Origin of the sequence: Micromonospora sp. NPDC006431 (assembly GCF_042870725.1) — a bacterium.
GTDB lineage: Bacteria > Actinomycetota > Actinomycetes > Mycobacteriales > Micromonosporaceae > Micromonospora.
This window is the reverse complement of sequence record NZ_JBIAHQ010000018.1, coordinates 57,171-114,841: the sequence shown is the minus strand read 5'-3', so window position 1 is coordinate 114,841 and position 57,671 is coordinate 57,171. Positions and strand designations below refer to the sequence as shown.

49 protein-coding genes (2 of these 49 cut by a window edge) are annotated in these 57,671 nt (G+C 71.9%); 25 read left to right on the top strand and 24 right to left on the bottom strand.

Features of this window, described 5'->3' with window-relative positions; genetic code table 11:
• The 15 genes from ACFYM6_RS26480 to ACFYM6_RS26410 all read left to right on the top strand — a co-directional run.
• Positions 1-734, top strand: partial view of an aldehyde dehydrogenase family protein gene (locus ACFYM6_RS26480; protein ID WP_387279727.1) — the 3' portion only. It extends 718 nt beyond the left edge of the window; the window shows 734 of its 1,452 coding nt (coding positions 719-1,452); the start codon falls outside the window, past its left edge; the stop codon is at positions 732-734.
• Positions 735-736: 2 nt separating this feature from the next.
• Complete coding sequence (locus ACFYM6_RS26475) at positions 737-1,840, top strand: 6-phosphofructokinase (RefSeq protein WP_387279725.1); 1,104 nt, start codon at positions 737-739, stop codon at positions 1,838-1,840.
• An 11-nt stretch (positions 1,841-1,851) separates the two neighbouring features.
• Positions 1,852-3,147, top strand: a complete 1,296-nt coding sequence (locus ACFYM6_RS26470; RefSeq protein ID WP_387279723.1) for an ABC transporter substrate-binding protein — start codon at positions 1,852-1,854, stop codon at positions 3,145-3,147.
• Between the two features lie 5 nt (positions 3,148-3,152).
• Positions 3,153-4,106, top strand: coding sequence for a carbohydrate ABC transporter permease (locus ACFYM6_RS26465; protein WP_387279721.1), 954 nt, complete (start codon positions 3,153-3,155; stop codon positions 4,104-4,106).
• Entirely contained in the window at positions 4,103-4,918 is an 816-nt protein-coding gene (locus ACFYM6_RS26460) for a carbohydrate ABC transporter permease (protein WP_387279719.1), read from the top strand. Before ACFYM6_RS26465 ends, ACFYM6_RS26460 begins: the two co-directional genes overlap by 4 nt.
• 5 nt (positions 4,919-4,923) lie before the next feature.
• On the top strand, positions 4,924-5,913 hold the full coding sequence (locus ACFYM6_RS26455) for an alcohol dehydrogenase catalytic domain-containing protein (protein ID WP_387279792.1): 990 nt from the start codon (positions 4,924-4,926) through the stop codon (positions 5,911-5,913).
• Positions 5,910-6,770 carry a 2-deoxy-5-keto-D-gluconate 6-phosphate aldolase domain-containing protein gene (locus ACFYM6_RS26450; RefSeq protein WP_387279717.1) on the top strand — a complete coding sequence of 287 codons (861 nt, stop codon included), beginning with the start codon at positions 5,910-5,912 and terminating at the stop codon, positions 6,768-6,770. The genes ACFYM6_RS26455 and ACFYM6_RS26450 overlap by 4 nt, the downstream gene beginning before the upstream one ends.
• Complete coding sequence (locus ACFYM6_RS26445; protein WP_357436386.1) at positions 6,767-7,417, top strand: GntR family transcriptional regulator; 651 nt, start codon at positions 6,767-6,769, stop codon at positions 7,415-7,417. The genes ACFYM6_RS26450 and ACFYM6_RS26445 overlap by 4 nt, the downstream gene beginning before the upstream one ends.
• Positions 7,404-8,432 carry an alcohol dehydrogenase catalytic domain-containing protein gene (locus ACFYM6_RS26440; protein ID WP_387279716.1) on the top strand — a complete coding sequence of 343 codons (1,029 nt, stop codon included), beginning with the start codon at positions 7,404-7,406 and terminating at the stop codon, positions 8,430-8,432. Before ACFYM6_RS26445 ends, ACFYM6_RS26440 begins: the two co-directional genes overlap by 14 nt.
• A gap of 213 nt (positions 8,433-8,645) precedes the next feature.
• Positions 8,646-9,263 (top strand): IS607 family transposase, encoded by a 618-nt coding sequence (locus ACFYM6_RS26435; protein WP_387279714.1) that lies wholly within the window; start codon positions 8,646-8,648, stop codon positions 9,261-9,263.
• Positions 9,260-11,227: a zinc ribbon domain-containing protein gene (locus tag ACFYM6_RS26430; protein WP_387279712.1), complete on the top strand. Its 1,968-nt coding sequence runs from the start codon at positions 9,260-9,262 to the stop codon at positions 11,225-11,227. The genes ACFYM6_RS26435 and ACFYM6_RS26430 overlap by 4 nt, the downstream gene beginning before the upstream one ends.
• Before the next feature lie 69 nt (positions 11,228-11,296).
• Positions 11,297-11,956 (top strand): DNA alkylation repair protein, encoded by a 660-nt coding sequence (locus ACFYM6_RS26425; protein WP_387279791.1) that lies wholly within the window; start codon positions 11,297-11,299, stop codon positions 11,954-11,956.
• A gap of 23 nt (positions 11,957-11,979) precedes the next feature.
• The gene (locus ACFYM6_RS26420) at positions 11,980-12,189 is read left to right on the top strand and encodes a hypothetical protein (RefSeq protein ID WP_387279710.1); all 210 of its coding nucleotides are present in this window, start codon (positions 11,980-11,982) and stop codon (positions 12,187-12,189) included.
• Between the two features lie 113 nt (positions 12,190-12,302).
• Positions 12,303-13,208, top strand: coding sequence for a GNAT family N-acetyltransferase (locus tag ACFYM6_RS26415; protein WP_387279708.1), 906 nt, complete (start codon positions 12,303-12,305; stop codon positions 13,206-13,208).
• A 56-nt stretch (positions 13,209-13,264) separates the two neighbouring features.
• Positions 13,265-14,041: a Stf0 family sulfotransferase gene (locus ACFYM6_RS26410; protein ID WP_387279706.1), complete on the top strand. Its 777-nt coding sequence runs from the start codon at positions 13,265-13,267 to the stop codon at positions 14,039-14,041.
• Between the two features lie 160 nt (positions 14,042-14,201).
• Here ACFYM6_RS26410 and ACFYM6_RS26405 read toward each other — a convergent pair whose 3' ends face one another.
• Complete coding sequence (locus tag ACFYM6_RS26405; protein ID WP_387279704.1) at positions 14,202-15,035, bottom strand: alpha/beta fold hydrolase; 834 nt, start codon at positions 15,033-15,035, stop codon at positions 14,202-14,204.
• A 253-nt stretch (positions 15,036-15,288) separates the two neighbouring features.
• On the opposite strand from ACFYM6_RS26405, the gene ACFYM6_RS26400 reads away from it, so the two are divergent.
• The 3 genes from ACFYM6_RS26400 (at position 15,289) to ACFYM6_RS26390 (ending at position 18,782) form a co-directional block, all read left to right on the top strand.
• The gene (locus ACFYM6_RS26400; RefSeq protein WP_387279702.1) at positions 15,289-17,244 is read left to right on the top strand and encodes a zinc ribbon domain-containing protein; all 1,956 of its coding nucleotides are present in this window, start codon (positions 15,289-15,291) and stop codon (positions 17,242-17,244) included.
• Between the two features lie 202 nt (positions 17,245-17,446).
• Positions 17,447-17,962, top strand: coding sequence for a DinB family protein (locus ACFYM6_RS26395; RefSeq protein ID WP_387279700.1), 516 nt, complete (start codon positions 17,447-17,449; stop codon positions 17,960-17,962).
• 163 nt (positions 17,963-18,125) lie between these two features.
• Positions 18,126-18,782, top strand: coding sequence for a TMEM175 family protein (locus ACFYM6_RS26390; RefSeq protein WP_387279698.1), 657 nt, complete (start codon positions 18,126-18,128; stop codon positions 18,780-18,782).
• 265 nt (positions 18,783-19,047) lie between these two features.
• Here ACFYM6_RS26390 and ACFYM6_RS26385 read toward each other — a convergent pair whose 3' ends face one another.
• The 4 genes from ACFYM6_RS26385 to ACFYM6_RS26370 all read right to left on the bottom strand — a co-directional run bounded on the left by ACFYM6_RS26385 (position 19,048) and on the right by ACFYM6_RS26370 (position 23,948).
• Positions 19,048-20,634: a DHA2 family efflux MFS transporter permease subunit gene (locus tag ACFYM6_RS26385; RefSeq protein WP_387279696.1), complete on the bottom strand. Its 1,587-nt coding sequence runs from the start codon at positions 20,632-20,634 to the stop codon at positions 19,048-19,050.
• Between the two features lie 730 nt (positions 20,635-21,364).
• Complete coding sequence (locus ACFYM6_RS26380) at positions 21,365-21,928, bottom strand: GerMN domain-containing protein (RefSeq protein WP_357436373.1); 564 nt, start codon at positions 21,926-21,928, stop codon at positions 21,365-21,367.
• Positions 21,925-23,277, bottom strand: a complete 1,353-nt coding sequence (locus ACFYM6_RS26375; RefSeq protein ID WP_387279694.1) for a sensor histidine kinase — start codon at positions 23,275-23,277, stop codon at positions 21,925-21,927. Before ACFYM6_RS26375 ends, ACFYM6_RS26380 begins: the two co-directional genes overlap by 4 nt.
• Positions 23,274-23,948, bottom strand: a complete 675-nt coding sequence (locus ACFYM6_RS26370; protein WP_387279692.1) for a response regulator transcription factor — start codon at positions 23,946-23,948, stop codon at positions 23,274-23,276. Before ACFYM6_RS26370 ends, ACFYM6_RS26375 begins: the two co-directional genes overlap by 4 nt.
• Positions 23,949-24,136: 188 nt before the next feature.
• Here ACFYM6_RS26370 and ACFYM6_RS26365 point away from each other — a divergent pair, with 188 nt between their 5' ends.
• Genes ACFYM6_RS26365 through ACFYM6_RS26350 form a run of 4 tightly spaced genes read left to right on the top strand, consistent with a single transcriptional unit; the run spans position 24,137 to position 25,835 of the window.
• A complete protein-coding gene (locus tag ACFYM6_RS26365) occupies positions 24,137-24,523 on the top strand; it encodes an STAS domain-containing protein (protein ID WP_387279690.1) in 387 nt (128 codons plus the stop codon).
• 30 nt (positions 24,524-24,553) lie between these two features.
• Entirely contained in the window at positions 24,554-24,913 is a 360-nt protein-coding gene (locus tag ACFYM6_RS26360; RefSeq protein ID WP_387279688.1) for a GlsB/YeaQ/YmgE family stress response membrane protein, read from the top strand.
• Complete coding sequence (locus ACFYM6_RS26355) at positions 24,910-25,533, top strand: STAS domain-containing protein (protein ID WP_387279686.1); 624 nt, start codon at positions 24,910-24,912, stop codon at positions 25,531-25,533. The genes ACFYM6_RS26360 and ACFYM6_RS26355 overlap by 4 nt, the downstream gene beginning before the upstream one ends.
• A complete protein-coding gene (locus ACFYM6_RS26350) occupies positions 25,527-25,835 on the top strand; it encodes a BON domain-containing protein (RefSeq protein ID WP_387279684.1) in 309 nt (102 codons plus the stop codon). Before ACFYM6_RS26355 ends, ACFYM6_RS26350 begins: the two co-directional genes overlap by 7 nt.
• Positions 25,836-25,847: 12 nt before the next feature.
• Here ACFYM6_RS26350 and ACFYM6_RS26345 read toward each other — a convergent pair whose 3' ends face one another.
• From ACFYM6_RS26345 to ACFYM6_RS26335, 3 genes are all read right to left on the bottom strand, one after another.
• Positions 25,848-26,786 (bottom strand): hypothetical protein, encoded by a 939-nt coding sequence (locus ACFYM6_RS26345; protein WP_387279682.1) that lies wholly within the window; start codon positions 26,784-26,786, stop codon positions 25,848-25,850.
• A gap of 112 nt (positions 26,787-26,898) precedes the next feature.
• Positions 26,899-27,447, bottom strand: a complete 549-nt coding sequence (locus ACFYM6_RS26340; protein WP_387279681.1) for a hypothetical protein — start codon at positions 27,445-27,447, stop codon at positions 26,899-26,901.
• 214 nt (positions 27,448-27,661) lie between these two features.
• Entirely contained in the window at positions 27,662-28,975 is a 1,314-nt protein-coding gene (locus ACFYM6_RS26335; RefSeq protein WP_387279679.1) for a hypothetical protein, read from the bottom strand.
• A 274-nt stretch (positions 28,976-29,249) separates the two neighbouring features.
• Between ACFYM6_RS26335 and ACFYM6_RS26330 the strand changes: the two genes are divergently transcribed.
• Together ACFYM6_RS26330 and ACFYM6_RS26325 are read left to right on the top strand one after the other, a co-directional pair.
• Positions 29,250-30,224 carry an ABC transporter permease gene (locus ACFYM6_RS26330; RefSeq protein WP_387279677.1) on the top strand — a complete coding sequence of 325 codons (975 nt, stop codon included), beginning with the start codon at positions 29,250-29,252 and terminating at the stop codon, positions 30,222-30,224.
• Between the two features lie 218 nt (positions 30,225-30,442).
• Positions 30,443-31,375, top strand: coding sequence for an ion transporter (locus ACFYM6_RS26325; protein WP_387279675.1), 933 nt, complete (start codon positions 30,443-30,445; stop codon positions 31,373-31,375).
• Positions 31,376-31,388: 13 nt separating this feature from the next.
• Here the strand turns inward: ACFYM6_RS26325 and ACFYM6_RS26320 are convergent, their stop codons facing one another.
• From ACFYM6_RS26320 to ACFYM6_RS26265, 12 genes are all read right to left on the bottom strand, one after another.
• The gene (locus ACFYM6_RS26320; RefSeq protein ID WP_387279673.1) at positions 31,389-32,012 is read right to left on the bottom strand and encodes a lactate utilization protein C; all 624 of its coding nucleotides are present in this window, start codon (positions 32,010-32,012) and stop codon (positions 31,389-31,391) included.
• Complete coding sequence (locus ACFYM6_RS26315; protein WP_387279789.1) at positions 32,009-33,409, bottom strand: lactate utilization protein B; 1,401 nt, start codon at positions 33,407-33,409, stop codon at positions 32,009-32,011. Before ACFYM6_RS26315 ends, ACFYM6_RS26320 begins: the two co-directional genes overlap by 4 nt.
• A gap of 17 nt (positions 33,410-33,426) precedes the next feature.
• Complete coding sequence (locus ACFYM6_RS26310) at positions 33,427-34,200, bottom strand: (Fe-S)-binding protein (protein WP_357436497.1); 774 nt, start codon at positions 34,198-34,200, stop codon at positions 33,427-33,429.
• Between the two features lie 2 nt (positions 34,201-34,202).
• Positions 34,203-35,633, bottom strand: coding sequence for a rhamnulokinase family protein (locus ACFYM6_RS26305; protein ID WP_387279671.1), 1,431 nt, complete (start codon positions 35,631-35,633; stop codon positions 34,203-34,205).
• Positions 35,630-35,848, bottom strand: coding sequence for a helix-turn-helix domain-containing protein (locus tag ACFYM6_RS26300; RefSeq protein ID WP_083673034.1), 219 nt, complete (start codon positions 35,846-35,848; stop codon positions 35,630-35,632). Before ACFYM6_RS26300 ends, ACFYM6_RS26305 begins: the two co-directional genes overlap by 4 nt.
• A gap of 17 nt (positions 35,849-35,865) precedes the next feature.
• Positions 35,866-37,908: a bifunctional aldolase/short-chain dehydrogenase gene (locus ACFYM6_RS26295; RefSeq protein WP_387279669.1), complete on the bottom strand. Its 2,043-nt coding sequence runs from the start codon at positions 37,906-37,908 to the stop codon at positions 35,866-35,868.
• Positions 37,909-37,935: 27 nt separating this feature from the next.
• Positions 37,936-39,117, bottom strand: coding sequence for an L-rhamnose isomerase (rhaI, locus tag ACFYM6_RS26290; protein WP_387279667.1), 1,182 nt, complete (start codon positions 39,115-39,117; stop codon positions 37,936-37,938).
• On the bottom strand, positions 39,114-39,467 hold the full coding sequence (locus ACFYM6_RS26285; protein ID WP_387279665.1) for an L-rhamnose mutarotase: 354 nt from the start codon (positions 39,465-39,467) through the stop codon (positions 39,114-39,116). The genes rhaI and ACFYM6_RS26285 overlap by 4 nt, the downstream gene beginning before the upstream one ends.
• Positions 39,468-39,532: 65 nt before the next feature.
• Positions 39,533-40,615, bottom strand: a complete 1,083-nt coding sequence (gene rhaS / locus ACFYM6_RS26280) for a rhamnose ABC transporter substrate-binding protein (protein WP_073838427.1) — start codon at positions 40,613-40,615, stop codon at positions 39,533-39,535.
• A 35-nt stretch (positions 40,616-40,650) separates the two neighbouring features.
• Positions 40,651-41,712: an ABC transporter permease gene (locus tag ACFYM6_RS26275; protein WP_387279663.1), complete on the bottom strand. Its 1,062-nt coding sequence runs from the start codon at positions 41,710-41,712 to the stop codon at positions 40,651-40,653.
• Positions 41,702-42,763: an ABC transporter permease gene (locus ACFYM6_RS26270; RefSeq protein ID WP_387279661.1), complete on the bottom strand. Its 1,062-nt coding sequence runs from the start codon at positions 42,761-42,763 to the stop codon at positions 41,702-41,704. The genes ACFYM6_RS26275 and ACFYM6_RS26270 overlap by 11 nt, the downstream gene beginning before the upstream one ends.
• A gap of 76 nt (positions 42,764-42,839) precedes the next feature.
• Complete coding sequence (locus ACFYM6_RS26265; protein ID WP_387279659.1) at positions 42,840-44,363, bottom strand: sugar ABC transporter ATP-binding protein; 1,524 nt, start codon at positions 44,361-44,363, stop codon at positions 42,840-42,842.
• 324 nt (positions 44,364-44,687) lie between these two features.
• Here ACFYM6_RS26265 and ACFYM6_RS26260 point away from each other — a divergent pair, with 324 nt between their 5' ends.
• Positions 44,688-45,716, top strand: coding sequence for a LacI family DNA-binding transcriptional regulator (locus tag ACFYM6_RS26260; RefSeq protein WP_387279657.1), 1,029 nt, complete (start codon positions 44,688-44,690; stop codon positions 45,714-45,716).
• A 140-nt stretch (positions 45,717-45,856) separates the two neighbouring features.
• Here ACFYM6_RS26260 and ACFYM6_RS26255 read toward each other — a convergent pair whose 3' ends face one another.
• The 4 genes from ACFYM6_RS26255 to ACFYM6_RS26240 form a co-directional block, all read right to left on the bottom strand.
• On the bottom strand, positions 45,857-49,705 hold the full coding sequence (locus ACFYM6_RS26255) for a family 78 glycoside hydrolase catalytic domain (protein WP_387279655.1): 3,849 nt from the start codon (positions 49,703-49,705) through the stop codon (positions 45,857-45,859).
• 21 nt (positions 49,706-49,726) lie between these two features.
• Positions 49,727-54,385 carry a family 78 glycoside hydrolase catalytic domain gene (locus ACFYM6_RS26250; RefSeq protein ID WP_387279653.1) on the bottom strand — a complete coding sequence of 1,553 codons (4,659 nt, stop codon included), beginning with the start codon at positions 54,383-54,385 and terminating at the stop codon, positions 49,727-49,729.
• A gap of 77 nt (positions 54,386-54,462) precedes the next feature.
• Entirely contained in the window at positions 54,463-57,270 is a 2,808-nt protein-coding gene (locus ACFYM6_RS26245; RefSeq protein ID WP_387279651.1) for a family 78 glycoside hydrolase catalytic domain, read from the bottom strand.
• A 269-nt stretch (positions 57,271-57,539) separates the two neighbouring features.
• Positions 57,540-57,671 carry the final stretch of a flavin monoamine oxidase family protein gene (locus tag ACFYM6_RS26240; RefSeq protein WP_387279649.1) on the bottom strand. It continues 1,479 nt past the right edge of the window, so only the last 132 of its 1,611 coding nucleotides appear in the window; the start codon falls outside the window, past its right edge; its stop codon occupies positions 57,540-57,542.

Here is a 57,671-nt window from a genome sequence, read left to right as displayed (position 1 = left end):
TGGTCGCCGCTGCCACCGCGCCGCGCTTCGTGCGCACGGTGATGGAGCTCGGCGGTTGCGCACCGTTCCTCGTGCTGCCTGATGCGGATCCGCAGGCAGCCGCGCAGACGCTGCTGGTGGCGAAGTACCGCAACAACGGTCAGTCCTGTATCGCCGCGAACCAGATCCTCGTGGCCCGCGAGGTGGCGGCCGAGTTCACCGAGGCGTTCGTCGCGGCGACCGAGAAGATGGTCGTCGGCCTTCCCACGGATCCGGCCACCGACCTCGGTCCCCTCGCTCCGGCCTCGGACCCGGCCCGGATGGCCTCGCTCGTCGAGGAAGCGGTGAGCAAGGGCGCGCGGAAGGTCACGAGCGGCGCCGTCCCCGAGAAGGGCCACTTCGCCCCGGCGACCGTGCTGCTGGACGCGCCCGTCGACAGCCGGGTGGTGACCGACGAGATCTTCGGGCCGATCGCGCCGATCCACGTCTACGACGACCTCAACGACGCGCTGGCCCTGCACCATGCCACCGGGTACGGCCTGGCTGGCTACGTCTGCAGCGCGGACCTCGACCGCGCCCACGCCGTCGCCGACCGCCTCTCCGCCGGGATCGTCGGCATCAACACCGGGACCCCGAACACGCCGTGGATGCCGTTCGGCGGCGTGCAGGACTCGGGGCTCGGGTACGAGGGCGGCCGCCCCGGCCTGGAGGCCTTCCAGACCTTCCTTTCCGTCGCCTCGAAGGCTCAGGTGTGACGATGCGCCTGCTCATCGGACAGACCGGCGCACCGACCAGCGTCGTCAACGCCAGCCTCCGCGGCTTCCTCGAGGCAGCGGCGGATCACGACGTGCTGGCGCTGCGGGGCGGCCCGGACGGCCTGGTCGAGGGCCGGCTCACCCCGGTCACCGCCGCCGCCGTGCCGGCCGCCGCGGCCCGGCACGGCGGATCCTGGCTCGGCGCCGGGCGGCGGGCGGTCACCGAAGCGGACCTCGACACCGCACTCGATGTCCTGGCCGCCAACGGTGTCGAAGGCGTGGCGCTGATCGGCGGCAACGGGACGATGGCGCTGCTGCACGCCCTCGCGAACCGGGCCGCCGCGACCGGGCGCGAGCTGAACGTCGTCGGAATCCCGAAGACCGTGGACAACGACCTGGTCGGCATCGACCACTGCCCCGGATACGGCTCCGCGGCGCGCTACCTCACGAAGGTCGTCCCGGACCTGGCCCGTGACCACGAGGCGATGTCCGGCATCGAACCGGTCCGCATCGTGGAGACCCTCGGCCGCTCGGTGGGCTGGCTGGCCCTCGCCGCGACCTGGCACCGCGACGATCCGGCGTACGCGCCGCACCTGGTGCTGATCCCGGAGCTCGCCTTCGACCGGGCGGCGTTCCTCACCGCCGTGCAGGATGCCCTGCGCGCCCACGGGCGGGCGTTCGTGGTCGTCAGCGAAGGCGCGGCGAGCGAGTTGACCGACGATCCGTTCGAGGCGGCCAACCACACCCGGATCATCCTCGGCGGCGTCTCCAGGGCGCTCGCCGGGCTGGTGAGCACCGAGCTCGGTGTCGCCGCCCGCGGCGAGGTGCTCGGCATGGTCCAGCGCAGCAGCGGCGCGCTCGCCAGCGACGTCGACCGGGCGGAGGCGGCGGAGGCAGGGCGGCACGCGGCGAAGCTGCTGGCCGACCGTGCCACCGGCCTGATGATCGGCCTGCACCGCAGCGCCGGCGAGACCGTGTACGACCCGGTGCCGCTCGCGGAGGTGGCCGGCCGGATCCGGCCCGTACCCCCGCAGTGGCGCAGTACCACTCCCGCCGACCTCGGCGACTTCCACGACTGGCTCTCTCCACTCCTCGGTCAGAACTGAAAGGCATAAAGATGCGAACCAAGATCTTGAGTGCCGGGTTCGCCCTGGCCCTCGTCGGCGGGCTCGCCGCCGGCTGCGGCGGCGGCGACTCGGGCGGCAGCGCCAACGAGATCTCCCTCGTCATGTCCAACCACCCCTGGCAGAAGGCCATCGAGCCGCTGATCCCCGAATTCGAGAAGGCCTCGGGCGTCAAGGTGAAGGTGCAGACCTTCGCCGAGCAGCAGGCGCGCGACAAGATCTCGTTGAACCTGCAGTCGCGCAGCTCCTCCATGGATGTCTTCATGACGCTGCCGTCGCGCGAGGGCCTGCAGTTCAGCAAGGCCGGCTACTACGCTCCGCTCGACGACTACATGAGCAAGTCCGCCGCGTACGACGCCGCCGACTTCCCGGCCGCGGTCAAGACCGGCATGACGATCCAGGACAAGATGATCGCCGCGCCGGTGAACGTCGAGGGTGTTGTCCTCTACTACCGGACGGACCTGTTCAAGCAGTACGGCATCACGCCGCCGAAGACCCTCGACCAACTGCCCACCGTCGCCGCCGCGATCAAGCAGAAGTCCGGGGGTAAGGTCACCCCGATCGCGCTGCGCGGCCAGTCCGCCGCCCTGCCGTTCACCTTCGGCCCGTTCCTGCACTCCCAGGGCCTGGAGTGGACCAAGCCGGACGGCACCCCGAACTTCGACAACCCCGGCGCCGCGGACGCGATCAACCGGTACGCAACCCTCGCCAAGGACTACGGCCCGCCCGGCGTCGTCAACAACACCTTCACCCAGTCCTCGGCGCTCTTCGCGGCCGGCAACGCGGCGATGGAGCTGGAGTCCAGCAACGAGGTCAGCAGCATCAACGACCCGAAGACCTCGAAGGTGGTCGGCAAGATCGGCGTGCTGGACTTCCCGGCCGGCTCGGCGGGCTCGAAGTCGACCGTCCTGAACTGGGGCATCGCGATGTCCTCGTACTCGAAGCACAAGGACGCGGCCTGGAAGTTCATCGAGTGGGCGACCGGCAAGGCCACCCAGCTCAAGCTGACCGCGGACGGTATCGCTCCGCCGCGGACCTCGGTCGCGCAGGACAAGGCGTACACCGACACGCTGAACACCGTGACCCTGAAGGAATGGAGCACGGCGCTCGCCAACGTGCAGGCGAACGGCTCCACCGAGGTCGGCCCGGTCGGTGTCGCCGCCCCTGAGATGCGCAAGGTCGTCGGCGACGCCGTCGGCAAGGTGATCCTCGGCCAGGCGGACGCCACCGCCGCAGCCAAGGAGATCCAGGACGGCCTCACTCCGCTGCTGGCGAAGAACGCCGGATAAGTCTCATGAGCGACCTGATGACGAAGTCGCCCGCCGCCTCCGGCTCCGCCAACGCGGGGCCGGGGGCGGGGGCGCCGCCCCCGCGTCGCCGCCGGGTCGACCCGACGGCCCGGGGCGTGTGGCCGTTCGCGCTGCCGGCCGTGCTGGTCACGGCCGTGCTCGTGCTGGTGCCGATCGCGTACACGATCTGGCTCTCCGTCAGTGACCGGCAGTCCGACGGGACGAACTCGGGGTTCCTCGGGTTCGCCAACTACGCCGAGATGTTCGACAAGCCGCAGTTCTGGAACTCGCTGAAGATCACGCTGTTCCTCTTCGCGGTCTGCCTGCTGGTGGAGACCGTCCTCGGGCTGGCCCTGGGCTACGTGATGAGCCTGGACGTGCCGGGTCGGCGGATCTTCCAGGGCATGATGCTGGTCCCGGCGATCACGGCATCGGTCGCGGTCGGCCTGGTCTGGCTTCTGATCATGGACCCGTCGCTCGGCGCGGCCAACCAGATCCTCGCCAAGGTGGGCCTCGACCCGGTGGTGTGGCTCGGCGACCCGGACATCGCGCCCTGGTCCATCGCCCTGGTCGACATCTGGCAGTGGACGCCGTTCATGGCGCTGATCATCTCGGCCGGGATCCGGTCGCTGCCCGAGGAGCCGTTCGAGGCCGCCGCGCTGGATGGGGCGAGCGGCTGGCGGACGGCCTGGAACATCGGCCTCCCGCTCCTGCGCCCGGTCCTCACGGTGGCGATGCTGCTGCGCACGGTGGACCTCGTGCGCTTCTTCGACACGATCTACATCATGACCCAGGGGGGCCCGGTGAACTCCACGAACACCCTCAACGTGTACGGCTACAACGCCGGCTTCGTCGACCACGAGCCGAGCTACGCGGCGGCCCTGCAGGTCGCCCTGCTCGTCCTGGTGATCATGATCGCGGGCGGGTTCACCTGGTTCCGGCAGCGGGCCTCGCGATGACCAAGCGGCTCGGCGGCGTGTACGCCGCATACCTCGTCTTCGCGGTCATCTTCTTCGGCCCGGTGCTCTTCATGCTCTGGTCGTCGCTGCGCAACAACGTCGACATCACCGGCTCGCTGTTCAACATCGGCTCACCGCTGACGTTGGAGAACTTCACCAACCTCTTCGAACGCTTCGCGTTCGGCCGCTACATCGGCAACAGCTTCATCGTGGCCGGCGGGTCGACCCTCCTCGGGCTCGTCCTCGGTGCGCCGGCCGCGTACGTGATCGTGCGCCGCAAGTTGGCCGCGCTGGGCTTCGTCACCCTGCTGGCCCGCATGGCGCCCGGCGTGCTGTTCGTGCTGCCGCTGTTCGTGCTCTCCATCCGCATCGGTGGCCCGGACAGCGTGGCACTCAACTACGCGCTGCTGATCGTCGCGCACCTGATCATCACGCTGCCGCTGTGCATCTGGCTGCTGGTGCCGTTCTTCGAGGAGATCCCGATCAGCATCGAGGAGTCGACGCTGATCGACGGCGCGAACGCCTGGCAGCGGTTCCTTCGGATCGCGCTGCCGCTGGCCCTGCCCGGGCTGTCGGTCGCGCTGACGCTGAGCTTCATCTTCAGCTGGAACTACTTCCTCTTCGCGCTGGCCCTGGCAAACGAGCGGACGCTGCCGCTGACCGTCATCGCGTTCAACTTCATCGGCCAGGGATCCAACGACTTCGGCGGCCTGATGGCCGCGAGCACGCTCATCTCCGCACCCGCCCTGCTGCTGACGGTCTTCGCGCAGCGCTGGCTGGTCCGCGGCATCACCGGAGGAGCCGTCAAGTGACGTCCATGCGAGCCCGCTTCCAGGGCAACGGCGAGATCACTTTCGAGAAGGTCGCGCTCGGCGACGTCGCCGAGGGCGACGTGCGCCTGCGGGTCGACGTCTGTGCGCTCTGCGGGTCGGACAAGCGGCTGCTGCACAGCGGCTCGACCGTCGTTCCAGGCCACGAGATCGGGGGCACCGTGGTCGGCGGAGCGCTGCCCGAGGGTACGCGCGGCATCGTCTACATTCCGGTCTTCTGCGGGACGTGTGTACGCTGCGCCGCCGGCCGTACGAACCAGTGCATGAACCTGTCGCAGCTGATCGGCTGGCAGCGTGACGGCGGATTCGCCGAACACGTGGACGTCCCGGCGCGGTGCGTCGTGCCGGTGCCGGACGACATCCCGCTGTCGGTCGCGGTCCTCGGGCTGGACACGGTCGGCACTGCCGCACACGCCCTGCGGCTGGCGCTGCGGACGCAGGACACGGTGGACCGGGCGCTGGTCGTCGGCGCCGGGCCACTCGGCCTCGGTGTCGTCGCGATCGCCCAGGCCATGGGGATCGCCGTGGACGCCTTCGACCCCAATCCCACTCGCCTCGAGACCGCGGCGGCACTCGGCGCCACGCCCGCCGGTGACCTGACCGCCGAGAACCAGTACGACATGGTCGTCGAGGTCAGCGGCGCGAATGCGGCCCGGGAGACGGCACAGCGGGTGGTTCGGCCCGGCGGCACGGTCGTCGCGCTCGGCGAGTCGAACGAGCCGTACACGATGCTCGCTACGCCGCGCTGGCGGCGGACCGACTGCTACACCGTCCGGTCCTTCTACTTCCCTGTCAACGAGGTCGAGGCGAACTGGGACCTGCTGCGCGTCATGGGCGCGTCGCTGCGTGACCTCATCGTCAAGCCCCTCACCCTGCCCGAGCTGCCCGAGGCGTTCGCCCGCTTCGTGGCCGGCGACTACGTCAAGCCCTGCATCGTGTCGACGGATGCCCATCTCGTGTCGGAGGTAACCCGATGAGCCTGTTGATCCTCGCCGTCGACCAGCGTCCCTGGCTCACCCAGGCCCTGTATGGCCACACCGCGACCGCACTGCCCGCGGAGCGCGCGGCGATCACCGACGGCAAGCACATGGTTCTCGAGGGACTGCTCGCCGCTCTCGAAGCCGAGCCCCGCCTGGCCGCGCACGCCGGCATCCTGGTCGACGAGCAGCTCGGAGCGGGTGTACCCGAGCGGGCCCGGGCCCATCAGGTCACGCTGAGCATGCCGGTCGAGCGCGGTGGCTGCGACGTGTACGAGACCGAACCAGCCGATCTGCCGGCGTTCCTCGCCCACTTCCGACCCGAGTTCCCCAAGGTGCTGGTCCGCTACAACGTCGAGGGGTCGGCGTCGGACAACCGCGAGCAGCGGTCCCGGCTGGCCAAGGTGTCGCAGGCGGTCCGGGACTCCGGGGGCCGGTTCCTCTTCGAGTTGCTCGTGCCGCCGACACCCGAGCAGCGGACCATCCCGAGCGAGGTGTTCGACACCGAGGTGCGGCCTGAGCTCATCCAACGGGCGATGGCCGAGATCGTCGAGGAGGTACCCGTCGACGTCTGGAAGCTGGAGCACCTGGGCGCGCCGGAGCACTACCGGACCGCCGCCGACCTCGCCGCGCAGACCGGCGGCGAATGCATCCTGCTGGGCGCGAACGCGCCGAGGGCCACAGTCGATGGTTGGCTCAGCGACGCCGCCGCCAACGGGTTCACCGGCTTCGCGATCGGCCGTAGCATCTGGTGGGACTCGCTGCGCGGACTTTTGGCCGGCGACTTGACGCGGCCCGAGGCGATCGCGGCGGTCGCTGCCAACTACCGCCACTTCGCAGGGACATTCCTTCAGTGACCAGCTCTCTCCAGGCCGACCCGCAGCGCGTCGGTGAAGTGCTCTACAAGACCCTTCGCGACCGGATCATCTCCGGTGAACTGCGGCCGGGCACGCGGCTGAGCGTCCCGGCCCTCGCCGAGGAGTTCCGGGTCAGCCGCAGCCCGGTCCGGGACGCGGTGATCCGCCTCGTTCAGGAAAACCTGGCCGCCGAGACGATGAATCGCGGCGCGGAGGTAGCACGCATCTCCCGCGCCGAACTGGTCAGCCTCTACGAGGCCCGCGAGGTCCTGGAAGGAGCGGTGGCCAGGCTGGCGACGGAGAAGTACGACGCCGCGCTGCGGCGTAGCCTGCTCGCGCTGCTCACCGAGCACCGCACCGTCGCGGAGCAGGGCGACTTCGCCCGCCACCTCGAGCTGGACGCGGCTTTCCACCGGGAGATCCGGCAGGCGGCGAAGAGCCCGGTGCTGGCCCGGATGCTCGACGGCGTCCAGAGCCGGGTCCTGGTGGCGATGCGCTCCACCAGTCTGACCGGCGGCATGGTCCAGGCCGTTCACGACCACCAGGCCATCTTCGAGGCCATCGGCTCCGGCGACCCGGAAGCCGCCGAGGAAGCCGCCCGCGCACACATCCACCGACTGAAGGAGTTACTCAGTGCTGCTGACTGAGGCCCGTTTCTTCGGCACCGGCGACGTACGGCTGCTCAAGTCCGAGCCGGCGCGGCTCGGCCCGGCGGAGGTGGCGATCGCGCCCCTCGCGGTCGGCGTCTGCGGCACCGACAGCCACATCGTCGCCGGCAGCTTCGCCGCCGCGCCCCAGGTCGTGCTCGGCCACGAGGTGTGCGGCCGGATCACCGAGGTGGGTGCGGCGGTCGACGGGCTCACCGTCGGCGACCTGGTCACCGTCGAACCGCACGACTACTGCACCCGGTGTACCTACTGCCGCCTCGGCCAGGAACACCTCTGCGACAGCAAGCGGGGGTACGGCGTGAAGCTTGATGGCGGCATGACCGAGCGGATGAAGGTGCCGGCGCGGATCGCTTACCGGCTGCCGGACGCAACGCCGCCGTGGATCGGGGCGCTGACCGAGCCGCTCGCCTGTTGCCTGCACGGCATGGATCAGCTGAACCCGCGCTCCGGGCTGCCGATCCTCATCTTCGGCGCCGGACCGGCCGGGGCGATGATGGTCGCCCTCGCCAAGGCCCGCGGGCTCGCACCGGTCGTGGTGCTGGACCCGCGCGCCGACCGGCGGGAGGCCGCCCTGCGAATGGGCGCGGACGTCGCCCTCGACCCGGCGTCGCTGGACGAGGCCACCGCGCTGACCGACGGGCTCGGCTTTCCGCACGTGATCGACGCGGTCGGCTCCGGCCGGATCCTGGAATCGGCGATCACCGCGTCGTCGCGCGGTGGTCGGATTCTCGTCTTCGGGGTTGCCCGGCCCGACGACGAGGCCCGGGTACGCCCCAACGAGATCTTCGCGCGGGAGCTGACGCTCGTCGGTGCGGTGATCAACCCGTACACGCACCACCGCGCGGTGCAGATGCTGCCAACCCTGGGCCTGGACCGGCTGCGTCCGGCCTTTTACGGCCTGGACCAGCTACGGGAGGCCCTCGAAGCGCAGCGGAAGGGCACGGCTGACAAGGTGTTCATCGCCCCGCACGGCATCGCCGCAGCAAAGGGCTGACGAATTCACGTGCCGTTCGCAGTACAGCCGACGGTTCGCGCCAGCATAACGATAGCGGTGCACGGTCATCGTCATGACAGCGTTGGTGTGGCGGGCGGGCCAGCCGAGGAAGCAGTCGAACAATGTTAGCGGCGGCACCTGTCTCTCAGCGGCTGAGCCCGTCGTAGGCTGACCAATTTGATTAAGAATCCTCATTGATCATAGGATGATCGTGTGGAACTTCTTCGGCTTGCGAAGGCCGCGAAGCGTCTTGGTGTTCACCCGGTGACGCTTCGTCTGTGGGCTGATTCGGGGAAGATTCCGGTGACGTGGGTGGGCCGTGAGCGTCGGTTTTCCTCGATTGATGTCGAGGCGATGAAGGTTTCCACCGGCGGCGGTGCGCGCCTTCGGTTGGAGGGCTTGTACGTGCGGGTCTCTGGCTCCGGTGGGCAGGAGTCCTCGTTGGAGGCGCAGGAGCATGAGCTGCGGACTACGTCCGCCGGCGAGGTCGTGAAGGTGTTCCGTGACCGGGCGTCGGGCCTGCGAGAGGACCGGCCTGGCCTGAATCGGCTGCTGCGAGCCGTCGCCGATGGGAGTGTCACCGTGGTGCGGGTGACGCATGAGGATCGGCTTGCACGCTTCGGTGTCGGCTGGCTCAAACACTTGCTGGCCGTGCACGGCGCCACCCTGGAAGTGCTCCATCCGAAGAAGCTCGGCGGACGGGAGGAGTTGCTGGAGGACTTTGTTTCGTTGGTCACGACGTTCGCGGGGCGCCTGTACGGGATGCGGTCGGCGGAGAACCGGCGTCGTCTGCTGGCTGAGTCCGGGCAATGCCAGGCCAGCGACCGGTGAGCAGGCTGCCGCTGGTCGAGGGCGAGGCCTCCCGTACAGCGTGCGTCCGCAGCCTGGTGCGCGCGGGTGTGGACGAGGAGACCGGCGGGGTCCTGTCTCAGGGGGTGCTTGTGCAACGGGTCGGCTGGTGTGCCGACCTGGTGGCGGGCATGGTGGGTGCGTTGATCAGCGGGCACTGGAACACCGCGGATGTGGAGGTGCTCGCCCGCGGCGTGGACGCTGGTGGCCGGAAGCTTCCATCGAACGCGTGGATGGCGCTGCGGCGCCTGGGTTGGACCGCCCCCACGCCTGAGGGCGTGAAGGTCAATGACCGGATCGCGCGGATGGCGCAGGAACAGGCGGGGCGTGCTCTTCGCTCGGTGAAATGGCGGGCCGACGTGACCGCCGGTGTCCTGGCGACCTGGCCGGCCGCACCACGTCATCGCACCCACGCCGAGTGGGAACACGTTCGGGCGTCGATCCCTGGCGGCAGGCATCTGCCATCCAGCCTCATCAAAGGCCGAACCCGACAGGTCGTCAAGTTCCGTGCCGGGCATGGCCGGCTGCCGGTGGACGTGTTCGAGCTCGAAGGTGTCCCGAAGGTTCCGCGGATGCTGCTGCTGGCCGCGTGTGACAAGCAGCAGGCCACCATCGAACGCAGCGAGACCAACCCGGGCAGGGTTTTGCTCCGCTTGCAGTTGCCCACCCGCCCAGATCCCGAAGCGTATCGAGACTGGACCTGGGTCGAGTGCCCGATCATCCTGCCGCCCACGGTTCCCCCGGGCGCGGTGTTGCACTTGCCGACCCTGCGTGTCGCAGGCGCCACGGTGTACGCCGATTTGGCATACAGCCACCCGGTGCCGAAGGGCCGACGCGCCGGTCACTCGGTGGCGCTCGGTGTGGACTGGGGTGTGAACACCCTGTTGTCCGCCGGGGCCCTGCGCCTGCATGCGGATGGGCGGATCACCGCGCTGGGGGCTGGGGCTCAGTTCCGGGCCGCCGGCGTCCTCGCCAAGCAGCATCGCCTCCGGCGCCTGTCAGAGCGGCTGTACGCCAAGGTCGACCAGTACCAGCGGCTCGCTGGCGGTGACGAGCGGCATCAACTCGTCGGCAAGCATGCGGTCCTGCGCGACGAGATCCGCCACGTGTCCGAACGCCGCCAGAACCTGAACAACGCGCTCGCCTGGGCCGCCGCCAGGTGGGCCGTCGACCAAGGCATCGCCGCCCGGGCGACCGTCATCTACCTGGAAGACCTGCGGTCGATGGAAGCGCGGGGCATGGGCGCCACCCTGAACACCCGCCTGTCCCAGCAGGTCCGCGGAAAGATCGTCGACCGCATGCGGCACCTCGCCGCCGAGGCCGGTATCGCCGTGGTCGCCGTTCCCGCGCGGAACACCTCCAAGCACTGCCCGCAGTGCCTGACTCCGCTGCGGCACCGCAAAGCCCCCGATCGGCCGACCGTGGCGGGCTGGAAGTGGGCTCGCTGCCCCAACCAGTCCTGCCGTTGGCAGGGCGACCGCGACCATGGCGCCTGGCGGCGGATCGCCGCCCGTGGTCTGACCCACCAGGCCAAGACCGTCACCGACAAGACCAGCGGGCAGATGGTGATCCGCACCGTCGTGGACAAGCTCGAAGCCGCAGCCGTCGTCGCCCCACCCGCCAAGAACAGCCGCGAGGACCGGTCGAAGACCGGCCCCACCCGGCACAAGCCAACACGCCCCGCGCCCAGGCGACGCAGGGCACCCTCCCCCACCCGGCCCCACAACCGAGCGGGCAAGCGTCCGGAGGGACACGCACCAACGGACCGGAGGCTGCCCCGCGCAGCCCACCGACACCAGAGCGTGAACACGACCAGCACACCCACCACCGGCCACCAGCCGAGAGGAGCCGCACTGGGCGCAGGATTCCACCTGCACGCCCACGCCTCCCCACCACGGTGGGAAACGATCCCGGAAACCCCATCCGATTCAGGATCACTAAGCTGATCAGAGACGCTGCATCCCGCACGTGATGGACGGGAGGCTGAGGTGGCCGAGACGACGCTGACCGAAACGATGGTGGCCGAGGTGATGGCCGAGTTGGCCGAGCTCGAGGACCCGAAGACACGCGAGGTGAACGAGAAGCACGGTGACGATCACGGTGTGAACCTCAGCAAGCTGCGCGCGCTCGCGAAGCGGCTGAAGACGCAGCAGGAACTCGCGTGCCGGCTCTGGGAGACGGATGACACCGCGGCGAGACTGCTGGCGATCCTGATCTGCCGCCCGAAGGCGTTCGGGCGTGACGAGTTGGACGTCATGTTGCGCGAGGCGCGCACACCCAAGGCGCACGACTGGCTCGTGAACTACGTGGTGAAGAAGAACCCGCACTCCGAAGAACTGCGCCTGGCCTGGTCCGCCGATCCGGATCCCGTGGTCGCGAGTGCCGGCTGGGCGCTGACCAGCGAACGCGTGACGAAGACGCCCGAGGACCTCGACCTCGCAGGACTGCTGGACGTCATCGAGGCGGAGATGAAAGACGCCCCGGATCGCCTGCAGTGGGCGATGAACGAGTGCCTGGGTCATATCGGGATCGAGCACGCCGAGTACCGCGCCCGTGCAGTCGACATCGGTGAGCGCCTGGAGGTGCTCAAGGACTATCCGACATCCCCGGGCTGCACGTCTCCGTTCGCGCCCATCTGGATTAACGAGATGGTACGGCGACAGCACGACAAGTAGGAAGCCGGCTGGTGCTGGCCTCGGTGAGTTCCACCGCGGGGCGCCTGGACGGTGACCTGCCGCAGTGGTCCGCGTCGACGATCCGGGCCTTCTCGGCGCCAGCGATGATCGTGCTGCCGACTGCGACATCCTCGGACGGAGCTTGCAGTGGAATGTTCCGGCTGCTCGGCGGCGGTGTAGTCGGCGACCTGGCCGGGCTGCCGGCGTGCCGGCTGGCGATCTGCCCGGCATGACGCGTACGACCGTCCGCAGCGGGCGGAGTCGCTGGTCCCGATGGTCGACGAGTTCCCCGAGGTCTGGCGGTTCAGGCTGGCGATGCCGAAGATGCCTGACTAAGGTCAGGTATATGGATGCGGAGCTCATCGCCGCCGTACGGCGGTTCAATCGGACGGTGACCCAGCGGGTGGGGGCGCTCGACGACGAGTACATGGCCCGCGGACGTCCCCTCGCGCAGGCGCGCCTGCTGTGGGAAATCGGCCCCGGCGGCGCCGAGGTCGCCGCGCTGCGCGCGCGGCTCGGCCTGGACTCGGGTCACCTGAGCCGACTCCTGCGCACCCTCGAGGGCGACGGGCTCGTCACCGTGGGGCCGGCCGACCAGATCGGCGGCGACGGGCGGGTACGGGTCGCCGCGCTCACCGAGACCGGCCGGGCCGAGTGGACGGAGCTCGACAAACGCTCCGACGAGTTTGCCTGGACCATCCTCGAGCCGCTCGCCGCGCACCGCCGCCAGCGACTCGTCGCAGCGATGGCCGAGGTCGAGCGACTGCTCGTCGCGTCGATGGTGGCCATCGCACCATGCCCGCCGAGCGACCCGCGAGCCCGGGCGTGCGTGCGGGCCTACGCCCGGGAAGTCGCGCGACGGTTCGACGACGGCTTCGACCCGGCCCGGAGCAATCCCGTCAACGACGACGCGCTCGTCCCACCCGCCGGCGTGTTCCTGCTCGCCACGCTCAACGACGAGCCCGTCGGCTGCGGCGCGGTGAAACTCCACCGCGACGCACCCGCCGAGATCAAGCGCGTCTGGGTGTCCGACGCGGTGCGTGGGCTCGGGCTCGGCCGACGGATACTGGGCGACCTGGAACGCTATGCCGCCGACCGCGGCTGGACCGCCGTCCGGCTGGACACCAATCGCAACCTCACCGAGGCGATCGCGCTCTACCGCGCCGCCGGCTACCACGAGATCGAGCCCTACAACACGGAGCACTACGCCCACCACTGGTTCGAGAAGAAACTCGCACCTGACGGCACCTGACGCCGCTGGTACGCAATTCAGTTGCCGGTAAACGGGCGATGCGGTTGCCTGCCATCATGCTCACGGACCGCGTCGACGGTGTCGACTCGTACTTCGTCTGCGCGACCCCTCGCACCGGCAGCTCTCTTCTGCTGGGGTTGCTCGCGTCCACGGGCGTCGCCGGTCACCCTCAGGCCTACTTCCGCTCGCCCGACGAACTGCTGTGGGCCGACCGGTGGGGGATTCCCCGCACCGCAGAGGGCCGCTTCGACTACGTGGACTACGTACAGGCCGCGCTCGCCGCGGGCCGGACGGACAACGGTGTGTTCGGCGCGAAACTCATGTGGGGGACGCTGGACGAACTGGTCGACAAGCTTGCGGCGGCGTATCCCGGCCTTCACGCCAGCCCGGTCACGCTGCTCGACCGGGCATTCGGCCGCACCCGTTTCGTCTTCCTACGACGGGATGACGTCCTGGCACAGGCGGTGTCCTGGCTACGCGCCGAGCAGACCGGCACCTGGTTCAAGGGCGGGAACGGAGAGATCAGCGGCAACACCGGCACCGGCGCCCCACCCCACTTCGACGCGGACGGGATCACGCACTACCTCACCGTGATCGGGCAGCACAACGCGGCCTGGGAAGCGTGGTTCGCCTCGTGGGGAATCCGACCGCACGTCGTGCGCTACGAAGACCTGGACCGGGACATGGTCGCCACCACACGCGGCATCCTCGGCTTTCTCGGCCTCGACCTTCCTGAGGCCGGACGCCCCATCGCTGCCCAGCATCACCGGCAGGCCGACGACCTGAACCGACAGTGGATCGAGCGGTACCGCGCGGCGGTGGCAGAACGCTGACCTGCTGGTCCGCGACGTGCGGCCGGACGGCGCCCCATGGTGTTGGCCCGCCCACCGCCGCTCCCCCGGGGGGCGAGCGGGCCAACACCACCCGATCGTGAGGGCGGTCGCTCACCTCGACAACGCGGTAGCGCCCCGACCTCGCGGCCGTGCGGTCTCCTCAGCGTGGTTGGTCGTCGAGGAAGGCGAGGGCGACCTCGGCGAACAGCGGCGAGCTGAAGATGTTGTAGTGGGTCAGGCCGGGCAGGATCGCGAGGGCGTGCCCGCCCTTCGGCCGGCCCTCCCCCATCCACCCGCCGTCGCGCAGACCGCCGTCGAGCAGCTTGAAGACCTCGACGTAGTGGCTCGGCGGCGCCATGTCGGCATCGGCGGCGACGATCATCGTCGGCACCTGGAGGCCGCGGATGTCCTCGGTGAGGTCGAAGTCCTGCGCCATGGCCTCGCCGATCTTGTCCAGTAGCCGGGGGAAGTCCTCGGGGCGCGGCGCCACCCGCTGGTAGAGCTGGTACATCGGCGTGTCCTTCATGAACTCGGCGGCGGCGGCGCTCACCTGTCCCTGCTGTGCCCGCATCTCCGGGTAGATCGCGTCGGACCGGATGTGCGCCGAGGCGGCGACGAGCCGGCCCACCTTGCCCGGGTACCGGGCTCCGGCACGCAGCGCCACCCCACCGCCGAGGGAGTAGCCGACCAGGTCCGGCTTCTCCAGCCCGAGGTGGTCGATCAGCGCCGCGATGTCGTCGGCCATGAACCAGATGTCGAGGGGCCGGTCGATGTCGGCGGTCCGGCCGTGCCCCTGCAGGTCGACGGTGATGACCTGATGGCGCGCGGCCAGCACGGGCAGGGCCGCTCCGAACATCTCGCCCGACCCCAGGCCGCCGTGCAGCAGGATCAGCGGTCGCCCGGACCCGTGCGTCTCGTAGTAGAGGTTGATGCCGTTCACTTCCGCGTACTGGCCGGCACCCTTGGCCTCGGTGGTCCATTCGGTGGCGGTCACGGTGATCCTTCCGTCCTGGCTACTGGGTGCGGTGCGGATGTCCGTCCGCCCGGCAGGCTGACCAAGTTGATTATGAATCGTCATTGATCATAGATTGGTCGTGTGGACCTTCTTCGATTCTCGCAGACCGCGGCGCGTCTGTCGGTGTCCGTCTCGTGACGCCTGGTGTTTGGGCTGGTTCGGGGAGGATTCCGGTGACGCGGGTCTGCCGTGAGCGTTGGTTCTGCTCGATCGATGGTGGGTCGTTGAGCCGGTGAGCGGGAAGCTGCGGCTTGGCGAAGGCGAGACGGCCCGGACGGCGTGCGCCCGCGCTGTGCTGCGCACCGGCGTGGACGAGGCAACCGGCGAGGTCCTGTCTCAGACGGTGTTGGCGCAGCGGGTCGGTTGGTGTGCTGATCTGGTGGCGGGCATGGTGGCCGCGCTGGTCGGTGAGCGTTGGAACCGCGTGGATGTGGGGGTGTTGGCTGGCGGGGTGGATGCGGGTGGGCGGCGGTTGCCGTCGAACGCGTGGATGGCGTTGCGGCGGCTGGGCTGGGCGGTCGTCCCGTCTGGGGGTGTGAGGGTCAATGACCGGGTCGTGCGGATGGCGCAGGAGCAGGCGGGGCGTGCGCTGCGGTCGGCGGCGTGGCGTGCCGATGTGACCGCCGGGGTCCTGGCGGCCTGGCCGGACGATCCGCGCAAGCGCACCCCCGCCGAGTGGGACCAGGTTCGGGCCTCGATCCCCGGCGGCGAGTATCTGCCGTCGAACATCATCAAGGGCCGGACCCGGCAGGCCGCCACGTTCGCCAAGGCCAATGGTCACCTGCCGGTGGACGTGTTCGAACTCGAAGGCGTCCCGCGGACTCCGCGGATGTTGCTGTTGGCCGCGTGTGACCGGCAGCAGGCCATCATCGAACGCTGCGACACCGACCCTGGCAGGGCGCTGCTGCGCTTGCAACTGCCGTCACGTCCGGATCCGCAGACGTATCGGGACTGGACGTGGGTCGAGTGCCAGATCACGTTGCCGCCCACGGTTCCCGCCGCGGCGGTGCTGCACCTGCCCACCCTCCGAATAACCGGCGGGCAGGTGCGTGCCGATGTTGCATACACGCACGTCGTGCCGAAGGCCCGGGCCACCGGTCACTCGGTGGCGGTCGGTGTGGACTGGGGCCTCAACACCCTCCTCAGCGCCGGTGCCCTGCGACTGGGAAAGGATGGGCGGATCACGGCGTTGGGGGCGGGTGGACAGTTCCGCGCCGCCGGGGTCCTGGCCAAGCAGCACCGCCTGCGCCGCCACAGTGAGCGGCTGCACGCGAAGGCCGACCAGTATGCGCGGCTGCTCGGCGGCCGCCCGGACGAGCATGTGAGAGCGAAACACGAGGTGCTGGCCGGCGAGATCCGCCACGTGTCCACCCGCCGCCAAAACTTGAATACCGCGCTCGCCTGGGCCGCCGCCCGCTGGACCGTCGACCAAGCGATCGCCGCCCGGGCGAGCGTCATCTACCTGGAAGACCTGCGGTCGATGGAAGCCAAGGGCATGGGGCACAGCCTGAACACGCGCCTGTCCCAGCAGGTCCGCGGAAAGATCACCGACCGGATACGGCACCTCGCCGCCGAACACGGTATCGCCGTGGTCACCGTCCCCGCCCGCAACACCTCCAAGCACTGCCCGCAGTGCCTGGCCCCGCTACAGCACCGTAAAGCCCCCGACCGGCCCACCACCCCAGGATGGAAATGGGCCATCTGCCCCAACCAGTCCTGCCGTTGGCAGGGCGACCGCGACCACGGCGCCTGGCGGCGGATCGCCGCCCGCGGCCTCACCCACCTAGCCAAAACTGTCACCGACAAGACCACCGGCGCCCTGGTGATCCGCACGGTCGTCGACGAGCTCGAAGCCGGCGCCGTCATCACCCCCCGCAGAGCCAGCCGGGAGGACCGGTCGAAGACCGGCCCCACCCGGCACGAGCCACCACGCCCCGCGCCCAGGCGACGCAGGGCACCCTCCCCCACCCGGCCCCACAACCGAGCGGGCAAGCGTCCGGAGGGACACGCACCAACGGACCGGAAGCTGCCCCGCGCAGCCCACCGACACCAGGACGTGAACACGATCAGCACACCCACCACCACCGGCCACCGGCCACGAGGAGCCGCACTGGGCGCAGGATTCCACCTCCACGCCCACGCGACCCCACCACGGTGGGAAACGATCCCGGAAACCCCATCCGACTGAGGATCGCTAAGCTGATCAGGGACGCTCGGAAAGGGCCGATCGACAGGCTTCCGGCGCCGGCGGTCACCTCACCTTACGCACGCGCCGCCGCGCATGGGGGGAGGCGGCGCCGTCCGCCAGCGCCGATGGCGCGCGCTGGCCGGACGTTCCCCGCACCGCTCGCACCCCACTGCGCGGCGGGAGACGCCGGTACGCTGGGTCGGTGGATCGGTGCGACGAGTGCACATTCGTCTACGCGAGCGTGTCCGCACAGGAACTGCCGGGACTGCTGCGCGAGTTGCGAGCTCGGTACGCGGCCGCGCTGAGCGCGGTGCCGGACCTGCGCCGGCGACCCGCCCCGGGGGTGTGGTCGCCGCTGGAGTACACCTGCCACGTGCGGGACGTGCTCCGCGTCCAGGGTGAGCGGCTGGCGCTGGCCCTCACCGTCGAGGCGCCGGAATTCACGCCGATGGGGCGGGACGAGCGCGCCGTCGCCGACGCGTACAACGAGCAGGACCCGGCGGTGGTGCTCGACGAGTTGGCCGTGGCGGCCGACGACCTGGCCGCCCGGTTCGGCGTGCTCGGTCCGTCGGAGCTGGCCCGCACGGGCGGCTATCCCTGGCCGCAGCCGCAGGCCCGGACGCTGCTCTGGCTCGGCCAGCACACGATCCACGAGGGCGAACACCACCTGCTCGACATCCGCCGGGCCGCCCGGGCCCAGGCCGCCGGCCAGGTCTGAGCCGCTCCCCCGTCCACCGCCCGGCCGGACCGGAAATCGGCGGGCCCGTTTCCCGAGTCGCGACCGTGGTCGTCGACCACGGCTGCCGACGCGGTCCCGGAGCACGCCGCCGGGTTCGCCGAGGCCGGCCCGAGGAATCGGTCGGATTCGTCAGAATCAGGGCATGCACCAGGAGCCAGCCGAAGCCGGTCGACGGCAGTCCGTGGACGGCGATCAACGCCGGAGTACGCTGCAACGGGTCATCGCGTTCACCGACGCGGCCGTGGCGATCGCCCTGACCCTGCTGGCGCTCCCCCTCGTCGACTTCGCCGACCAGAGCAGCGCCCGGCAGTCGGTGGCCGACCTGGTCCACCAACACCTGGGCGACATTCTCTCCTTCGCCGTGTCGTTCCTGGTCATCGCGTTGTTCTGGCGAACGCACCGGCAACTGTACGAACGGCTCGTCGACTACGACGAGGTCCTTGTCGTGTTGAACACGATCTGGATCATGCTGGTGGTCTTCCTGCCGTTTCCGACCGCGCGGCTGTTCGTGGAGGCCCGCCTGCGCGGCGACTCCGCGGCCTTCTATGTCGCCAACATGTTGGCCATCAGCCTCCTCGCGCTCGCGCAGACCTGGTGGATCGGTCGCCGCCCCCAGCTACGTACGTCGCCGGGGCCGGAGACGGCTCCGGCACTGCTACCGCCCGTGGCGCTGTCCGTGGTCTTCGCGGTGGCGACTCTGGCCGCGGTCGTCTCGCCGATCGCCGGGTTGCTGCTGATCTTCCTCGTGCCGGTGGTGCAGTTCGCGGCCGCCCGGCTCGGCAGGTCGGTGGGCGGCTGAGCGCGACGGCGGGATCGGGCGGGCGGATCCGCCCCGGCCATGATCAGCGGGCCGGTGCGACCATGCGCCGCCGGTCCGTGCTGGGCCCCACGCCACCGGGCACGCCGCCATCGCGCCGAGCCGCCGGGGCCAAGCTGTGCCGGAGCCTGCCGGCAGCCGCACAGTGAGACGGCCGGGGCTGCCAGGAATCCCTGGCAGCCCCGGCCGCAGCGTGGCTCGGGCCCGGCCGTCGGGCCACCCGGGTGCCGGGCGGCCCGACGGCGGATCAGTGGATGACGACCGGCGCCGGCGTCTGCTCCGTCTGCTGCCCGTCGAGCGGCTGCGACGGCTTGCGTCGGCGAGGCAGGAACGCCGCCGGGATGAACGTGGTCAGCACGAGCGCGAACCCGACCCAGAATGTGGTGGCGAAGGAGCTGGCGGCGAAGTCCAGCCCGCGCTCGATGAGCTGCGCGGGCACCGGGAACTCCTGGAGGAGCTCCGGCCGCAGCTGCGCCCCGATGGCCAGCCCGGCCTCGGTGACCGGCTTGCCGCTGCTGGGGTCCACCGCACCAGGGATCTCCCGGGAGCCGTTCAGCTCGCTGGTGAGGATCACCGACATCACCGCGGCGCCCACGGACCCGCCGATCTGCTGGAGGATGTTGACCAGCGTGGAGCCGCGGGCCACCTCCTGCGCGTGCAGGGTCTTCAACGCCGAGGTCATGATCGGCATCATCGTGCCGCCCATGCCCAGACCCATCACGAACAGCGAGCCGCAGAGCAGCCAGTACGAGGTGTGCGGGTCGATCTGGGTGAAGGTGAAGAACCCGGCGGCGATGAGCACCAGCGCGAACGGCACGGTGCGGCCGACGGGCACCCGGTCGGCCAGCATGCCGGCGATCGGCATGGTGAGCATCGCGCCGATGCCCTGCGGCGCCATCAGCAGTCCGGCGGTCAGCGTGGATTCGCCGCGGATCTGCAGGAAGTAGCTCGGGAACAGCAGGCCGGCGCCCATGAACGCGATGATGAACACGAACAGGGTCACCGACGCGATGGTCAGGTTGCGGTTGGCGAACAGCCGCAGGTCGACCAGCGGGTGCCGGGGCTTGAACGAGTAGACGACGAAGCCCACCACGAGCGCGGCGCCGACCAGCATCGGCGCCCACACCTTGGTCTCGGCGATCGTGCCGGCCTCGGGCAGCGAGGAGATGCCGTAGAGGAACAGGGCGAGGCCCGGGGAGAGCATCAGCATGCCGAGGAAGTCGAACGACTCGGACGGCTCGGGGTTGTCCTTCGGCAGGGCCAACTGCGCGTAGACGAGCGCGATGACGCCGATCGGCAGGTTGATCAGGAAGATCCAGTGCCAGCTCGCGGTGTCGATCAGCCAGCCGCCGAGGATCGGACCGCCGATCGGACCGAGCAGCATCGGGATGCCGAGGACGGCCATCAGCCGGCCGATCCGGTGCGGACCGGCGGCCTTCGTCATGATCGTCATGCCCAGCGGCATGAGCATGCCCCCACCGAGCCCCTGAAGGACGCGGTAGGTGATCAGCTGGTTGATCGAGTCGGCGGTGGCGCACAGCCCGGACCCGATCGTGAACAGCGCCAGCGCGATCATGTAGAGGCGCTTGGTGCCGAACCGGTCGGCGGCCCAGCCGCTGAGCGGGATCACCGTGGCCAGCGCGAGCGTGTAGGCGGTCATGGTCCACGCGACTCGGGCGTAGGTGGCGTCGAACTCGCTCTGGAACGTCGGAATCGCGACGCTGACGACGGTGACGTCGAGGATCGACATGATCGCACCGAGAACGACGACTCCCGCCACCGTGAGAACCGCGGCGTCGAGCTTGTCCGATGTCGCGGCGGGTTGCTGGGTCACTAACAGTCTCCTGGGTTCGTGTTGATCGGGGGCGGTGGCGGCACCGCGCTGGCGAGCACGGGAAGTCACGAGGAGGGGCGACGTCCGCTGGCACAGTAGCGACTGCGGGCGACAATTCGCGCTCGGATTCTCCGTGACCACCCACACTGGTTGGCCCGGTCACGCCGGCCGCCGGCAAGCCCACGCCCGGCGCGTCGCCGCGCCCCGGGTCTGGACGCCCCACCTCAGGCCGGCACCGCACCGCGGCGGACCCGCAGCCGTCGGCCGCATCGTGCTCCGCGCCGGCTGTGAGACATCGACGCCGGGCTTGTCGTGTCGTCCGGGTCACCGCGCATCGGGGGGTAAACCACGCTGGTCAGAACGCTGCTTGCACCGCCCAGGCAACCTCGACCCGGCGCCGGAGGCAGGCCCGGCCAGGGGTGCGCGCGACCGCGGGCCACGGCCGGCGCGGCACCTCAGGTCTCCGCTCGCGGCCGATGGCGCGGGGCGGAAGGCGGGCGGGGCGACCCCGGGCGCGTCCGTGTCCCGCCGGATACCGGGGCGACACCGCCACCGTGATCCTCAGCACAGCGGCGGTTCGTCGGGTACCGGCGCCGTCCCGTGCGCACCATCCTGCCCGTCCACGAAACAGGTCGACGCGATGATCCGCACGGTCCGCCGCCACCGTCCGCCCGGCAGGCGGTCGGCCGATCGGCCGCCAGCTCCGCCGGTCGGGTCGTCCCGGCGCGGGTCACCGCTGCCGGGTCAGCGGCAGGTAGTCGGCGGCGGTGAGCGGCTGTCGGGACAGGGAACCGTCCGCGCGGGGCACGTCCAACGGCCGCCCGGCCCGCTGGAAGGACACCCCGTCCACGTCCTGCCGCCTGGTGAGCGTGCAGACGATCTGACCGAAGGCGAGGATCTCGTCGCTCCGACCCGTCTCGTCGACGGCTTCCTGGATGTCGACCTCGACGAGTCGGCCGTTCACCCGGGCCCCGGCCACCACGACCGTGCCTGGCAGGGCGCTGGTCACTCCGCTGTCCCGTTCCGTGCTCGACGGCCCGGCGAGCAGGTGCTGCAGGTGGACGTCGACCGGGGGAAGCGCGTCGATCCGGCGCACCATCGGGTACAGCCGGTCGTCGCGGACGAAGCAGAGCGTCTCGTCCACCCGGCCCACCGATCCGGTCGGGGTGCCGGTCACCGGTGCCGGCAGCCGTCCGCGCGGTGCCTGCACCGGCCGGGGGGACTCGTCGATGGGCACCCCGCACCCGGCGAGCAGGACCACGACGAGCAGCAGGGCTCGCGACGCCCGGCTCACGGCAGGCTCCCGGGCAGCTCCACCCGGAACCGGGCGCCGCCGCCCGGCCGGTCCGTCACGCTCGCCCGGCCGCCGTGCGCGGCGGTGTGCTGGGCGACAAGTGCCAGGCCGAGACCCGTGCCGTTGGTGTCCGCCCGGGCGTGGGCGGCGCGGCCGCGGACGAAGCGGTCAAAGATGATCTCGCGGTCCTGCACCGGCACGCCGGGGCCTTCGTCGTCGACCTCGATGACCCCGGCGCCGTCCTGCACCCGCAGGTGCACGGCGATCGGGCCGCCCCCGTAGCGGACAGCGTTGTCCAGCAGGTTCAGCAGGATCTGCTCAACCCGGCGCCGATCGACCAGCCAGCGGCTCGGTGTGCCGGGCGGGATGCGGACCAGGTCGCCGGGCAGGGAGCGGCTGCGGCACGCCTCCCCGGCCAGGGCCGCCAGGTCGACGGTCTCGCGCTGCGCGGGCCGTTCGGTGCGGGCCAGCTGCATCAGGTCGTCCACCAGGCGCTGGAAGCGCGCGACCTCGTCGGCGACCAGGCCGGCCGCGGTGGCGGTGCGCTCGTCGTGGTGGTCGCGGCGGCGGGTGAGCACGTCCGCGGCGGCGGCCAGGGTCTGCAGCGGCGACCGCAGTTCGTGGCTCACGTCGGCGGCGAACCGGCGGTCCCGCTCGATCCGCCGGACCAGCTGGTTGACCATGTCGTTGAACGAGGTGGAGAGCCGGGTCAGGTCCGGGTCGGTGGTGGGGTCGAGGCGGGTGGTGAAGTCACCGGCGGCGATCCGCTCGGCGACGTCCGCGACGGCGGTCAACGGGCGCACGCTGTGGCGGGTGGCGTACCAGCCGAGGGCGGCTCCGGCGCCGGCGACCATGATGCCGACCGCGGTGAGGGTCAACGCCATCACCTGGAAGGTCTGCTCCACCTCGCGCAGCGACGTGAGCTCGTAGTAGCCGGTGGACGCCGACAAGGGAACTCCGACGAGCAGGGTGGGCTGCCCGTCGAGGCGTACCCGCTGCACGCCCGCCTCCCCGGAGCGGACCAGCTGCTGCAACTCGCCGGGGACCGAACTCGCGCCGATGTCCGCCGAGCGGCCGTACCAGCGGCCGTTGAAGTACAGCAGCGGGCGGCGGATGCTGCCGGTGTCCAGGGAGCGCAGCACCTCCACCACGTCGGGGGCGTCGGTGTCCAGCCCGGTCCGCACCACGGCCGCGTCGAAGTAGGCCGCCCGCACCGCCGCCCGTTCCCGCTCGTCCAGCAGCGACCGGCGGGTCAGGTCGTAGGAGAACAACGCCATCGACGCCGCGAGCAGCGACGCGCCGACCGCGAAGGCGGCGGTGACCCGGGCGCGGAGTCCGAGCCGGGTCATCGCTGAAGTTTGTAGCCAAGGCCACGCAGCGTGACCAGGTGCCGCGGGTTCGCCGGGTCGGCCTCGATCTTCTGCCGCAGCCGCCCCACGTGCACGTCGACCAGCCGCTCGTCGCCCGTGTCGTATCCCCAGACCCGCTGCAGCAGCTGCTGCCGGGACAACACCCGACCGGCGTGCTCGGCCAGTTCGCAGAGCAACCGGAACTCGGTGCGGGTCACCGCCACCCGCTGGCCTGCCCGGCGTACCTCGCCGGCGTCCGGGCTGATCTCCAGGTCACCGAAGACCTGCGCGGGGACCGGCGCCGCGAGTGCCCGTCCCCGCCGCCGCAGCGCCCGCAGCCGGGCCGACAGTTCCTTGATCGCCACCGGCTTCACCAGGTAGTCGTCGGCGCCTGCCTCCAGCGCGGCGACGATGTCGTGGGTGTCGTCCCGGGCGCTCACGACCACGATGGGTACGTCGTCGTCGCGGCGCATCTGCCGGATGCACTCGAAGCCGTCGAGCCCCGGCAGCATCAGGTCCACGAGCACGTTGTCGGCCGGGTTCTCCCGCTGCCGCCGCAGTCCCTCCTCCGCGGTCGCCGCGCCGTGCGCGGTGTAACCCTCCTCCTCCAGGGCGAGCAGCAGCGCGAGCCGGATCCGGTCGTCGTCCTCGATCACCAGTACGGCCGTCATACGGGCATCATCCATGGACCGGTGGCCGTGGCCCAACCGTGTCAGCCGTTCCCGGGTTTTGTCACACAACTGTCATGAAACTGCGGGCTCCCCTCCAAGGTCGCCGCACAGGCTGGTGAACCAGCCGGACAACGCGCACGAAAGCAGGGGACATGACCGGGCCGCAACCGCCTCCGCCGGAATGCGCCGTGCCGCTGGTCGAGGTGGAAATCACCGAGGAACTGGACTTGGCGCGCCTGTCCGAGGTCAGTCACGTCCTCGATCGAATCCTGTCCCTGCGACCCGCCGAGGTGGTGATCGACCTGTCGGGGTGCCGGCACATCGACGCCGCGGGCATCGGACTGCTGCTCGACGTGCACCGGCGCATGCTCCGTCGACAGGGCGCGGTCAAGCTGCGCAGCCCCAACCCGCGCATCCGTCGAATCCTGGAAACGGCCCGGCTGGACCAGGTCCTGCCGATCCTGGATCCGCCCGGGCGGTCCCGCTCGGGCGTGGTCGATCAGGACCCGCCCGCGCAGCGTCCGGCGGGGGTTCCGGTCGCTCAAGGACGAGCGACGGTCACCGTACGTTCCTGAGGCCGGCGTGCGCCCGGCGAGGAGGCAGCAGTGAGTGGCAGCGCGCTCATCAGCGCACTCACCATCGGGCTCGCCGTCGGCCTGGCCGGTCGCCTGCTCGTGCCGGGGCGCAGGGTGGCGCCGGTCTGGCTGACGGTCGCACTCGGCGTGGCCGCCGCGCTGCTCGGTTCGGTCGTCATCCGCCTCCTCGGCGCCGACCTGGCCGAACTCACGGTCCTGCGGCTGGTCGCGCAGTCGGGCTTCGCAGGTGTCGCGGTGGTCCTCGCCGTGGTCACGGCCGAGCGGCAGTCGCGGCGTGACGGGTACGCACCGCTGTTCCGCACGTCCGCTCCGGCGCCACCGCCCTCCAGCGCCGCCAGCGAGCGGAGAGAACGAGAGGATGGGTTATGACGGTCGTACCGGCCGATCACCTGATGACTCTGATCTGCGACAGCTGCGGTGACACCGTCACCGCGGCGGCAAGTGTCCTGCCCGACGCGGAGGTCGTCTGGACGCTGGTGTTCGACAACGGCTGGGTCGGCTCGCCCTTCGCCTCCGGCCCGCACCACTGCCCCCGCTGCACCCTCGCTGCCGAGCTGGGCGGCGCGAACGGTGCCGGCAGGTCGACGGCCGGCCTGGGCATCGACTACCTCGACGAGGTCGCTGCCGCACCCGCCGCACGGGACGCCGATCCGGCCGAGGCGGTGCGCCGGGCGCTGGCGGAGGCGATCCACCTCGGTGACCACGTCCTCGTGGACCTCAGCGAGGTGGAGGTGGTCGACCCGGCCGGGCTCGGTCTGCTGGTCCGGGCGCACCAGGAGGCCAGGCAGCGGGCCGCGGTGCTGTGTCTGGTGGCGCCCACCCGGTTCGTCCTCACGGTGCTGCACACCATGCGGCTGGACGACGTCTTTCCGCTCTACGAGAGCCGGGCGGCCGCCCTGCGCGACCTGGCCGACCCCGCGTCGGCCGGCACGGCGCCGGTGGGCCGCGAGGCAGTTGCGCCATCGACAGTCAAGGAGTCGCCATGGTGATGCCCTGGGCATTTCCTCCGTTCCCCGACGACAACCCGTCCCGGCCGACGAACGAGGAGTCGGCGCAGGAGAGCGAGGATCTCCGCCTCGCGGCTCTGGTGGCGCAGCGGCTGAGCATCGACTGGATCACCCGGCGCCAGCAGATCACCATCACGGTGCAGAACCGGGTGGTGATCCTTGCCGGGATGGTGGCCAACGTGGAGACCCGCCGGGCGGCCGGCGAGCTGGCGTGGGAGGTTCCCGGCGTCGTCGACGTCTGCAACGCGCTGCAGCTGTACGGTCAGCGGCGAAGCCGCCGCTGACCGGTCGGCCGTTCAGCCGTCGCGCCGCGCCGCCGTGGCCGGGCGCAGCCCCTTCAGCGCACGAACGAGCGCGGCCCTGCGGTCCGGCCTCGCGACGATAGCCAGTCCGACGAGGATCACGAGACCGGCCGCCAGGGACATCCCGCCGAGCAGCCAGGGGCTGTTCAGGCCGGTGGCGGTGGGGTGGGAGCTGCCGACCTGCCCCGGCTCCGGGAAGGTCACCTGGCTGGTCGCCGTCTTCTTCACCAGGCCGCTCTGGAGGTGCACCTCCGCCCGCCAGGGGCCGTTCGGCAGGTCGCGGGGGAAGCGGATGGTCACCGTGCTGGAAGTGCCGGGTGCCAGGGTGGTGCCCTGCCCGATGTCGAACGGTCCGGCGTGCATGCCGGCGGGCCCGTCGGACAGATTGGCCGAGCCGGTCATGTCCAGCGCGCGCTCGCCGGTGTTCCGCACGGTGACGCCGAGAGTGGGTACGCCGTCGTCGCCGCGCAGCGGGGTCATCTCCCCGATGGTGAAGTCGGAGGGCGGCTCACCACCGGGGCCGACGTCGAGGTACATCCGGATGCCCACGCGATGGATCTGGCGGACGTTGGCCTTCGGCTCCGCTTTCGCCGCGGCCTGCGCCCAGATCACCCCGTACCGTTCGCCGCGCGAGGCAGCCGGCGGCACGGTGATGGTCACCCGCACCCGGGCGTCAGTGTGGGGCTTCAGGTCGACGGTGGTGCGGTCGAGGGACGTCCAGGAGGTGAGTTCGTTGGCTTCCCTGCCTTCGCCGTACTGGAACTCGCCCTTGTTGATGGCTGCGGCGGCGGGATAGACCTCGATGTGTTGCGGCTGGTCGGACTGGTTGGCGACGAGCACCTGGCGGTGGATGGTGGTGCCGGGTGACAGGTGGTCGACGATGTAGCGCCGCGCCCGCGGGTCGTCCCACCGGTTGAGCGGGGCCTCCAGCAACTGGATGCCGATGCTTCCCTCGGCGGCTACGGGCTCGCTGGCCCGGGCTGGTCGGCCCGGGCCAGCGACGCACAGCAGGGCCAGGGCGGCGGCGGCCAGCCGGCCCGGGTGGCTACGCCACCGAATGGGTCACCGTCCCGGTGTAGAGCCCTCCCTCGGCCGAGACCGGCACGTTGACGATCAGGTTCGGGTTCCAGATCGCCGAGTTGTTGCCGGTGCCGCCGGAATGGGTGAAGGCGGTCAGCGGTGTGGTGTTGCTGAGCGGTTGTGCGGCGGCGCTGGTGGGCTGGCCGGGGGTGAACGTCCCGTTGCCGACGGTCGAGATCGCCGGCCCGGACCAGTAGTCGACCTGTGATGCTGGGATGACCTGCCCGGTGCCGCCGGAGGCGGTGGTGAAGTCGGTGGACGTCACCGTGGCGGTCCAGCTGGCGTTGGCCGCGGCCCGCTGGTCGGTCACCGTGACCTGGCCGAGCGCTCCGGTGACCGTGGCACCCGGCACGCCGCTGCCGAGGTTCGCCGAGCCGGGCGTGTCGATGCTCAAGGTGCCGGTGTTGATCGTGAACGTGGCCGTCGTGCTGTCCGACGGAGCCGCGAGCGCCGGTTCGGCGGCGAGGCCGACCACAGCCGCCGCGGCCGTGGTGAACAATAGAGCTCTACGCATGCTGCAACCTCATCTTCCCCTGAAGGTCCACCGGTCTACCGCGAGGCGGGTGCGGCGGAGGAGCCACCCGGCAAAGATATCGCCCAAAGCACCGCAAATGGGATGAAATGGGACGAATAGCGCGACGACTGCCGGGGCAAGGCGAGGCGGGTCCATGCCGGCGTGCCAGCACGGGGGCCAACTCAGGCGGCCAGGCGTGGATGCGGTCGCCGCGTCAGGCGACCGAGTGGGTCAGGGTCGCGGTGTACGTGCCGGCCACGGCGGAGAGTGGAACGGCGATCACCAGCGTCGGCCGCCAGGTGGCGGAGTTGGCACCCGAGCCACCCTGCAGGCGGAACGCGGTGAGGGTCTGACCGAGTGGCTGGGCCTGTGCGGCGGTGGGCTGCCCCGGGATGAATGTCCCGCTGCCGGTGGTGGCGGTGGCCGGCCCGGACCAGTAGGAGGCGTTGCCCTTGGCGACGGTGAAGCCGGAACTGCCGGTGAAGTCGGTGATCGACACGGTGGCCGTCCACGCGGCGGACGAAAGCCCTCGTTGATCCGTCACGGTCACCGCGCCGATGCTGCTGCTGAGGGTGGCGCCCGGGCCGCCACTGCCGATTGCGGCGGTGGCCGGCACGGTGATGGACAGTCCGCCGGGCGGTGGCGCCACCGTGAGCCGGGCGGACTGGGCGCCGGTGGTTTCGGCGATGCCGACCACCACCCTGGTGAAGCTTGCCGTGGCCGCGCTGACCGTCAGGCGCGCGGCGGCGGCGTACACGCCACCTGCGGTGGCCGACGACGAGGCCGATATCCGGATGGTGGCCTTGTTGCTGCGGTCGGCGATCAGGGACAGGCCGGCGTAGTCGCCGGTGGTCGGAGCCGTGAGGGCGACCGACGCCCCCGTGTCGGCGGTGAAGGGGGCGCCGCTGACCGTCGCGCCGCACGGCGTCGGGTAGGTGGCGCAGCCGAGATAGATCGTCACGCCGCCGCCGGTCAGTTGGCTGCCCGTGCCGGTCACGCTGACGCCGCCCGTGACGACGAAGGTGCCGGCGGCGAGGGTGAGGTGCGCGCCGCCGCTGACGGTGATGCTGCCGTACACCCCGGGGCTGATGGTCCGCGAGCCGGTGCTCAGCGTGACATCGGGGAACGGCGGGGTCGGTGTGGTTGGGCAGGCTGCGTCCCCGGGACAGAGGGGCAGGCTGGCATAGGGGTCGGTGCCGGCGGACTGGTTGACCGGTGCCGGGCTGAACGCGCCCGTGTTGCGGGCGGCGAAGCCGGCGGGGGCGGCCGGTCCACCGATGGTGGTGGTGGCGGTGATGAGTGCGGTGCCCGACTCGCCGCTGGCCAGTGCCGCCTCGCTGTTGGTGGAGTTGACCAGGATCGCTCCGGTGACGCTGATGGTGCCGGGTTGGGCACGCAGGGCGTCCTTTGCGGACGGGTCGAGGACGCACAGGGTGGCGGTACAGGGACTGGCGGCCTGCGCAGGTGACGCGGCGAGCCACAGCCCACCCCACGCCGCAGTGACGGCGAGACTGGACGCCCCTGCCATACCCGAGAGTTTTCGAAATCGACTCAAACAACCCACTAGGACATTATTCGTCACTCCTCTACCAATTTGCACAGGAACCACAGGAAGGGCCGGCGATCCGACACGCATTCGCAGTTGAAGGACGCCCAGTGATGGTTGTCAAACGTTTGTCCGATGCGGAGCGTCCACTACGCCGTCTACCGTGTGGCCATCGTGGTCGATTCCTGACGCTCGGCTGTTCTCGACGACCTGCTGGTGTAGCGGCACGCCACCGGCCTGGACCGGAGGATTCGCGATGAGTGACCCGAGTGCCTCGCTGGTCAGCACCCCGCGTCCCGAGCAGCCGAGCGAGACCGGGGCACCGACCGCCGCCGGCCCGCCAGAGTCCGCGCGACAGCAGCAGCCGCGTGGCCTGCTGGGTGACGCGTGGCGGGACCTGCGCCGCAAGCCGCTGTTCTGGATCTCCGCCACGTTGATCCTGGTCTTCGTGCTGATGGCGGCCTTCCCCTGGCTGTTCACCTCCGGCGACCCGGTCAACGGCGACCTGGCACACAGCCGCGTCGAACCCTCGGCGTCCGCCTGGTTCGGCTACGACGTACAGGGGCGCGACGTCTACGCCCGCACCATCTACGGCGCCCGGGCCTCCATCCTGGTGGCACTGCTCTCCACCATCGGCACGCTGCTCATCGGCGGCGCGATGGGCATGGTCGCCGGTTACCGCGGCGGCTGGGTCGACAGTCTGCTCTCCCGCATCGCGGACGTCTTCTTCGGCCTGCCGTTCATGCTCGGCGCCATCGTCATCCTGACCACCTTCAACGGCTCGGGCACGGACAACAGCGAGTCGCAGATCATGGGCCTGGTCATCGTCTCGCTCGTGGTCCTGTTGTGGCCGGTGGTGATGCGGTTGATGCGCTCCTCCGTGCTGGCCACCAAGGAGGCCGACTACATCCTGGCCGCGCGGGCCCTGGGTGCCGGCACCGGCCGAATCGTCCTCAAGCACCTGCTGCCGAACTGTGTCGCACCGCTGCTGGTGTACGGGACGATCATGATCGGCTCCTTCATCGGCGCCGAGGCGACCCTGTCCTTCCTGGGCATCGGCCTGAAGACCCCGGTCGTGTCCTGGGGCATCATGATCAGTGAGGCGCAGAACTACATCCGGGTCTCGCCCTACCTGCTCCTCTTCCCCGCCGCGTTCCTCGTCACCGCCGTGCTCAGCTTCGTGATGCTCGGCGAGACGGTCCGCGAAGCCCTCGACCCGAAACTGCGCTGACCGCAGGCGATCGGCGTCGGCTTTCGGTGTGGGCGGACCCGTAGCCGGGTCGAGGCGCGGCGTCGGTTTTCGTAGGCTGTGCCGGTGATCTTTACGCCGCGCCCCGCCGACACCGCGGCACGTCGCCGGTCGCCCGACGTGCCGTCCGAAAGGAAGGGCAGTCCGGCCGCCTGGCGGTCCGTCGTGGCCGCGGCCGGAGCGGGCGCGGCGAGGGCCCTGTGGTGAGCGGGCTACCCGTACCCGGGCAGCGGGCTGTCCCGCCCGCGTCCGCGTCGCGCCGGTCGCGGGTAGCGCGGTGGTGTGCCCGCGTCGAGGGTTCACGCTGGTTCGAGGTGGCGATCGTCGTCGTCATCGGGGCGAACGCGGTGGTGCTCGGCGTCGAGACCTACCCGCACCCAGGGTCGCTCGGGACACTGCTGCGCGCATTGGAGTGGTTCTTCCGCACAGTGTTCATCGTCGAGATCGCCATCCGGCTGCTGGCGCACGGTCGTCGACCCCAGGACTTCTTCCGGCGCGGATGGAACGTCTTCGACTTCGTGGTGACCGCGGCGGCGTTCATCCCCGGCCTGCACGGCGAGTCGGCTGGGCTGCGGGTGATCCGCATCGCCCGGGTGGTGCGGCTGGTGCGCTTCTCGCCGGGGCTGCGCACCATCGTGACGGCGCTGCTGCGCAGCCTTCCCGGGGTCGGTGGGTTCCTCGCCCTCGCCCTGGTGACCCTGTACGTGTACGGCATGGCCGGGTGGCTCATCTTCAAAGAGGCGTATCCCGACGACTACGGCACGATCGGGCGGGCCGCGCTGACCCTGTTCGTGCTGCTGTCCCTGGAGACGCTGCCCGACCTGATCGAGCAGGGCATGGCGCTGTCGCCGTGGACCCTCGTCTACTACGTCAGCTTCGTGCTCATCACCGTCAACCTGCTGGTGAACATCCTCATCGCGGTGATCGTCAACTCGATGGAGGAGGCTCGCCGGCTGGAGATGACCGAACGGATGGCGGTGGACGAGGACCGCGACGGCGTACCGGACGAGATCGACCGGATCATGATCAGCCAGCGGCTCGACGACCTACGGGCGCTGGTGGCCGACCTGGAGCGGGAGCTGCGGATCGACCGCGACGCCGGGCAGCCCAGGGCGGGTACCCGGGACCGGTGACGCGGCGGCCCCGTCACCCGTGATGCGCCGCACCAGCCGAGACGACGACCACGTGCAGATGTCGAGGGCCGTGGACGCCCTCCACCCGGTTGAGTTCGATGTCGCTGGTGGCCGAGGGTCCGCTGATCCAGGTCAGCGGGCGACGCGGGTCGACCCGGGCCACGGCGTCCGGCACCGTGGCGACGACCTGGTCGGCCCGCAGCACGCACACGTGCACGTCGGGCAGCAGGCTGATGACCCGCCGGCCCTGGTCCGGGGCGGCGTCGAGCACGATCGTGCCGGTTTCGGCGACGGCCACGGCCGCGGCGGTGACCACCCCGTCCACGGCGGCGATCTGCGCCGCGGTGAGGTTCTCGTCGGTCACCGCGGCGACGGTGGCGGGCAGCCAGTGCCGGGGCAGCCCGGGCGGGACCACGACGCGCCGGCCGCCGAGCACCTCGTCGACGACCGGCGCGACGTCGGCGTCCGCGCACCGGTGCACGGTGGCCCGGTAGTCGGTGAGCCGGTGCACCAGCAGGTCGAGGTCGACGGCGACGGCGCCGGCCGGCCGGTAGTCCCGGGGTACCGCGGCCGGGGCCGCCGGCGGCTCACCGAGGGCGACCCGGAGCCGGCCGAGGATGAGGTCACGTGCGGTCACCGCTCGGCCCACCACTGGCGGAAGGTCTGGGGTGGCGCGACCGGCAGGTCACGGCTGGCGGTCCAGCCGTTCAGCGGCGGGGGCAGGGCGGGGCCGGCGAGCCGGGCCAGGCCCGCGGCGCGCTGCGCTGCCGCGTACAGCCGGGGATGGTCCATGGTGTACGCGGCGGCGCCCATCGCGGCCTTCTCGCCGACCGGGTGGGGGGCTTGGCCGCGCAGGTGCACCAGCAGCTCCGGAATGTTGATCATCACGGGGCAGGCGTCGTAGCAGGCGCCGCAGAGCGACGACGCGTACGGCAGGGAGGCGTTGTCCGGCACCCCGGTGAGCTGCGGGGACAGCACCGCCCCGATCGGCCCCGGATAGACCGACCCGTACGCGTGCCCGCCGGTGCGCTCGTACACCGGGCACACATTGAGGCAGGCGGAGCAGCGGATGCAGTGCAGCGCCTGCCGGCCGACGGCGTCGGCGAGCACCGCGCTGCGGCCGTTGTCCAGCAGCACCAGGTGCACCTGCTGCGGCCCGTCGCCCGGGGTGACCCCGGTCCACATCGACGTGTACGGGTTCATCCGCTCCCCGGTCGACGCCCGGGGCAGCAACTGCAGGAACACCTCGAGGTCCGCCCAGGTGGGGATGACCTTCTCGACGCCCATCACGGTGATCAGGGTCTCCGGCAGGGTGAGGCACATCCGGCCGTTGCCCTCCGACTCGACCACCGCCAGGGTGCCGGTCTCCGCGACGGCGAAGTTCGCCCCGGAGACGGCCACCCGGGTGCTGAGGAAGGTCTCGCGCAGGTGCCGGCGCGCCGCAGCGGCCAGAACGGCCGGCTCGTCGGTGAGGGCGGGATCGACGCCGGGCATCTCGCGCAGGAAGATCTCCCGGATCTCCGCCCGGTTGCGGTGGATCGCCGGGACCAGGATGTGGCTGGGCCGGTCCCGGCCGAGCTGCACGATCAGCTCCGCCAGGTCGGTCTCCACCGGTTCGATCCCGGCGGCCTCGAGGGCCTCGTTCAGGCCGATCTCCTGGGTGGCCATCGACTTGACCTTCATGACCCGCTGCGCGCCGGTGGCCCGGACCAGGTCGGTCACGATGCGGTTGGCTTCCAGCGCGTCGGCGGCCCAGTGCACGGTACCGCCGGCCGCGGTGACCGCCGCCTCCAACTGCTCAAGCAGCTCCGGCAGACGGGCCATGACGTCGGTCTTGATCGCGGAGCCGGCGACGCGCAGCTGCGCCCAGTCGGGCAGCTCGCCGATCACCGCTGCCGACTTGGCGCGGATCGTGGTGGTGGCATGCCGCAGGTTCCGGCGCAACTGCGCGTCCCCCAGCGCCCGGCGGGCCGCCGCCGGGAAGGACTCCTCACCGCGCAGATTTCCCACCCCGCGCGGGGCGGTGGCCGGCATGCCCAGGAACGTCCGCGTCACGACCCCACCTCCAACCGGTCCCGCTCCCCCGCGGTCTCGGCCCCCTCGGTGCTGGCCAGGATCTCCGCCAGGTGCACGGTCCGCACGCCGGCCCTGAGTCGGGACAGCCCGCCGCCGATGTGCATCAGACACGACGAGTCCCCCGCCGTGCACATTTCCGCACGGGTGGCGAGGACGTTGCGCATCTTGTCCGCCAGCATCGCCGTGGAGGTGTCCGCGTTCTTCACCGCGAACGTGCCACCGAACCCGCAGCACTGCTCCGCCTGCGGCAGCTCCACCAACTCCAACCCACGGACCTCCCGCAGCAGGCGCAGCGGCTTGTCCGCCACCCGGAGCATCCGCAGCGAATGGCACGTCGGGTGGTAGGTCACCCGGTGCGGGAAGTACGCCCCCACGTCGGTCACCCCGAGCACGTCCACCAGCAGCTCCGACAGCTCGTAGGTGCGCCGGGCGACCTCTTCCGCCCGGCTGGCCAGCCGCTCGTCCCCCGCCCGGCGGGCCACCATCGCGTGCTGGTGCCGGACCGAGCCGACGCAGGAACCGGAGGGGGCGACCACCACGTCGTACGGGGCGAAGACCCGGACGTGCCGGCGGACCAGCCGCAGCGCGTCGTCCGGGTAACCGGTGTTGACGTGCATCTGCCCGCAACAGGTCTGGTCCGCCGGGAAGACCACCTCGTGGCCGAGGCGCTCCAACAGCCGCACCGTCGCCTTCGCCGCCTCGGGAAAGAGCGTGTCGGCGAGGCAGGTGACGAACAGCGCGATCCGCATCCTCAACCGCCCATCCGGTTCTCGGCCGCCCGCCACGCCGCCTCGTCGCCGCGCGGTTCGTACCGCACGATGCGCTGAGTGTCGCGCAGCACGGACCGCAGGGCCGCCAGATCGCCGCTGACGGCGCCGGCAGCACGGGCCTGCACCAGGATGTTACCGAGCGCGGTGGCCTCGACCGGCCCGGCGAACACCGGTAGTCCGCAGGCGTCCGCGGTCAGCTGGCACAGCAGTTCGTTGCGGGCGCCACCCCCGACGACGTGCACGGCGTCGACGTGCCGGCCGGACAGCTGCTGCGCCTGGCGTACGGCGCGGCGGTGGGCCAGGGCCAGGCTGTCGACGATGCAGCGGATGGTCGCGGCGGGGGTGGCGGGTACCGGCTCGCCGGCGCGGCGGCAGGCGTCGGCGATGCGGGCGGGCATGTCGCCGGGCGGCAGGAACCGCGGGTCGTCGGGGTCCACGACCGAGCGGAAGGCCGGCTCCCGGGCCGCCCGGCGCAGCAGGTCGGGCAGGTCGGTGGCGCCCCAGGTGCGCAGCGATTCCTGCAGCAGCCACAGGCCCATGACGTTGCGCAGGTAGCGGATCGTCCCGTCGACGCCGGATTCGTTGGTGAAGTTGGCCTGCCGGCTCGCCTCGGTGAGCACCGGGGCGTCGAGCTCGACGCCGACCAGCGACCAGGTGCCGCAGGAGACGTAGGCGAAGCGCTCCCCCGCCGCCGGCACGCCCACCACCGCCGAGGCGGTGTCGTGGGAGCCGACCGCCACCACGTCGGGGGTGCCGGGCAGGCCCAGGCGGGCCCGGACCGGGCCGATCCGGGTGCCTGGCTCGCGCAGCGGCGGAAACAGGTCGGCGCGGATGCCCGCGTCGGCCATCAGGTCGGTGGCCCAGGCCCGGCGGCGTAGGTCGTACAGCTGGGTGGTGGAGGCGTTGGTGACCTCGGCGGCGACCTCGCCGGTGAGCCAGTACGCGATGAGGTCGGGGATCAGCAGCAGCCACCGCGCCGCGGTCAGCTGCGGCGTGCCGGCCGCCGCGACAAGCTGGTAGAGGGTGTTGAACGGCAACTGCTGCAGCCCGGTGGTGCGGTAGAGCCGCTCCGCACCGAACTGCTTGGTGACCCGCTCGGCGACGCCGTCGGTGCGGGCGTCACGGTAGTGCACCGGGTTGCCGAGCAGCGCCCCGGTGTCGTCGAGCAGCCCGTAGTCGACGGCCCAGGAGTCGATGCCGATGCTGGTCACCGGGCCGGCGGCGCGCAGGCCGTCGAGGACACCCCGGTGCAGCGCGAGGACGTCCCAGTGCAGGGTGTGGCCGAGGCGCACCGGTTCGTTGGGGAACCGGTGCACCTCGGTCAGGTCCAGTCGGCCTGGTGCGACGCGGCCGAGCATGACCCGGCCGCTGGACGCGCCCAGGTCCACGGCGGCGAGGTGGAGGTCGGTCACAGCATCCCCCGCCGGGCCGCCCACACCACCGCCTGGATCGGGGCGGTGACGCCGAGCCGGTCGCAGATGGCCCGGATCCGGCGGCGCACGGTCCGCTCGGACAGCCCGGACCGCCGCGCCACCGTCTCCAGCGGCACGCCCGTGGCCAGCAACCGCAGCAGCCTCAGGTCCTCCTCGTCGAGCACCGGATTCTCCACGAGCATCTTGGTCCTCATTCCCGCACCGGGCCGGATCAGCGGAGGAAGGCGGCGGCGACGCCGGCGTCCACCGGGATGTGCAGACCCGTCGTGTGTGACAGGTCGCCGCCGGTGAGCACGAACACGGCGTTGGCGACGTGCTCGGGCAGCACCTCCCGCTTGAGCAGGGTGCGCTGGGCGTAGAACTCGCCCAGCTTCTCCTCCGGCACGCCGTAGACGGCGGCGCGCTGGGCGCCCCAGCCGGCGGCGAAGATGCCGGAGCCGCGTACCACCCCGTCGGGGTTGACGCCGTTGACCCGGATGCCGTGGCCGCCCAGTTCGGCGGCGAGCAGGCGGACCTGGTGCGCCTGGTCGGCCTTGGCCGCGCCGTAGGCGACGTTGTTCGGTCCGGCGAACAGGGAGTTCTTGCTGGCGATGTAGACGATGTCGCCGCCCATCTGCTGGTCGATGAGGACCCGGGCGGCCTCCCGCGAGACCAGGAAGGAGCCCTTGGCCATCACGTCGTGCTGCACGTCCCAGTCCGCCTCGGTGGTCTCCAGCAGCGACTTCGACAGCGACAGTCCGGCGTTGTTGACCACCAGGTCCAGGCCGCCGTAGGCGAGGACCGCCGCGCGGACCGCGGCGGCCACCGCGTCGGCGTCGGTGACGTCCACCGGTACGGCCACCGCGACGTCCGGGCCGCCCAGCTCAGCGGCGACCGTCTCGGCGGCGGCGGTGTCCCGGTCGGTGACGACCACGCAGGCGCCCTCGGCGGCCAGCCGGTGGGCGACGGCCCGGCCGATGCCGGAGCCGGCGCCGGTGACCAGGGCGATCCGGGTGGCGAGGGGCTTCGGCTTGGGCATCCGGGCCAGCTTGGCCTCTTCGAGGGTCCAGTACTCGATGCGGAACTTCTCGGCCTCGTCGATCGGGGCGTACCGGGACACGGCCTCGGCGCCGCGCATGACGTTGATGGCGTTGACGTAGAACTCCCCAGCGACCCGGGCGGTCTGCTTGTTGGCCCCGAAGCTGAACATGCCCACGCCTGGCACCAGGACGATGGCCGGGTCGGCGCCGCGCATCGGCGGGCTGTCGCCGGTGGCGTGCCGCTCGTAGTAGGCGCGGTAGTCGTCGCGGTAGGCGGCGTGCAGTTCCCGGAGCCGGGCGACCGTGTCGGCCAGCGGGGCGGTCGGTGGCAGGTCGAGCACCAGCGGGCGGACCTTGGTGCGCAGGAAGTGGTCCGGGCAGGAGGTGCCGAGCGCGGCGAGCGCGGGGTGCCGCTCGCGGGTGACGAAGTCGAGCACCACGTCGCTGTCGGTGAAGTGCCCCACCTGGGGGCGATCGGTGGAGGCCAGGCCCCGGATGACCGGCGCCAGCGCCGCCGCGCGGGCGCGCCGTTCGTCCGGGGGCAGCGGCTCGTAGCCGGGGATCGCCGGGCCGAACGGCTCGGGCCGGCCATGCTCGTCGAGGTACGCCTGGGCGGTGCGGATGATCTCCCGCGAGTGACGTTCGCACACCTCGCTGGTTGCTCCCCAGGCGGTGATGCCGTGCCCGCCGAGGATGACGCCGATCGCCTGCGGGTTGGCCTTTGCGACGGCGGCGATGTCGAGCCCGAGCTGGAAGCCGGGGCGGCGCCACGGCACCCACAGCACCCGGTCGCCGAAGATCTCCTTGGTCAGTTCGGGCCCGTCGGCGGCGGTGGCGATCGCGATGCCGGCGTCGGGGTGCAGGTGGTCGACGTGGGCGGCGTCGACCAGACCGTGCATGGCGGTGTCGATCGACGGTGCCGCCCCGCCCCGCCCGTGCAGGCAGTAGTCGAAGGCGGCCACCATCTCGTCCTCCCGCTCGACGCCGGGGTAGACGTCGACGAGGGCACGCAGCCGGTCGAGCCGGAGCACGGCCAGACCGGCCTCGGTGAGGGTGCCGAGGTCGCCGCCGGAGCCCTTGACCCAGAGCAGCTCGACGGGGCCGCCGGTCACCGGGTCGGTGGCCTCGCCCTTGGCCGAGGTGTTGCCGCCGGCGTAGTTGGTGGTGGTCGGGTCGGCGCCGAGCCGGTTGCTGCGGGCGATGAGCGCCTGAACCTCGGAATGCATCGTCCTCATGTCCCCTGTCTGCGTTCTCGGTGGTGGTCAGGCGCCCCAGCCGGCCTGCTGGCCGCCGACGCGTTCGGCGCGGATCTTGTCGAAGTAGCCGGAGCGGGCGTACGCGGCCATCGGATCGGGGTCCAGGCCCAGCTCGGCGCGCAGCTCGGCGAGCAGCGGCCGCACGTCGGTGTGGTAGGCGTCCATCAGCACCGCGTTGGCGCCGAGCACGTCACCGGCCTGCTGCGCGGCGGCCAGCGCGGCGGCGTCGACGAGCAGCGCCTTGGCGGTGGCCTCCTGCACGTTCAGCACGGAGCGGATGATCGCGGGGATCTTCGGCTCGATGTTGTGACACTGGTCGAGCATGAACGCGATCCCGGCCTCCGGGCCCAGCGCGTCGCCGCGGACGATCTCGTACATGATGCGGAACAGCTGGAACGGGTCCGCGGCGCCGACCATCAGGTCGTCGTCGGCGTAGAAGCGGGAGTTGAAGTCGAACGCCCCCAGCTTCCCGGCCCGGAGCAGGAACGCCACGATGAACTCGATGTTGGTGCCGGGCGCGTGGTGCCCGGTGTCGATGACGACCTGCGCCTTCGGCCCGAGTTCGAGGCAGTGCGCGTACGCGGTACCCCAGTCCGGCACGTCGGTGGCGTAGAAGGCCGGCTCGAACAGCTTGTACTCCAGCAGCAGCCGCTGGTGGTCGCCGAGCCGGTCGTACGTCTCGCGCAGCGCGGCGGCGAGCCGGTCCTGCCGGGCGCGGATGTCGTCCTGCCCGGGGTAGTTGGTGCCGTCGGAGAACCAGAGCTTGAGGTCGCGGGAGCCGGTGCGGTCCATGATGTCCACGCACTCGAGCAGGTGGTCGATCGCCTTGCGGCGCACGCCCGGGTCCGGGTTGGTGACGCTGCCGAGCTTGTAGTCGTTGTCCTGGAACACGTTGGCGTTGATCGCGCCGAGGGCGACGCCCTGGTCGGCGGCGTACTTCGCCAGGTCGGCGTAGTCGTCGACCCGGTCCCACGGGATGTGCAGGGCGACCGTGGGCGCCACCCCGGTGAGCCGGTGCACCACCGCCGCGTCGGCAATCTTCTCGTACGGGTTGCGCGGCACGCCCTCCTGCGGGAAGACCTTGAACCGGGTGCCGGAGTTCGCGTACGCCCAGGACGGGGTCTCGATGCGCTGGATGCGCAGGGCCTGCTTGACCCGGTCGTGGGTCTGCGCGTCGGACTGGGTCATCGTGACTCTCCCGTCTGGGCGGCGAGCTGCGCCTCGAGGTTGAAGACCTCGGCCAGCGGCCGCATGGCCCGGTCGGCCGTGCCCTGGTCGAGGTCGAGGAAGTAGGACGCCATCTCCGCCTGCCAGCGGGCGTTGACGTCACGGGCCTGCATGGCGGCCTGGGCCGCCGCGAAGTCGTCGGTCACCAGGAACCCCACGAGCAGGCCGTCCTCGCGCAGGAACAGCGAATAGTCGTGCCAGCCGCTGTCGGCCAGGGCGGCGAGCATCTCCGGCCAGACCCGCTCGTGCCGGGCGCGGTACTCGTCGAGACGGGCCGGGTCGACCTGCAGGGTGAAGCAGATGCGGGGCATGGTTCTCCCGTCGGGCGCCCCCGGGGCGGTGCCGGCGCGACCGGCGCCGGCACCGCCAGGGCGGGTCAGAACTGGAACTGGTCGATGTTGTTCTTGTCGAACACGGTGGGCGGGCCGAGGACGACCACCCCGTCCTTGCCGACGGTGAACTCGCCGAGCTTGCCGGCCTTGAACTTGTCGCCCTCGGCGCCGGTGATCTGGCCCGAGGCGAGGGCCGCGCCGGCGTACGCGGCGAGGTAGCCGAGGTCGGCAGGGTTCCACAGGGCGAACCCGTCGACCGTGCCGTCCTTGACGTACTCGCGCATCTGGTTCGGGGTGCCCAGGCCGGTCAGCTTGACCTTGCCCTTGTACTGCGACCCGCTGAGGTAGCGGGCGGCGGCGGCCACGCCGACCGTGGTCGGCGAGATGATGCCCTTCAGGTTGGGGTAGGACTGCAGCAGGCCCTGGGTCTCCTGGAAGGACTTCTGGTCGTCGTCGTTGCCGTAGGCCACGGTGACCAGCTTGAGCTTGCTGTACTCGGGCTTCTTCAGCTCCTCCTTCATCAGCGCGATCCAGGCGTTCTGGTTGGTCGCGTTGGCGGTGGCGGACAGGATGGCGATCTCGCCCGCGCCGCCGATCTGCTCGGAGATGAGCTTGACCTGGTTCTCCGCGATGCCCTCGGCGGTCACCTGGTTGACGAAGATCTGGCGGCACTCCGGCTTGGTGTCGGAGTCGAAGGTGACGATCTTGGCGCCGGCCGCCTTCGCCTGGTTCAGCGCGCCGCAGATCGCGTTGGGGTCGTTGGCCGAGGTGACGATCACGTCCATGCCCTGCTGCGACAGGGTGTTGATGTAGCTGACCTGGGACGAGGCGCTGGCCTCGGAGGGGCCGACCTCCTTGTACTCGCCCTTGATCTCGGTGATCGCCTCCTTGCCACCGTTGTCGCTGGTGGTGAAGTAGGGGTTGTTCACCTGCTTCGGCAGGAAGGCGATCTTGAGCCCTTCCTTGAGCTTGGCGTCCGGGTTGGCGGCGCCGCTGGCCTGCGCGCCGCCGCCGGTGTCGTTGCCGGAGTTCTCCCGGGTGGTGCCGCCACAGGCGGCGGAGCCGAGCAGCAGCGCGGCGAGGGTGACGGCGGTGGCCCCGACGCGGAGCCGTCTGTACGTGGACATCGTTATCCTTCCAGGGAGGTGGGGTGCGGAGACGGTCACGACGCGGTGAGGTGCGCGCGTTGCCGTCGGCGGTGCAGCCGGGCGCGGAGTTCCGCGACGGCGTTGGGCAGTACCACGGAGACGATCAGCAGGGTTCCGGTGACGATGGTCAGCGCGTTGGCGTCCACGTCGGCGAGCTGCAGGGCGTTGCGCAGGACCCCGAGGAGCAGGACACCGGCCACCACGCCGAGCAGCCCGCCGCGGCCGCCGAAGATGGACACCCCGCCGAGCAGCACCGCGGTCACCACGGTCAGCTCCAGGCCGGTGGCGTTGTCGCCGCGGGCGCTGGCGTAGCGCAGGGTCCAGAAGACCCCGGCCAGCCCGCAGACCGCGCCGGAGACCACGAACAGCCAGAACTTGGTCCGGGCCACCGACACGCCGGCGAACGTGGCGGCCTCGTCGTTGTTGCCCATGGCGTACAGCGCCCGGCCGACCGGGGTGGCGTGCAGCACGACGCCGAACACCAGCGCCAGCAGCAGCACCGGGACGACCGCGGCCGGGATCGACGTGCCGGGGATGGTCTGCACCACGGCGGCGGTCCAGCTGGCCGGGAAGTCGGCCACCGCCTGGTCGCCGAGCACGACGAAGGACAGTCCCCGGTACAGGGCGAGGGTGCCGATGGTCACGGCCAGCGACGGCAGGCCGAACCCGGTGACGAACAGGCCGTTGACCGCGCCGAGCGCGGCGCCGAGCAGCACCACCAGCACGCAGATCAGCTCCAGCGACAGCCCGCTGGACAGCCACAGCTGCCCCATCAGCGTGCTGCCCAGGCCGACCATGCTGGCCACCGACAGGTCGATCTCGCCGGTGATGACGATCAGCGTCATGGGCAGCGCGAGCAGGGCCAGCGGCACCAGGTCGAGCAGCAGGAACTGGGCGTTGCGGCCGGTGGCGAAGTTCGGCACCGACAGGCCGGCCAGCAGTACGGCCACCGCCAGGGCGGCCACGATCGCCGCGTCCCAGGAACCGAGCGTGCCGCGCAGGCCCGCCAGGCGGCCCGCCTCCCGCTCGGTGTCCGCGGCGGACGGCGGTGCGGCGTACAGGCTGTCATGCGCCATGGGCGCTTCTCCCTCGGAGCCGGGCCGCCATCCGGAGGGCCAGGAGCCGGTCCAGGCCGATGGCGGCGAGGATGAGCGCGCCGACCACGGCCTGCTGCCAGAACGGGTCGATGCGCAGGACGGCCAGCGAGCTGCCGATCGTGGTGAGCAGGACGGCGCCGAGCGCGGCGCCGTAGGCGCTGCCGCTGCCGCCGAAGATGGCCACCCCGCCGACCACCGCGGCGGCGACGACCTGCAGTTCCAGGCCGGTGCCAGCGGCCGCGTCGAGGGTGCCGAACCGGGCGGCGTAGAGCACCCCGGCGAGGCCGGCGAGCGCGCCGTTGGCGACGAAGACGGCGAAGACGCGCCGGCCGACCGGGATACCGGACAGCCGGGCGGCGGCCGGCTCGGAGCCGATGGCGTACAGCTCGCGGCCGCTGCGGTAGGAGCGCAGGTAGAAGCCGACGGCGGCGACCACGATGAGCGCGACCAGGAAGAGCACGGGTACGCCGAGCACCGTCTGGTTGCCCAGCCGCAGGAACGAGCGCGGCATGTCGGCGGCGTTGATCTGCCGGCCCGCCGCCCAGTAGTAGTCGACGCCACGGAAGGCGTAGAGGGTGCCGAGGGTGATGACCAGGGCCGGGACCTTGGCCACCGCGATCAGGCCGCCGTTGACCACTCCGCAGACCGCGCCGAGGGCGACGCCGAGCAGGAGCGCGACCGGCCAGGGGGTGCCGGGCGCGGCGAGGAAGAGCTCGCCGGTGGCGAAGGCGACCAGCCCCAGGATCGATCCGACGGACAGGTCGACGTTGCGGGTGACGATGACCACGGTCTGGCCGACCGCGAGGATGACCAGGATGGCGCAGCCGAGCAGCAGGTCCTTGACGCTCTGGCCGCTGAGGAACCGGTCGTTGCGGACGGTGGTGACCAGGATCAGCGCGCCGAGGGCGAGCAGCAGGCTCAGTTCGCGTACGGCGAGCAGCCGCTCGGTGAGGCCGCCCCGCCGCCGGCCGGGGCCGGGTGGCGGGTTCTCCGCCGCCTGCGTAGGTGCCCCTGCGTCGGTGAGGCTCATGCCGGCACTCCGCTTCGCTCCGTGCCGTCATGAGGCACCACGGCACTGTGCTGATGATTCGTTCGCTGACGCTCACTCATGCGGCAGCTCCTTGGCCGGTGGCGGCGAACATCACGGAGGTCTCGTCGGCCTCGGCCCGGGGCAGCTCGCGGACCACCCGTCCCTCGTGCATGACCAGCACCCGGTCGGCCATGCCGAGCACCTCGGGCAGCTCGCTGCTGATCATCAGGATGGCCAGCCCTTCGCCGGCCAGTTCGGACAGCAGCCGGTGGACCTCGGCCTTGGTGCCGACGTCGATGCCGCGGGTGGGTTCGTCGATGATCAGGATGCGGGGTTCGGTGGCGAGCCACTTGGCGAGCACCACCTTCTGCTGGTTGCCGCCGGAGAGGGTGGCCACCGGCGCGGCGAGGCGGGAGGCCTTGACCTGCAGCCGACGGGTCCAGCTGCGGGCCTCGGCCCGCTCGGCGCCACCGAGGAGCAGGCCCAGCCGGCTCAGCGCCCGGCGGCGGGCGAGGGTGGCGTTGCGCTCCACCGACAGCTCCATGACCAGGCCCTGCTGGCGGCGGTCCTCGGGCACCAGGGCCATGCCGGCGGCGATCGCCCTGCCCGGGTTGCCGGGCGGGAGGGCTCGGCCGGCCACGCGTACCTCACCGGCGTCGTAGCGGTCGACGCCGAAGACGGCGCGGGCGACCTCGCTGCGTCCGGCGCCGACCAGCCCGGCCAGGGCGACGATCTCGCCGCCGCGAACCGAGAAGGACACATCGGAGAAGACGCCGGCCCGGCTGAGCCCGCGCACCTCCAGCAGGGTGTCGCGCAGCGGCGCGTCCTGTTTCGGGTAGAGCGAGGACACCTCGCGGCCGACCATGCGCCGCACCACCTCGTCGACGGTGAGGTCGGCGGCCCGGTCGCTGGATACCCACGCGCCGTCGCGCAGCACGGTGATCCGCTGGCACAGGTCGAAGACCTCGTCGAAGCGGTGCGAGATGAACAGCACGGCGGCGCCGCGCTCGCACAGCGACCGGGCGACGCCGAAGAGGCGTTCCACCTCGACGCCGGAGAGCGCGGCGGTGGGCTCGTCCATGACCAGGATGCGGGCGTCGAAGGAGAGCGCCTTGGCGATCTCGACGAGCTGCTGGTCGGCGATGGACAGCCCGCGCGCGGGGCGGGCGGGGTCGATCCGGACACCGAGGCGCTCGAACAGCCGCTCGGCGTCCCGGTTCATCGCCCGGGTGTCGATGCGCCGCAGACCCCGCAGCGGTTGCCGGCCCATGAAGATGTTCTCCGCGACCGACAGGTCCGGGAACAGGGTCGGCTCCTGGTAGATGACCGCGATGCCGGCGGCGCGGGCGTCGGCGGGGCCGCGCAGCTGCAGCGGTCGGCCGTCGAGGGTCATCCGGCCGGCGTCCGGGGCGTGCGCTCCGGCGAGGGTCTTGACCAGGGTGGACTTGCCGGCCCCGTTCTCCCCGACCAGGGCGTGGGCCTCTCCGGGGTGCAGCGCCAGGTGCACCCCCCGCAGGGCGGCGACGGCCCCGAAGGACTTCGTCACGCCGTCCAGTTCCAGCAGCGGAGCGCTCTCCGCGCCCGGTGCGCCGGGGCTCATCCGATCCCCTCCTGAATCGTTTCACGCTTTGTTGCATGGACGGTAGGGGTCGACATTCGGGACCGTCAAGGGTTTCCCGTCGATTTCTAGACTGTTGCCAGCGGCGCGACTACGCCGCGCGGCAACACGTCCCAGGCCTGCGAAGAAGGCACACCGGCCGGCTCAGCCGACTGGATGAAACGTTTTAGACGCTATAGACTCCCCGTCGTCGCCCGGTCGGCCCGTTCCGGCCGGCACGCCCCGTACGGCCGCGGCAGCACCGCGACCCTGCCCGCACCCGAGAGCGGGCCGCAACCACCCACCGCACCGATCGTCAGGGGAGCCATGGCAGCGGCGAACATCAAGGAGGTGGCCCGGCACGCCGGCGTCTCCCTCGGCACGGTGAGCAACGTGCTCAACCGACCCGACACGGTCGCCCCGGCCACCCGGCAGCGGGTGCTCGACGCCATCACCGAACTCGGCTACGTCCGCAACGACTCCGCCCGCCAACTGCGCGCCGGGCACAGCCGGACCGTCGCCATCGTCGTGCTGGACGTGGCGAACCCGTTCTTCACCGACGTGGTGCGCGGCGCCGAACAGGTCGTCGAGGACGCCGGCGCGATGCTCGTCGTCTGCAACAGCGGCGAGGACAGCGCCCGGGAACGCCGGCACCTGGAACTGCTGGAGGAGCAGCGGGTCCGCGGGGTGCTCATCACCCCGGTCGGCCACGGCCCCCAACCCAACCTGGACAAGCTCATCGACCGGGGCATCCCGGTGGTGCTCGTCGACCGCGGCTCCGGCCGGGCCAGCCGCTGCTCGGTGGCCGTTGACGACGTGCTCGGCGGCCGGCTGGCCATGGACCACCTGCTGGACCAGGGCCACCGGCGCATCGCATACCTCGGCGGCCCGTTCTCCATCGCTCAGGTCGCCGAACGGCACGCCGGGGCCGCGGCCGCGCTGGAGGAACGCGGCGGCGCCGAGCTGCGGGTGGCGACCACCACCAGCCTGACCGTCGCCGCCGGGCGGCGCGCCGCCGAGGACCTGCTGGCCCTGCCGGCCCGGCAGCGGCCCACCGCGGTGTTCTGCGCCAACGACCTGATCGCGCTGGGCGTGCTGCAGGAGGTGACCGAGCGCGGCCTGCGGGTGCCCGCCGACGTGGCCATCGTCGGCTACGACGACATCGAGTTCGCCGGCGCGGCGGCGGTGCCGCTGTCGTCGGTGCGTCAACCCCGCGAGCAGCTCGGCCGCACGGCGGCCCAGCTGCTGCTGGAGGAGGCGCGGTCCGGCGAGACGCACCGGCACCGGCACGTGGTGTTCCAGCCGGAGCTGGTCGTCCGCCGCTCCAGCGAGCAGCCCCGGCGTACCCGGCGCTGACCTCGGGCCCGCGCAGGCGTCGCCGGCGAATGGTCGCCCGCCCGCCTGGCCTTGGGGGCGGCCAGGATCGCGTGCCGCGACGGCCACAGCGCGACGGCGCCGGCCCGCGCTCCCCCGCGCGGCCGGCGCCGTCGCCGTCCTCAGCCAGTCGGCGCGGAACTGCTGACGAACCGCCAGGTACCCGCGCCCACCGTGTGCACCAGGTAACCGTCCGCCATCCGGCGGGCGGTCACCAGCCCACCCGGTGACGCCTCCACGTCCTCGGCCCGCGCCGCGGGCACATGCACCTCGGCGGTGGCGCCGACCGGCACCTGCACGGTCAGCTCGAACCCGCCGTCCTGGCGTCGCCAGGCCGACGACGCCCGGCCGCGGACCGTGTCCACCGCCGCCGATGCGGCGGACACCTCGGCCCGGGCGTCCGGCCGGACCACCATGCGCGCCCAGCCGTCGGCGACCGGCCGCAGGCCGGCCACGTGCTCGTAGAGCCACTGCACGACGGTGCCGTGGAAGTAGTGCTGGCGCGAGCGGGTCGACGTCGGCCACATCTCCCACATGGTGTCGGCGCCGTTGTCCACCCAGTAGCCCCAGCTCGGGTAGGTCCGCTGCCGGGCCACCCGGGCCGCCACGTCGGCGTGGCCGTGCTCGGTCAGCACCGGCAGCAGGACGCTGGTGCCGAGGCAGCCGGTGTTGAGGTGCCAGCCCCGCTCCCGGATGTCGGCGACCAGGTTGTCCACCACCTTCCCGACCAGGTCGTCGGGCACCAGCCCGAACGCCAGCGGCACCGCGTTGGAGGTCTGCCGGTAGCCGGGATCGCGGTCGGTGCGGTACAGCCCGCGCGTCCGGTCCAGGAACGTCTCGTTCAGCCGGTCCCGCAGCCCGGCGGCCGCCGTCCGGAACCGGGCCGCCGGCCCGTCCTGCCCGGTCAGCTCACCGACCTCGGCCGTGGCCACCAGCGCCCGGTGCAGGTACGCGGTCGCGGTGAGCCGGGTGTCCTCGGGCGGGTTGCCGCCGGTGCCGGGCGACAGGTAGTCCCCGAGCGCGGTCACGGCCAGGCCGTCGCGCAGCCGCCCCAGCTCCCAGTCCAGATAGTCGACCACCGGCTGCCAGTGCTGGCGCAGCAGCCGGTCGTCGCCGTACCAGCGGTGCATCTCGCGCAGCAGGAACGGGTAGACCGTCGTCCACTCCGGCGCCGGGGCGAGCTCCTGGTAGCCCCAGCCGCCGCTGGGCACGATCACCGGCACCTGCCCGGAGGTGACCTGGCTGTCGCGCAGGTCGCCGAGCCACTTGGTGAAGAACCGGGACAGGTCGAGCAGGCCCGCCATGGTGGGCGCGGCCACCTGCGCGTCACCGGTCCAGCCGTTCTTCTCGTACATCGGGGTGTCGGTGGGGATGCCGTGCAGGTTGTTGCGCACCGTGCGGCGCATCATCCGTTCGAACTGCTCGAACAGCGGTTCGCTGCACCGGAACTCGCCGACGTCCCGGACGTCGGAGTGCACCACCCGCATGGTGACCGTGTCGGTGGTGGCCGCGCCGGGCAGGCCGTCGAGCTGCACATAGCGGAAGCCCTTGTACGAGAACTGCGGCTCCCACACCTCCTCGCCGCCGCCCCGGGCGACGTACTCGTCCTGCTGGAAGCGAGCGCTCTGCACGTTGCCGTTGGACGCCTCGACGGTGCCGTCGGCGCGTAGCTTCTCGCCGTACAGGATGCGGATCGTGGTGCCGGCCGGGGCGGTGGCGCGCAGCCGGACCCAGCCGGCGGTGGTCCGGCCGAAGTCGGCCACCCAGACACCGGCGCGCGGCGAGCTGAGGGCGACCGGGGCGACGGACTCGACCACCCGGATGGGCTCGTGCTCCTGGGCGCGCAGCGTGCCGGCCGGGGCGTCCAGAGCGCTCGCCCGGGCCCACCCGGCGTCGTCGAATCCGGCCGTCGACCAGCCCGCCGGCTCCTGCCGGGCGTCGTAGGTCTCCCCCGCGAACAGCGAGTTGGACAGGGTGGGGCCGGCGGTGATCCGCCAGGCGTCATCGCTGACGATCTCGGTGCGCGACCCGTCCGGGTGTTCCACGACGAGACGGGCGAGCAGCCGGGGCTCGCCGTGCCAGGGTGGCTGGTGCCAGCGCCACACGTTGCGGGTGGTCATGCCGTAGAAGCCGCGGCCCAGCTCGGCGCCGAGGACGTTCTGCCCCTCGGCCAGCAGGTCGGTGACGTCGTGCGTCACGTACAGGACGGTGTCGTCGTAGTCGGTGAACCCCGGGTCCAGCACCGCGGTGCCGACCCGCTTCCCGTTGACGTGCAGCACCTGGTAGGCGAGGCCGCTGGCGTACAGCCGGGCGCGGGTCACCGGCTTGGTCAGCCGGAACGCGCGCCGCAGCAGCGGGGCGGGCCGCTCCTCCACCGGCGGCTCGATGCCACTGCCCCACGGTCCCTGCCCGTACGGAGCAAGCACGACCACCGGCGACCAGGCCGAGTCGTCGTGGCCCGGCTGCTCCCAGCCGGACTCGACGGTGCCGGTGGTCCGCCAGCCGGCGTTGGTGACCAGCACCAGCTCCCGGCTGTCGGCGGTGCGTACGACGAGCTTCACGATGAGGCCACCGGGGTTGACCGACGCACCCGCCCGGTTGGTGGCGATCGCGGCCAGCACCAGGTCGCCGCCGACGGCCTGGCGGGCCAGCTCGGTGACGTCCGCGACCCGGGCGGTGCGCCAGCCGTCGGTCTGCTGGGGCGCCGACAGGGTGAGCCGACCGGCCAGGTACGCGGTGAAATCGTCGTCGGCGCTCATGATCAGCCGGGCGGAGGCGACGTCGAGCCCCGCGGGCAGGGCCAGCCGGCCGCGGAACCAGCGCGGGCCGACGGGCGCGTTGTTCACCGTCGCGCCCGGCCCCCACACCCAGGAGGCGCCGGCGAGGTCCAGGGACCGGGGCTGGGGCACGGTGACGCTGCCGCCCCACGGCCCCTGCCCGTAGGGGGCGAGCACGGCCACGCCGGCCCAGCCGGCGTCGTCGTACCCGGCCTCCTGCCAGCCCGGCCGTTCGGTGTCCGAACTGCGCCAGGAGCCGTCGGTGACCAGCACGAGCCGCTGCCCGGCGGCGGTCACCAGCACCAGCTTGGCCAGCAGGCCGGCCGGGTTCACCGACGGGCCGGGCCGGTTCGTGGCCACCGCGGCCAGGGTGAGCGTGCGGCCGACGGCCGCGCGGGCCAGTTCGGTGACGTCGGCGAACTCGGCGCTCTTCCAGCCGTCGGCCTGCTGCGGGGCGTGCAGCACCTGGCGCCCGTCGAGGTAGGCGGTGTAGTCGTCGTCGGCGGTGACGACGAGGTGCGCGGCGGCGATCTCGACCCCGGCGGGCACCGCGAGCCGGCCCCGGAACCAGCGGGTACCGGCCGGCGCGTTGCTCGAGCTGGCCCCGGGCGACCAGATCCACGACGCCCCAGCGAAGTCGAGCGGTGCCTGCGCGACGTCCGGCTGCGCGCCGACCCAGCGGGCCGCGCCGAAGCCCTCGTCCAGCAGGCCGGTCTCGAACCAGGTCGGCGTGCTCCACCCGGTCTCCCGGCCGGCGCCGTCCCACAGCCGCACCGTCCAGTGGTAGCGGGTGCCCGGGGCCAGGGGCGGACCGGCGTACGGCACGCCGACCGACCGCGCCGAGGTCACCCGGCCCGAGTCCCAGACGTCGGCCGCGTCCGGGGTGAGCCGGTCGGCGCGGCTGGCCACCAGCACCTGGTACGCGCTCTGCGTGGCACCGTGGCCGGGGGCGGTGCCGGTCCAGGAGAAGCGGGGCTGGGCGACGTCGGTGCCGAGAAGTTGGTCGGCGTACTCGGTGCGGGGGCGGCCGACCGAGAGCGGGCCGGCACCAACCCCGGGGGGCGGTGCGGCCGCCGCCGGCTCGGCGATGCCCGCGCCGAGCGCGACGGCTCCCGCGCCGGCGACGCCCCAGCCGAGCAGGGATCGGCGGCTGAGTTCGGTCCCCTGTGGCGGGACCGGTGGTGTCTGGGCCATGGGTGTCTCCTCGATGTCGGGTCAGGACGGCGAGCCGGCGGGCAGGGGTGCCGACCAGACGTCGGCGATCGACGGGTCGTAGCCGTCACCGGTGTCCCGGAACCGCACCCGCACCACCCCGTCGCGGGTCGCGTCCGGCAGGTCGACGACGAACTGGTAGCTGACCGTGCCGGCCCCGCCCGCGGTGCGCCGCCAGGAGCGGGCGTGCGCCACCACCCCGTCGACGACGATCTCGTAGTCCTTCAGCTGCGCCTGGTCGTACGTCTCGACGGCCCGCAGCACGAACGGTTCGCCGGGTGCGACGGCGAGGTCGAACTCGAACCAACCGTCGGGGTAGCTGACGTTGGTGTAGCGGCGGGTCAACCCGGCCTCGGTGTTGGTGCCCGAGTGGGTCGAGGCGGTCAGGCGGTGCGCCTGCTCGGAGGCCGCGTCGCCGAGGTCGACGTGGTCGTACGCGCCGGCCGGCGGGTTGGTGAACCGGACCGGGACCGCGAGGGTGCGCCGTTCGGCGTCCGTGCCGCCGGTGGCCATGGTGAGCTCCGCCGGCCCTTCCGTCACCGTCACCGGTGCGGTGACGACGGTCGAAACGGTGGTCTCCGCGCCGGGTGCGAGGTCGTACCGGGCGGTCGGCGACGCCACCCGCCAGCCGTCGGGCGCCGTAGTGGTGAGCTGCCCGGTCACCGGCACGGCGGCCCGGTTGCGCAGCACGGCACCGACGGTGGTCGCGGCGCCGGGAGCCACGGCGGTGGGGGTGGCGGACGCCGACTCGATGACCACGGCCGGCGCAGTGGTGATCGTGCCCGCGACGGGCAGGGTGGCGGCGCCACCCTGGAGGCGGTAGCTGGCCGAACCGTCGACGACCACGTCGGCCGGCGACTGGCCGGCGGGGATGCGCAGGTCGTAGCGGTGGCTGACGGTGGCGCCGGGGGCGACGGTGGTGGGCCGGTCGCCGACCGGTGTCACCGTCCACCCGGCGGGAACGCGCAGGTCGGAGGTCACCCCGGTCATCGGTGCGGTGCCGCCGTTGGCGACCACGACGCTGGCCCGGACGACGTCGCCCGGCAGCCGCTCACCCACCGGCAGATCCAGCTTGACCACCGCGCCGACCAGGGCCGACGACGCCGCGGAGAGCCGCTGGTCGACCCGGGTGAGCAGGGTGGTGAACCGGTCGGCGTGGGCCGCGGCGACGCGGCCGACGCCGACCTGGGTACGCAGCCACCGGTTCAGGTCGGCGGCGGTGGCCAGGGCGTGGTGCACCTCGCCGGCGGCGGCAGCATTGTCGCCGACCAGGTACGCGGTCCGCGCCGCGGTCGTCTCGTCGGCGAGCTTCCGCAGCTGGGCCCGCAGGTGCGCGGCCACCGGTCGGCCCAGGTCGTCGGCGAGCTCGTCGGTCAGCGCCGACAGCGCCTGCACCGCGTCGGCGGTTTCGCCCAGGTCGCCCAGCACCCGGTCGACGCCGAAGGAGTAGGCGCCGGAACCGATCTCGTAGACGGCGGTCCCGCCGTCCATCCGGACGAACCGCACGCTGTCGGCCTGGTCCGCCGGCCGGCCGCCCTCGGTCACCGCGTGCCGCCCGGGTGCCGGGATGCGCACGGTCGCGGTGGTGTTCGCCGGGACGGTGACGCGTAGCCGCAGGTCGCCGCGGGCGTCGAGGTTCCAGTCGCTGCCGATCACGCCCTGCGCGGAGCGGTACGACGCCCGGGCCGAGGTGAGGCCGCCTCCCGGCTGGGGCGCGAAGGTGAGGTGGGTGTAGCCGGGATTGCCGGAGTCGGGCTGGATGCCGGCGACGGTCCGGTACATCCAGTCGCCGACGGCGCCGTAGGCGTAGTGGTTGAACGAGTTCATCGACACGTCGCCGAAGCTGCCGTCCGGCATGATCGAGTTCCAGCGCTCCCAGACCGTGGTCGCGCCCTTGGCGATCTCGTAGCCCCACGACGGGTAGGTGTCGTTGAGCAGCAGCCGGTAGGCGACGTCGAGGTGCCCGGTGTCGCTCAGCGCCGGCAGCAGGTCCGGGGTGCCGAGGAAGCCGGTGGACAGGTGCCAGTTGTGGCGGCGGACGTTGTCGACCAGCCGGTCGGCGGCCTTGCCACGCAGCGGCTCGGGCAGCAGGTCCATGCCGATGGCCAGCACGTACCCGGTCTGGCTGTCGCCCTGGACGGTGCCGTCGGCCGAAACGTACGCGTCGACGAAGGCCTTGCCGATGTCCTTGGCCAGCGCCGCGTAACCGGCCGCGTCGGCGTCCCGGCCGATGGCCGCGGCCATCTCCCCGAGCAGCCGGACGCTGTACGCGTAGTACGCGGTGCCGATGACGCCGGCGGGCGTCGGGTCGTCGAGGTTGAGCCAGTCGAGGTACGGGCCGGCGTTGGTGCGCCGGTTGCCGGAGCTGGTGCTCTGCAGCCAGGCGGCGTACCGCACCATCGACGCGTAGTGCTCCTCGATCACCCGGGTGTCCCCGTAGCGCTGCCAGAGCGTGTACGGCACCGTGATGCCGGCGTCGGCCCAGCCGGTCGCGCCGTCGCCGCAGCAGGCGCGGGGTGCGACGTCGGGGTACGCCCCGTTGGCGGACTGCGCGTCGCGCAGGTCCTGCAGCCACTTGGTGAGGAACGTCAGGCTTTCCATGTTGAACGTCGCGGTCTCGGCGAAGACGTTGATGTCGCCGGTCCAGCCGAGCCGCTCGTCGCGGGCGGGCGTGTCGGTGGGGATGGACAGGAAGTTGCCGCGCTGCCCCCAGGTGATGTTGCTGTGCAACTGGTTCACCATCGCGTTGGAGGTCTCGAACTCGCTGGTCAGCTCCCCGTCGGTGTGCATGACCAGGCCGGTGACGGTGGAGAGGTCGGGGGTGCCCGGGTAGCCGGTCAGCTCGACGTAGCGGAAGCCGTGGAAGGTGAAGGTGGGTTCGTAGACCTCGGCGCCGCCGCCGCGGAGGGTGTAGTGGTCGGTGGCCCGGGCCGACCGCAGGTTGGCGGTGTAGGCGGTGCCGTCGGGGTTGAGCACCTCGGCGTGCCGGATCCGCACGGTGGTGCCGGCGGAACCGTCGACCTTCAGCCGCACCTTGCCCACCATGTTCTGGCCGAGGTCGAAGATCCAGGTGCCAGGGGCGGGCTGGGTCAGCGCCCGCGCCGGCAGCTCCTGCGCGACCCGCACGGGCGGGTCGACCTGGGCGACGATCGGGCCGGTCGCGCCGGGGGCGTCGACGGTGGCGGCCGACCAGCCGGCGTCGTCGAACCCGGGCCGGTCCCAGCCGGCCGGCAGCCGGCGCGCGTCGTACGTCTCGCCGTGGATCAGGTCGCTCAGCAGGAACGGCCCGGGTGTGGCACGCCAGGAGCCGTCGGTACGGACCGTCTCGGTGCGGCCGTCGGTGTAGTCGACGACCAGTTGGGTGCCCAGGTGCGGGCGGGAGCCGTAGTGGTCGGTGCCGAAGGAGGCGATGGTGCCGGAGTACCAGCCGTCGCCGAGCATGGCGCCGAGCGCGTTGTCACCCTGGCGGAGCTGCCGGGTCACGTCGTACGTCTGGTACTGCACCCGCTTGCGGTAGTCGGTCCAGCCGGGTGCCAGCTCGTGGTCGCCGACGCGCTGCCCGTTGAGCGACAGTTGGTAGACGCCGAGCGCGGTGGCGTAGATCCGGGCGCGGGCGACCTCCCCGTCGACCCGGAAGCCGCGGCGCAGCAGCGGATTCGCGTCCAGGGCGGTGAGCATGGCCTCGGTGTTGCCGGTGACCCGCAGCCCGCTCGACGTGGGGGTGCCGCCGCCGAACGGGTTCTCGCCGTCGGTGAGCGCGGCCGCGAAGAGGGTGTCCGCGCCGCTGGTCACGGAGAAGTCGGAGAAGACGCCGGTCTCCGCTCCGTCGGTGCGCAGGCCGACCGAGCCGCCCTGGTGCCGGGTGTCGCGGGTGACGTCGACCTGGGTGCCGTCGACCCAGGTGGTGATGGTGTCGCCGGCCGCCGTGATACGCAGGGTGTGCGGGGCGGTGAGCTTGTCGGGCGGCACGACCGCGCCGAGCGGCACCTCCTTGAGCACCGTCCAGGCGCCGTTGACCCGCACGTGTGGGCGCAGCTTGGCGGTGCCGCCGGTGCTGGAGAACTGCCACATGTAGGCGTTGGTCGGTCCGTGGGCGCGCAGATAGATCCCGGCCGCGTCGCGCTCCAGGCGCACCGTGGTCTGCACGGTGTAGTCGCGCCACGACTCGGTGGGCGGGGGCAGCCCGATCCAGTCGGCCCGCCAGCCCTCGGCGCCCCGCAGGCCGGTCTCCCACGAGGCCGGGGCGCTCCACCCGGAGGCGCGGCCCGCGGTGTCCCACACCCGGACCTGCCAGAGGTAGCGGGTGCGGGGTTGCAGTGCCGGGCCGGTGTACGGGACGAGGGTGCTGCGCCGGGACGTCACGCGCCCGCTGTCCCAGACGTCGGCGTCGTCGAGGCGGGCCCGGCTGGTGGCGACGTGGACCTGGTACGACTCCTGGAGCACGCCCCGGGCGGCGGATTCGATCCGCCAGCCGAGGCGGGGCTGCGCCACGTCGAGCCCGATCGGGTCGGTCGCCCGCTCGGTGGTCAGGCCGGTCACCGTGAGCTGGGGAGCCTCCGGTGCGGCGGCGGCCGGGCCCGCCGACACCACCGCCGGCGTCAGCCCGAGGAGCAGTGCGACGACCGCGGAGAGCACGGGTCGGCGCCGCGTCGTGAGCTTCATGGTCCAAACCCTTCTGTGCGGCGGTCCGCACCGACTTTCGTGGGCGACGTCCGGACCGATGAGCGCCGGACGGGTGATCAGCGGGGCTGGGCGGCCGGGTCGGCGACCGGGTGGAAGCTGGACCGGCCGGAGCCCACCTCGAACACGGCCCGGCCGTTCTCGATCCCGATGAAGGTGGCCTTGCTCGGACCGGCGGCCCGGTAGGACCTGCCCTCGGTGACCGGTAGGGCCACCCGGGCGGTGACGTTGACCGGCACCTCGAGGTCGACCAGCAGGCCGGCGCCGGTGCGCCGCCAGTCGAGGCGCACCGGTCCGCGCTGGGTGGGCACGACGCCGGACGCGTGGTCGAGCCCGACGGCGGGCGGCGCCACGTCCACCACGGCGGCGCCCGGGACGGCGGTGCGGACGCCGAGCAGGGTCTCCTGCACGTCGACCACGGCCTGCGCACCCCAACCGTGGGACTGGCTGAAGTTGGTGCCCGGGTCGAGGGTCCAGGCCTCCCAGGTGAAGCTGCCGCCCTGGGCGAGGATGTTCGCCCAGCCCAGGTCGTCGGGGTTGGTCAGCAGCCGCAGCACCGCGTCGGGGCGGCCGGCGTCGGCGAGCGCGGCCAGCAGCCAGTGTGCGGTCATCGGCCCCTGCTTCATGCCCATGGCCGAGAGGTGGTCGGCGAGCGCCGGCAGGTCGGCCTGCGGGGCCACGCCGTGGGCGATCGCGTACGAGGTGGCGTGCTGGCCGGCGTGGCCGCTCTGCGCGCCGGTGGCCGACAGCCCGTCGACGTAGTTGCCGTCGGCGCGGCGCAGCTTGGCGTTCATCGTCGCGGCGAGGTCGGCGGCCCGGCCGTCGTAGGAGGTGACCTCCGCGGCGGGGCGGCCGAGCGCCTCGGCCATCCGGGCGGTCGTTCGCAGCACGTCGACACCCTGGGCGTTTATGGTGGTGCGGGCGGCGGCGGACATGTCGTACCCGAACCGGCCGGGCTCCGGCCAGTCGACGATGCCGTAGCGGTAGGCGCCGCTGCCGCCGGCCAGTTCGGTGACCAGGCCGGCCGTCGGGCCGGTGGCCGGGATGTGGCGCAGCACGTAGTCGGCGGTGTCCCGGATCGCCGGGTACGCCTCGGCCAGCAGCGCCCGGTCGCCGGTCTCGGTCCAGTACCGCCACACCCAGTCGACGAACATCAGGGAGTAGTCGGGGATGTCCCGCTTGCCGTCCCCGTTGGGGTAGACGGCGTTGTACCGCCCCCGGTCGTTGCCGGTGTTCCAGTAGCGGGCGGCGGAGCGGAGGAACTCGCGGATGGCCTGCTGGGTGGCGTCACGCTCACCGAAGGCACCCATCGTGGCGTAGGAGATGTTGGCGGCGTCGCCGAGGAACTGGCCCTTCTCCCGCGTCGGCGTGTCGACGAACGCCTCCTGCACGGAGTAGAGCGCGGACCGCTTCATCATCGTCCACACCGCGTCGAGGGTGGCGTCCGAGCTGGCGAAGCTGGCCTCCCGGCCGGCGGGGACGTCGCTGTGCACCACCACGGCGGAGATGTCGTCGAGCGCGATCTCCTCACCCGCGTCGGGGATCTCCAGGTAGCGGAAGCCGAGGTGGGTGAAGGCGCGGAACTGCTGCGGGCCGTCCTTCTGCAGGTAGGGGAAGCTCATGTTGGTGCCCTGCGACTGCAGGGTCGACGTGGCGACCCGGCCGGTGTCGGTGAGGGTGTAGCCGGCCCGCACGGTCACGGTGCGACCGGCCACGCCGGCGTCGAACCGTACGGCGGGGCGGGCCGGGATGACCACCCCGAAGTCGGCAACCACCGTGCCGTCATCGGCGGTACGCAGTGCGACCGGAGCGACCGTGGTCTCGGCCAGCCGGGTCTCCTGCCCGATCAGCCGCGGGTACGCCGCGTTCGGGTGCGCGCCGACCACCTCGGCGGCCGTGAACGGCGCGACGCTGTCGTCGTAGCCGGGCCGCGTCCAGCCGGTCACCTCGGCGCGGGCGTCCTGCCGCTCGACCCGGTCGCCCTCGCCGTTGCGGCGCTCGGCGTTCGCGACGAACTGGGTGTCCCGAGCGACCCGCCACGATCCGTCGGTGACGAACACCTCCCGGGTCCCGTCGGCGTGCTCGACCACCAGCTTCATGAGCAGGCCTCGGGCGCCGGCGGGGCGGCCCTGGCCGCTGCCGTACCAGTGGTAGCGCACCCCGATGGCCAGCGGCTCGCCGGCGGTCACCAGGTCGGTGACGTCGGCGGCTTGGTAGTAGTCCTCGCCGGGGTAGCCGAAGGAGGTGCCCCGGTCGGCGCGGATGCCGTTGAGGTAGAGCTCGTAGGTGTGGTCGGCGGCGGTGTAGGAGCGGGCCCGGACCACCGGGCTGACGCTGGGGCGTACCTCGGTGCGGGCCAGGGTGTAGTCGTCGGCCTCGGTGGTGGTGCGGCGGATCCAGGCGGCGCCCTCCCACTGGGTGTCGGAGATGCCGGTCTCGAAGGCGCCGGTGCCGGGCGCGGACTGCTGGTCGGTGCGGTCCCAGGTGCGCACCGACCACTTGTACGCCGCGCCAGCGCGCAGCGCGGGCCCGGCGTAGGGCACGTAGGACTGCTGGTCCGAGGCGACCTTGCCGGAGTCCCACACCAGGTCGCCGCCGGGCTCGCTGACGGTGATCCGGTAGGCCGTCTGCGTCTCCCCCGGGTCGGCGTCCTGTGGCAGCCATCCGAAGCGCGGGGTGCCCTCGACGTTGAGCGGGCCGGTCCGGTCGTCGACTGTCAGCGCGGCCGGTGCGCCCGGGGCGTGACCTCGGGCGGCCGAGGCCGGTGGGGCCCCGGCGACGACCGTGGCGACGGCGGTCGCCGCCGCCAGGGTCAACGCCGTCCGGCGCCTGGCGAGCAGCGGGGATCCGGGAGTCTGAGGTGTCACGCCTGCCTCCGCCCATGAATCGTTTCAGGCAGGCTACGTGCTCGTGTCCCTCCTGTGAAGACATCCACGATGGCCGGATCCGGCCACCCAGCAGGTCCGCGACGCCTCGCGCAAGCCAGTTCCATTGAATCGTTCGCAAGTGCTGGTCGCGGAACTCGCGCGCGCAGATCCGGCTGAGCGGAAGCCGGGCGTGTGGTGCTGCCTCATGCCCGCCGGCGGCACCCCCGTTGAGGCAGCACCGTCACGCGCTGCCGCTGGCGCCCCGTCGACTACGGGCCGGTGACCTCCTTGGCGGCGCGCTCGCCGGACTCGACCGCCCCGTTGAGGTAGCCGAAGTACTCGATCGAGGTGTGCTCCCCGGCGAAGTGGACGTTGCCCTCGCGGGCGGCCTCGATGCCGAA

Excerpts from the sequence above, each read along its gene's own strand:
- ACFYM6_RS26315 (WP_387279789.1), bottom strand. The coding sequence starts at position 33,409 with ATGCCGGCCACCGCCCCGCGCGGGGTGGGAAATCTGCGCGGTGAGGAG.
- ACFYM6_RS26255 (WP_387279655.1), bottom strand. The coding sequence starts at position 49,705 with ATGGCCCAGACACCACCGGTCCCGCCACAGGGGACCGAACTCAGCCGC.
- ACFYM6_RS26410 (WP_387279706.1), top strand. The coding sequence starts at position 13,265 with ATGCTCACGGACCGCGTCGACGGTGTCGACTCGTACTTCGTCTGCGCG.
- ACFYM6_RS26390 (WP_387279698.1), top strand. The coding sequence starts at position 18,126 with ATGCACCAGGAGCCAGCCGAAGCCGGTCGACGGCAGTCCGTGGACGGC.
- ACFYM6_RS26330 (WP_387279677.1), top strand. The coding sequence starts at position 29,250 with ATGAGTGACCCGAGTGCCTCGCTGGTCAGCACCCCGCGTCCCGAGCAG.
- ACFYM6_RS26310 (WP_357436497.1), bottom strand. The coding sequence starts at position 34,200 with ATGCGGATCGCGCTGTTCGTCACCTGCCTCGCCGACACGCTCTTTCCC.
- ACFYM6_RS26350 (WP_387279684.1), top strand. The coding sequence starts at position 25,527 with ATGGTGATGCCCTGGGCATTTCCTCCGTTCCCCGACGACAACCCGTCC.
- ACFYM6_RS26465 (WP_387279721.1), top strand. The coding sequence starts at position 3,153 with ATGAGCGACCTGATGACGAAGTCGCCCGCCGCCTCCGGCTCCGCCAAC.
- ACFYM6_RS26260 (WP_387279657.1), top strand. The coding sequence starts at position 44,688 with ATGGCAGCGGCGAACATCAAGGAGGTGGCCCGGCACGCCGGCGTCTCC.
- ACFYM6_RS26300 (WP_083673034.1), bottom strand. The coding sequence starts at position 35,848 with ATGAGGACCAAGATGCTCGTGGAGAATCCGGTGCTCGACGAGGAGGAC.
- ACFYM6_RS26275 (WP_387279663.1), bottom strand. The coding sequence starts at position 41,712 with ATGGCGCATGACAGCCTGTACGCCGCACCGCCGTCCGCCGCGGACACC.
- ACFYM6_RS26250 (WP_387279653.1), bottom strand. The coding sequence starts at position 54,385 with ATGAAGCTCACGACGCGGCGCCGACCCGTGCTCTCCGCGGTCGTCGCA.
- ACFYM6_RS26415 (WP_387279708.1), top strand. The coding sequence starts at position 12,303 with ATGGATGCGGAGCTCATCGCCGCCGTACGGCGGTTCAATCGGACGGTG.
- ACFYM6_RS26425 (WP_387279791.1), top strand. The coding sequence starts at position 11,297 with ATGGTGGCCGAGGTGATGGCCGAGTTGGCCGAGCTCGAGGACCCGAAG.
- rhaS (WP_073838427.1), bottom strand. The coding sequence starts at position 40,615 with ATGTCCACGTACAGACGGCTCCGCGTCGGGGCCACCGCCGTCACCCTC.
- ACFYM6_RS26470 (WP_387279723.1), top strand. The coding sequence starts at position 1,852 with ATGCGAACCAAGATCTTGAGTGCCGGGTTCGCCCTGGCCCTCGTCGGC.
- ACFYM6_RS26460 (WP_387279719.1), top strand. The coding sequence starts at position 4,103 with ATGACCAAGCGGCTCGGCGGCGTGTACGCCGCATACCTCGTCTTCGCG.
- ACFYM6_RS26335 (WP_387279679.1), bottom strand. The coding sequence starts at position 28,975 with ATGGCAGGGGCGTCCAGTCTCGCCGTCACTGCGGCGTGGGGTGGGCTG.
- ACFYM6_RS26375 (WP_387279694.1), bottom strand. The coding sequence starts at position 23,277 with ATGACCCGGCTCGGACTCCGCGCCCGGGTCACCGCCGCCTTCGCGGTC.
- ACFYM6_RS26265 (WP_387279659.1), bottom strand. The coding sequence starts at position 44,363 with ATGAGCCCCGGCGCACCGGGCGCGGAGAGCGCTCCGCTGCTGGAACTG.
- ACFYM6_RS26475 (WP_387279725.1), top strand. The coding sequence starts at position 737 with ATGCGCCTGCTCATCGGACAGACCGGCGCACCGACCAGCGTCGTCAAC.
- ACFYM6_RS26270 (WP_387279661.1), bottom strand. The coding sequence starts at position 42,763 with ATGAGCCTCACCGACGCAGGGGCACCTACGCAGGCGGCGGAGAACCCG.
- ACFYM6_RS26355 (WP_387279686.1), top strand. The coding sequence starts at position 24,910 with ATGACGGTCGTACCGGCCGATCACCTGATGACTCTGATCTGCGACAGC.
- rhaI (WP_387279667.1), bottom strand. The coding sequence starts at position 39,117 with ATGACCCAGTCCGACGCGCAGACCCACGACCGGGTCAAGCAGGCCCTG.
- ACFYM6_RS26450 (WP_387279717.1), top strand. The coding sequence starts at position 5,910 with ATGAGCCTGTTGATCCTCGCCGTCGACCAGCGTCCCTGGCTCACCCAG.
- ACFYM6_RS26340 (WP_387279681.1), bottom strand. The coding sequence starts at position 27,447 with ATGCGTAGAGCTCTATTGTTCACCACGGCCGCGGCGGCTGTGGTCGGC.
- ACFYM6_RS26295 (WP_387279669.1), bottom strand. The coding sequence starts at position 37,908 with ATGAGGACGATGCATTCCGAGGTTCAGGCGCTCATCGCCCGCAGCAAC.
- ACFYM6_RS26455 (WP_387279792.1), top strand. The coding sequence starts at position 4,924 with ATGCGAGCCCGCTTCCAGGGCAACGGCGAGATCACTTTCGAGAAGGTC.
- ACFYM6_RS26285 (WP_387279665.1), bottom strand. The coding sequence starts at position 39,467 with ATGCCCCGCATCTGCTTCACCCTGCAGGTCGACCCGGCCCGTCTCGAC.
- ACFYM6_RS26370 (WP_387279692.1), bottom strand. The coding sequence starts at position 23,948 with ATGACGGCCGTACTGGTGATCGAGGACGACGACCGGATCCGGCTCGCG.